Origin of the sequence: Algoriphagus sediminis (assembly GCF_030403435.1) — a bacterium.
Classification (GTDB): domain Bacteria; phylum Bacteroidota; class Bacteroidia; order Cytophagales; family Cyclobacteriaceae; genus Algoriphagus; species Algoriphagus sediminis.
In genome coordinates this window covers 634,386-692,056 of sequence record NZ_JAUEPH010000001.1, presented here as the reverse complement: position 1 = coordinate 692,056, position 57,671 = coordinate 634,386, and the positions used below count along the sequence as shown (strand labels likewise).

Below are 57,671 nucleotides of genomic sequence, written 5' to 3'. Positions count from 1 at the left end.
GAATCTGTTCTGGAGAAGTTTTTCCCGCCATCTCTTGAAACCATCAGTGGTACACCAAGAATAAAAATTTCATTTTCATCCTCCGTACTTGCCCGGATTTCTCCGAAATAATACCCATAAGTGTTGTAAACTCTTCGAATATCAGACTCACTGACTTTTGTCCAACTTTTTCCAGAATCATTTGATCTATAAACCTCCGCACCAATTATAGGTGCACTAAAAAGTGCAGCATTTGCGTCAGTAAGGTCTCCATTATAGTTGGCAATTTGATCTGTTGTGATTTTCCCGGTACGTAATTGTCTTTTTACCTCTGATGCATTGTATTTGCTGGCAAAACGATTTCTTCGAAGAAAACCATTCAGGTCACTGTCTTCCAAAGCTAGAGCTTTGTCCAAACTCATCCCCTTGAAATCCTCAAATTTCAATTCTTTCTTTTCCTCCTTTTCTGACTCATCTTCGCTCTCCTCCTGTTCAGCTTCGCCTTGATTATCCAGTAGAGCATAAACTACGTTTGGATTGCTTCTGGCAAAGTCAAAACCAATTCTGCCTACAAATTCATTTTGAGGAAAACCTCTGACAGACTTTTCCCAGGTTTCTCCTCCGTCTTCTGATCTCCAGATGGCGGAACCTTTACCCTGTCCGATAAAATCATGAGCCTGTCTATATCTTTCCCAGCTCGCTGCCAAAAGAACATCCGGATTTTCGGGATGAATTTTAAGATCGATTATTCCAGTGTTGTCGTCCACATAAAGAACTTTCTTCCAAGTTTCACCTCCATCCGTAGTCTTATAAAGCCCTCTTTCCTCATTTTGGGAGTAAAGTGAACCCATCGAAGCTACCCAAACCACATCAGGATTCGTAGGATGAATTTGAATTTGTCCAATATGCTGGGAGTTCATCAATCCCATCATTTCAAAGGTCTTCCCTCCATCCGTAGACTTGTAAACACCCGATCCAGCATAGGTAGACCTACTTGAATTGTTTTCACCAGTTCCCACCCAAAGGATGTTATCATCGGATGGTGCCAAGGCCATGTCACCAATTCCTAAAGCCGAATGATGATCAAAAATTGGGTCAAATGACTGACCATTATCCTCTGTTTTCCAAACCCCACCGGATGCAGCTGCGATATAGAAAGTATTTCTATCCGAAGAAACCTCGATGTCCACGATTCGGCCGGACATATTTGTAGGCCCTACATTTCTAGCCTCAAAATCCGCTAAGGGCGTCTTTTCAAGAAGCTGCTGATGGGCTTGAATTGAAGAGGCTAAATCAGCTTCACTGGTAGGCTTTATGCTTTGCGCAAAGCTTTCATTAATCCATGTAGTTCCCGCAAAAAGAATGGCGAGCGACAAGATTTTTTTATTCATTTCAATAAGGATTGGTGGCTGTTTAAATTAATTTCCGAGACAGATTATCGTCTTGGGAAGGAATATACGAATAAGATAATTCTAAATGAGAGGAATCAGGATGAAGTGATTTTTGAGCAGTTTAGTGGCCTTATTTAGCGACTAGTCTGGTTTTGTATAAAACAGAATAATCATTTTCTACTTCTTCAAAATTCAGGGCAAACCAGATTTCATCCTTTGAAACAAATTTGTTGAGACTTCCGAGTATTTCTTCTTTTTCAATGAATGGACTTAGGTTTTTACCATCAAAGATGGTGAGTCCACCTTGATTTATTTTTATGGCTTCCTCAAACATTTTCCCGAAATCACTTTCTGAATTGTTGATGATTTCATTGGCCTGATCATCCTCCAAACCTGATAAATATTCAATTAGAAATTTATCATCTCCCATTGGGATGAAAAAGTTAATTGTACCTGTAAATAAATCCCGAATTCTGAATGAACTCCTATCTTCAGGGTCTTCAGTTTCTACCAAAACAAACGGGTCGAAAGGTATATTTCTGACAGAAGAGGGGGAGGTTAAATCTGAAATGGGATAACTGTACAACACAGGTTCATTGCGAAACATGAGATAAAGTGAGTCATCTTTTATCGCAAGGTGTGAATAATGTGCTATGTCAGGAAAAAGCTCTTCCGAACTGGAAAATCTGGATTGGGTAGGTATTGGAACCGAGGGCTGATAAGTGGAATCAGTCAAATTGATCACTTCTACTTTGTTGGTATTTTGCTGTAACTCTAATCCAGAGAGTCCTTCATCTGCAGCTCGGTCTCCAAGATTGCTATAAATTTTACCCTCATGAAAAATATGGTTTCTAGAATTACTGATTAATAAAGTGGCACCGGTTGTGAAATCAGGTTCGTACTTTCTTAATAGTTCACCGGATAAATTGTATTCATAAAATCCCAACATGGTGGGGATGAAATAGCTTTCTTCCGAAATAAACTGACCTAAGCCAATTCTACTTCCGGGGTAGTTTTCAGGGCCATCACCTGTTCTATTGTATTGATGGGAAATTTTCCCGTCTTGGTCGGTGAGGATAATATCTCCGCTGGTTTGCTCCAGAAGCAAATATTTTTCACCACTGGGGCTGATGTCCATCAGAATTAAATTTCCCAATAGGTCAACCAACAAAGAGTCATAAATTTCAAATTTTAACTCCTGACTTGATAATGGTGTGGTGTCCGCTTGCTCCTGATTCTCCGAACAGGAATAAGCAAGGATTGAAGCTATTGGGAGCCAGGCCAGATACTTCTTCATTTCTTTTTGAGTTGTAGTTTATAAAAGGTGATGTAGTCTCGTTCCTCCCCTAGGAATTCGTCATTTCGCAAAGCGAAGAAGGGTTCTGAGATTGATTCTACTTCGAAAACCTGGCCTATTTGGTTTGGTATGTAAATATCATGTGACCAACCTTCTTCCTCAGTATATACCTTGTAATATTTTTTTATGTTGTTTTGGAGCTTGGGGAAGTTTTCCTCATTTAAATAATCCCCAATTGTGAATTGCTCTTCATCCATTCCCTCTCCATATTTTATCAATACTCCATCATCCCGAGCGTAAATTGACCAAATACGACCTTCAACGAGTTCCGAATAATCTGCATAATCAAATTCATCTTTCAATTCTCGACCTAAAATGAATCTTGAAGGCTTGAAGTCAAGGCTCTCGACATACTCTCCATTTCTGTTAAGGTCATAAACATGGACCAGAGGTTCGTTTGAAAAGGTAAGATACACGTGGTCGTCATGTATACTGAAACTTATGGAGGGTCTATCATAAAGCTGATCTGATGCGAATTTTGAAACCGATGGAGTTCTTAGCATGGCTTTGCTTTCACCTTCGGATTCATCAAAAAGCTCCAAAAGAAACTCATCTCGTAAGTAGTGATTTTCGTATGGGCTTTTATCATCACGGCCTGCATACCACATTAAAATTTTCCCTTTCCAAAGCTCAAATGCTTTTGAGTCTGTAGCTCCATCAAATGAAGTAGAGGGAAATGGCATTTCTATTTTTCGTGCCACGGATAAATCAGAATTGAGGTAGTAGAAGGCATTCATAAAGTTCTTGATGTAAACACCTCCTAAAGAGTCTATTTCGACTGTATTCAAAAATTGAAATGAATCAGGACCATCCTGCGGGAAAGTCTTTTTGGTTAGGATTTTTCCTGTTTCATCAATTTTGATTAACGTATTACTGGTGTAATCAAAAAGTACTCCGATGCCATCACGAAAATCTCCTGTGGAAATTTCACCAAGATGATCCACCTGAATGGAGTCTACTATTTCTAGTTCCCAGATACCTTGAGTAGGATTGTTTTCAGAACCGGATTGATTTTCTGAACAGGAAGTAAAGAAAGTACCAACCACCAGGAGCGCCAGAATCAATCTTTTCACTTCCCCACTATTTTTACTTTATAAATTCTTCTGAAATCTTCCTCAACTTCTTCTGAAGCTGCCTTTTGCATCCACAGAAAATCACCATCAGAGGCGAAAGTTACACTAGGGAGCTTGTCATTCATTTTGATCTCTCCAAGATACTCTAGACTATTCTGATCAAAAACCAGTACTCCTCTGGACACCTCTTCTTCATATTGCTCAAAAATCCTTTCTGCCTCCTCCTGATCTCCCGACTCGAAAATCCCCATGACCTCTTCCATTTTGGCGGGATTCATTCCGGCATAATATGGAAGCAAAATTTTCCCATCTACCAAATGAATATCCCTAATGGCCGGTGTACTCCCTGTCACTGTTATCGAACCTTCTGAGAAAGCAGAAAGCTCCTTTCCCTCTATTTCTTCGAAATCGGGGATATTCAGATTTATTAAAGTGTCATAAGTGGCTCCCGATTCACTCAGTGTCAATGCATGAAGGATAGGTTCACCACCTAATACCACGTATAATTTGTTTCCTTTGGCTGTATATGCGGGCTCATAATCACTTAGGAAGTAACCCATTCCATTCAAAAATTGACTCCCTTCAGGAAATGGAACGATCTCGGTACTTTCTCCAGACTCTACATCTATCAGCTCTAAGGCTTTGAAATCTTCATAAAACTTCATCTCCCCAGGATAACTGTCATGACTTCTCATGGATTTAGAAAGGATATAATCCTTGCCACCAAAAGATGTTGTTTTGATGGTTTTGCCCACCTTGGACATAAAGGCTGCGCCACCGATAGACTCTGGATGATCTATTTTAGTAATTAGGTTTCCCTCTAGGTCATAAATGAAAACTCCCGACATACCCAGAACTGTGATGGATTCATTATCAAAAAATCCGGGAAGCTCTAGCATAAAACCATAAGAATCCGGGGTGTCTTCATTTTTCTTGAATTCGGCTATTAAATTCCCTTCAAGGTCTGAGATTAGAATATTAGACTCGGCGTAATTATAAAAAACAGCTCGATTAGCAGATTCGTTGACCGCTCCTAGGATAGGGTCACCTAAATATTCAAAGTCTAGGGAGTCTACGATTTCCCATTCATAACTTATGGCTTCAGAAGGGTCACTTGATGTGTTTTCTGAATCAGTGGAACAGGAGCATATTAAAATGGCAACTATTGGTAGGAGTAATAAATTCTTAAAAGTCATTATTAAAGTGGTTTAGTTGGTTGAAGATAATCGTGGATGGATTATAAAAAAAGCCTCGAATATTTCTTTCGAGGCTTTTTAGAAAAATTATCAAATTAGATTGCCGTCATCGTCCCATTCAGCGACTCGACCCCGGTCTTCTTGTTTTAGATAAATATCAAGGTATTTTTCAGGTAGCTCTACGCCGTGTTTTTGCATGACTTCAGCAGGGACACCATCCCAGGCATTTGGCGTGTTTCCCTTATAACCCATGTATTTCCAACCTGCTTCTGTTGAGAAAAAAGCCGTTGCAGCGAAATTTCTCACCATATTGAACCACTTCACACCACCTTCATATTCCGGTGTGGCGGTATCAGGCCATGCTACCAGGTCAATTATTTCCATGATTTGATCTTGGTTGAGCTCCAGAAATTGCTTTCCGAATAATTCATTTGCTTCAAAATCTAACCACATCATACCTCCCCGCATCCGAGTTTGATTAGATGGCTGGTCTACCATCATAAAATCAATGAAGTCCACAGCTCCTACTTCGGTAGCCGAAGGAGATTCTTCATCTGCTGGCATCACGATATCCACCAAAATGGATAGTTTTTTCTTTTCTTCCTCAGTAAAGAATGTTTCCGCCAAAAGCTTTTGATCTCGAATTTTCTCTTCCTCAGTTCTACCTCCGATAGTTCCTCCAGCAGGTAGTTCGGCTAGCTTTGCCTCCTCTGATTCTGGGGCACAACCAGTCATGAAAAGCCCGGTTCCCAGGGATCCCGCAAATAACAGTTTTAGATTTTCTCTTCTATTCATGGCTTAGAGGTTTTTCTTTTTCATTTCTGACACTATATAATCCGAAGCTCTCCAGCTTAGGGCCAAAATGGTCCAGGTTGGGTTTTTATCTGCCTGAGAAACAAACGTTCCAGCATCCACTACGAAGACATTTTTACAGTCGTGAACCTGTGAATTGGAGTTACAAACTGAGCTCTTTGGATCATTTCCCATTCGAGCCGTTCCTACTTCATGGATGATTCTTCCAGGTGCGGCAAGTCCATATTTGCTTTCTGGTCCAGGCTTTTCGCCCAATAGAATGGCTCCCGCATTGGTGAGTATTTCCTCAAAAGTGTCTTGCATGTGCTTAGCCTGCTTGATCTCCTGATCCGACCAATTATAATTAAATCTCAAAACAGGAATACCATATTTATCGACGGTATCCGGATCGATCTCACAGTAATTGTCATAATTCGGCACACTCTCTCCCCTTCCTGACATTCCAAGCGTGGATCCATACAAAGTACGAATGTCTTTTTTCAGACCTGCTCCATATCCTCCGTTTGGACTAGGCTTACCAAATTCATCAATGACATATTTTCTCATGGAGTCCATTCCCATTCCTGTTCCATAGGATGGTTGCCCCATTCCTCCCCAGTATTCTATGTGGTAGCCACGTGCAAAATCCAAGTTTTTGTTATCCAGCCACCATGGTGTATACATGTGCATACCACCAACTCCATCTTCATTATACCTTTCTCTACCCATTAGGCTAGGAATAATTCCCATTCTATCCGCACCGGTAGAATCATGAAGATATCTTCCCAGAGTTCCTGAGCTTGCTCCGATACCATTTGGGAAAACTTTGGATTTGGAATTCATTAAAATTCTTGATGACTCGCAAGCTGATGCTCCCAGCACCACCACTCTAGAGTTTAATCGGTATTCCTTCATATCCACTTTGGATACAAAAGAAACCCCAGTGGCCTTTCCTGAATCATCAGTAGTCACCTTCCGTACCATGGAGTGGGTGTATAAATCCACTTGCCCCTTTTTCATGGCTGGGTGAACCAAACATGTTCCTGCAGAAAAATCAGCATAAGCCCCGCATGCACGGTTACATTGATTACAGAAAAAGCAAACTCCCCGTTCGTTATTGATAGGCCTTGTTAGCATAGAGAGCCTGGAAGGAATCATAGGAATGGCCGCTTTATCAGCTCCTTTCTTAATGTATAATTCGTGCAGTCTTGGCTTCGGTGGCGGTAAGAAAAATCCATCAGGTTCATTGTAGATACCTTCTTTAGAACCAAAAACGCCGATTAATTTATCAACCCTGTCGTAATAAGGCTTGACATCATCATAACCGATCGGCCAGTCATCACCAAGCCCATCTATACTTGCTCTTTTGAAATCGTTAGGACCAAAGCGAAGAGAAATTCTTCCCCAGTGATTTGTTCTTCCGCCAACCATTCTGGATCTGAACCAATCAAACTGAGTTCCATTCTTACGCGTGTAGGGTTCACCTTCTATATCCCATCCACCGATAGCAGCATCAAAATCTCCAAAAGGTCTGATTCTGGTTCCGGCACCTCTTCTTACCGATTCCCACGGTGGCCTTAATTGTGTTCGGTCATCTTCTTTTGCCGGGTCAAAATCACCTCCAGCTTCCACCACGGCTACTGATAGTCCTGCCTCTGAAAGCACTTTGGAAGCCATTCCACCCCCTGCACCGGAACCTACAATAATCACGTCGTAAGTATCTCCGGATTGTTTAATCTCAAAGCTCATTTTTAAAATTTTTCTTAAAGTCCTTAAGATAAGCTTAAAAAATCATAGAACGAAGAAAGAAAGTGAGGGCAGGTAGTTTTTACTGTATTTTTATACCCTTTCTAAATTAAGCTTCGATTTTATCTTCCAGATACGGCCAAATCGTTTCGAAAACAATCTGATGTCCCTCCTCTGTAGGGTGTATTCCATCCGGTAAGTTTAATTCCGGGATCCCACCCACATTCTCAAGTAAAAAAGGGATTAAGGTTACGTCTTTCTCTGCTGCTACTTCTGGATAAATCTTTGCAAATCTATTCGTGTATTCTTGACCCATGTTTGGTGGAATCTGCATCCCAGCAAGAATAATTTCTGTGTCAGGATACTTTGCTCGAACCTTATCTATAATTCCCAAAAGATTGCTTTTGGTCTCCTCAATTTTTATTCCTCTCAATCCGTCATTACCGCCGAGCTCAAGAATAAAAATGTCTGGCTTATCTTCCAGAAACCAATCCAATCTGCTCAATCCACCGGCAGTGGTTTCTCCCGAAAGGCCTCCATTTATAACTCGATAATTAATCTCAAGAGAGTCCAATCTTTTCTGGGTAAGACCAGCAAAAGAATCATCCTGATCAATTCCATAGCCTGCGGTAAGGCTGTTTCCGAAGAACAGGATTGTTTTTTGAGTGTTGGATTCTGAAACTTCCGCCTCTTCGGTTTGGGTTTCACTTTGAACTTCTTCTTTCGATTCTGGGCTTGCGCAAAAGCTCATCAATGATAGGATTGTCAGTACGACAAAAGCCTTGAAAACTTGTTCTATGGGTCTTGAATTATTTATATATTTCTTTAGCATTTTTTCCGGAGGTATAAAAAGAATTTATAATCTCGTCTCTTTTTTATTAATTCAGTCCTCGTTGCTTTTTCGAGTATCAAGCTCCGAGAATTGAAAATCAAATTAGGTTTAACCTAAAAGAATGAAACTCATATTATCTAACAAAGTTAGAACGAGAGCGTTTCATTTATCATGTTTTTGCAATTAAACACACTTGATGAATATACTTTCTATAAAAAATCTTACCAAAACGTATAAAAGTGGTAACCGCAGCCTAACGGTTCTCGATGATGTAACCTTTGACATTGAAGAAGGAGAAAGCATCTCAATCGTTGGGCCGTCAGGTTCGGGGAAAACCACACTTCTCGGACTTTGTGCGGGGCTGGACTCTGGTACTTCTGGATCAGTTCAGCTCGATGGTAAAGCCATGGAAAACCTTTCAGAAGATGAAAGAGCAGCTATTCGTAACCAGCGTGTTGGTTTTATTTTTCAGAATTTCCAGTTGCTCCCAACACTTACAGCACTGGAAAATGTTATGGTACCCCTTGAATTGAAGAAAAGAAAGGATGCCAGACAAAAAGCTCAGGAATTACTGGCCAAGGTTGGTTTGGGGGACCGTTCAACCCATTATCCCACCCAGCTATCCGGAGGTGAGCAGCAAAGGGTATCCATTGCACGAGCTTTCGCGAATGAACCGAGGATTCTTTTTGCGGACGAACCCACTGGAAATTTGGACACTGAGACTGGTGAGATGATCGAGAAGCTAATTTTTGATTTGAACAAGGAGGAGGGGACTACTCTGGTTTTAGTAACTCATGACCTCGATTTAGCGGCCAAAACCCAACGCATCATCCACATCAAAGGTGGCAAAATACAGGAGGAAGCCCATGCCTGATATTTCATGGATTTTAAAGATGGCTTTTCGGGATTTTCGAAAGAACATCTCCCGTTTACTTCTTTTTGTTTCTTCGATGGTAGTGGGCATTGCCGCCTTGGTGGCGATAAGCAGCTTTGGAGAAAACCTTACAAAGGATATTGATAATCAGGCCAAGGAGCTTCTAGGAGCCGATTTGGTCCTGGAAAACAATAAACCTGTTGGTGATCAGCCCATCGACAGTTTAGCTATTCAAATGGCTGGTGAGGTGAACTTTGCCAGTATGGTGGCATATCCTAAAACAGGGGCAAGTCGTCTTACGCAAGTTAGAGCCTTGGAAGGAGCTTTCCCTTTTTATGGAGCTCTGGAAACTACTCCAGCTGAAGGGGATGCTTCATTTAGAGCAGGAGGAAAAAAAGCCTTGGTGGAGGGTGCACTTTTGGCACAATTTAATGCCAATGTTGGCGATATTATCAAGGTAGGAGAGGTCGAATTTGAAGTAGTGGGAGAGTTGGCTCAGGTTCCTGGTCAAACAGGAATTACAGCTACCGTTGCTCCGACGGTTTATATTCCCATGGAGTACCTGGAAGAAACTGGTCTGGTCCAATATGGTAGCCGTGTCAATTATAATAAGTACTACCAATTTACCGAAGGAACTGATGTAGAGCTTCTAATTGAGCCTTTCGAAGACGCATGGGATCTGGATAGGGTGGACGCCGACACGGTCGATGATAGAAAAAGATCTACTGGTCGAGCTTTTTCCAACCTGTCTAATTTCTTAAGTCTTGTCGCTTTCATTGCATTATTACTGGGATGTGTGGGGGTGGCAAGTGCCGTGAATGTTTTTGTGAAAGAGAAGCTGGCCTCCGTTGCGGTTTTAAGATGTCTCGGTGTTTCCTCAAGGGATGTACTGCTTATTTATCTTGCCGAAATTAAGATTATGGGGCTGGCTGGGGCTATTCTGGGAGCTATTCTTGGCAGCCTTCTTCAATTTATTTTGCCTTCTGTTTTCTCAGAATTTTTACCCGTGGAGGTCGAAGTTGGGATTTCATGGTTATCCATAGGTTTTGGAATCATCACAGGTTTATTCGTATCGATTCTCTTTGCCCTTCTTCCTCTGTTGAAAGTAAGAAATGTGTCTCCGATGGCTACACTGAGGCCTGAATCAGCCGATACGTCTCTGCTGCGGGATCCTCTCAGGTGGGCAGTAATCGCCGGAATACTTTTATTTATTTGGGGCTTTAGCTTCTATCTTTTGGATTCATGGAAGTTGGGCTTAGGTTTTACGGCTTTTGTTGTTTTTGCCTTCGGCGCTTTATGGCTCCTCGGCAAAGCTATTATGTGGTCAGTAAGAAGGTTTCTTCCCATTACACTCAAGTATACCCTGCGGCAATCCTTGGCCAATTTGTACAGACCTAACAACCAAACCATTTCTTTGATCGCTACTATTGGTCTGGGTACGGCCATGGTCAGTACTCTTTTCTTCCTTCAAAACTTACTTCTGGCTGAGGTTAGCTTTGCTGATAAGGATGAACAACCAAACCTTTTGATGTTTGATATCCAAACTCCGCAGTTAGAACCTGTCAAGCAAAAAATCACCGAGAAAGGTCTTCCTATCATCCAGGAAGTACCGATTGTGACCATGCAGATTGAGGAGATAAATGGGGTGGATAAAGTTGAAAACAATGAGCTTTCGGATGAGGAAAGAAATCCCAGGTGGATATACAATCGGGAATTTCGCGTGACCTATAGGGACACCCTAACTTCCACCGAAACAATGGCAGAGGGAGAATTAAAACCTTATACTCCCGGAGATTCTATTTTTGTGAGTTTTTCGAGTAGCTGGGCTGAAGATGAGAGGATAAAGATGGGCGATGAGATTGTATTCAACGTTCAGGGAAGACCATTAAAAACCTATGTAGGTTCATTAAGAAATGTAGACTTCAGTCAGGTGTCGACGAATTTTATTGTCCTTTTCCCTGATGGAGTTCTAGATGCTGCGCCAAAGTTTCACGTCCTGATTACCCGAACAAATAACGATCAGGAGTCTGCTCAGATTCAATCCTCGGTGGTTCGTGAGTTCCCCAATATTTCGGTGATCAATCTAGGGACCATCGTAGAAACGCTGGAAGAGATTTTGGATAAGATCGGTTTTGTGATTCAGTTTATGGCCTTGTTTTCCATTGCCACTGGAATACTGGTTTTAATCAGTTCGCTCATCATAAGTAAGTACCAGAGGATGCGAGAAAGTATTCTTTTGAGGACACTAGGAGCAAGTTCTTCCATTGTTTCCCAGATTAACACCCTTGAATATTTCTTCTTGGGTAGCTTAGCTTCACTTTCAGGGATAATCCTTTCCTTCGTGGCCACCTGGCTGCTATGTCAGTTCGTTTTTGAAATCACCTTTACGGGTGCCTGGTTAGAAGGCCTATTCCTTTATTTAGCCATTACCGGCTTGACCATAGTTCTCGGTTGGCTAAATGGCCGAAAAATCATTAACCAACCACCAATGGGTATTTTGAGAGGGAATACGTGATATTTCTTTAGGCTAAAGCCAAATTGCGAGAATAAAATAAATAGCCCCTAGTTCAAACCAGGGGCTATTTTAGTTGTCAAAACCTAAAATCCTATCGAAGGGACTAAAGCAACTTACGTTATTCGAATCTTCTGGTGATAACTGTAAATTTTACCGGTTCTATTTTGGGTCCCGTTATCAAGCTTTTCCGAATCTGTTCGTCGTAGGATAGTGAGTGGTTAGTCAGTGATACTGATTGGAGAGAAAACTTAGAAAGATCCTGCAACTTTGGTTTATCCTCAGTCAATTCTGAAGGCAAAGTGAGATTGGCCTTGGATTCATTCCCTTTTATAGTCCACTTCAGAGTCATAAATGTATCCCCTGTAAATGGCTCTGACTGATCCCATTTTGCAGTCCAGTTAGTGTCTTCAGAGGAAATTGAAACTTGGAAATCAGAAATCGAAGTACTAGGAACCTGAACTTCTTTCGATTCCGGTAAATCAAGCGATTCGGGTTTGGGACCAATTAAATGGTACGTAAAAGAAGTATTTGGAGAGGAAATTCGAGTTCCATTAATGATCAAATGATAATTTTTTATGTCATCCAAAAAACCAATTTGGTGAGTTAGACTTGGATGAAGGTCATCATTCAATAATCCGAGTTGATTGGTGTTAATAATATGACGGTATTCGAGTGAATTTTCGCTGTCTTTAAAACCTAAGCAAGTAAATTGGAAGTCGGAGAAATTCGAAGCAGGATAACTGAAAACCTGATCAAAAGGCTTTAAGTCAGAAAAAGTTCTGGTGATAGTAACTCCAGGATTGGGTACATTAAGCCTTTCATATCTAATATCCCCCAATCCATCTCTCGCCATAAGGAAATACTCATCTGAGCCCTTTGGACGATAAACTCTTAAATTTATTCTTGGTCCAACTTGCATACCACTAGCCGCATAAGTCCGATTAGAACCAAATACTGAAGCTCCGAAAGGAGTGCTTGTATGCGAAATCTCAACATTAAATTCTCCGTCCTGTTCTGCACCTTGTGTAGCAGGAGCAGCCAATCCTAAACTTAGGTCTTCAATGACTGAAATATGGGTGAATGATTCCAAAAGTTCAACCTTACTTCCGTTAAATTCAGATTTTTTGTAAGTAGTTAAATGGTACCGCTGGGAATTATCCACTTTGAAAAGTAGGCTACTTTCTCCTTCTATCTTCCTGCTGTCGATAGGTTTTCCATCAAGGGTATGAAGAATAACCCATACCTCATTTTGGTTGGATATATAATTTGGTAAAATATTAACCCTGAGTTCATCATCTAGGATGTTTACTGGGTCCGGATCTGTAATGTTTACCGGTTCTGGGTCCTCATTACCTAAACAGGAAAAAAGACAAGTAATAAGCACAATGTAGAAATAAAGAGATTTCTTCATAAGGGGGGTGAGTTAATGTTTAAGGATGATAAGTGCTTAACAAAGGAAAGGAGAATTCTGCTCTTAAAAAATACCCAATAATGGGTATTTTTGGACGTAAAAACATCGATCAACCTCCAATGGATATTTTGAGAGGTAATTAGAAACTCAGAATGCTGAAATCAGAAGTCTAAAAGGCTCGCCTACGGTTGTGGGCTTTTTTTGTTTGCCAAAAAATGCAAAAACCCCTTCAAAATTGCTTCTGAAGGGGTTAATAGTACCCAGGGCCGGAGTCGAACCGGCACGCCCGAAGGCATTGGTGTTTGAGACCAACGCGTCTACCAATTCCGCCACCTGGGCTTGGTGAGATCCTATGTCTCGATCGCTACATCCGTAACGGGTTGCAAATATGGGTAAAGATTTTTTTTCCTACAACATCAAGAATTCACTTCTTGAAGTTTTTTTGAGCTGAATGCAAATGGACGCTCTGAGAAGAGGGTTTTGGTAAAGCTCCATACCCCTTTGAATAGCTCAGAATCGCGGTACCTGTTCAGTGCATCCTCATCTTCCCAATAGCTATAGGTCATGAAAACATTATGCTGATTCTCGTCTCTCCAAAGCTCCAAATGCTGGCATCCCTCAAAAGCACGGATCGCATGTTTATGCTTTTCGAAGTTATCCAGAAAGTCCTGAACACTTGCTTCCTGAAAGGTCATTCTTACTACCCGAATCAACATATTCTAAGCATTCTGATGAAAATTAATGTGAATGGGACTATCGTGCTTTAATCCCAACAAGCCGGCACCATTCCCCTGATTGATTCCAATTTCCAGGAATCCTAGACTATTAAAAATCACAAAACAATCCCCAGGCTCCACATCATGATATGATTGATTTATTTGATGGATGATTTCACGGTTAAATTCAATAGAGTATTTACCGGGATTGAGTTTTTCAAAGTCTACTTTACGAATATTGGTGATTAAATTTCCGTATCCGTCTACATTTGCAACATGCCCCAAAATTTGTTCTCTGGTCACTTTGGGCTGACTGTACAGCAGTTTGTTTAATCGATTTAAGGGCCCTCCGAAATCATGGATGGATGCACCGCTGGCTACTTTTGCAGCGATAGGAGCCAGGATCTCCTTTTCCGGAAAGCTGCTTTGTTTAATAAACTGATCCGAAAAACGCACAATTATTCCCGGATCCTGATCAAATAATAGGCTTAAAACCCCATTATTTGGCCCTATGAAAATATGATCCTCTAATTTCAATCCCACAAACCCATCAGTAAGTCCCATAGTGGTTTGCATGGCCACTAGGTGCACAGTCCCTTTTGGAAACTCGCGAAATACAGATTTTAATAAAAAGGCTGCAGGAGCAAGGTCGAAGGGCTTTGAGTTAGACGATATTTCCACAATATTTAGTTGTGGATTGATCGACAGCATACTGGCTTTGACGGCAGGTAAATAAAAATCATTATCCCCAAAATCAGAGAGGATTGTCACTAATGCCATAGAAATGGGTAAATTTATTGTGTACTTTTGTACAACGAGAAGAACAAAAATAGAAATTTTATTCTTTAGCCTTCAAGGATAATTCAAATCAAAAAAGACGAGTTTGGTCGAAAAAGTAATCACTTTAGAAAACATCCCTTTAGCCGAATTTTTAGGTGCGGCAAACGCGAATATTAAGCAGCTTTCAGCAGCTTTTCCTCAGAGCAAAATCATATCCAGAGGAAATGAAGTTCGGATTCAAGGAGGAGCTCCAGAAATACTTCGGATCAATGAGGTTTTTAATCAGCTCTTAGCTCATTTTGACCAGTATGGTAAGCTTAGCCCAGAGAATGTAAAAGACTACATCGATGCAGACGGAGCAGCCATGGAGGAAGCAAACAAGGATACCGTCATTGTTTTTGGTAACAAGGGATTGGTTATTAAGCCAAAATCTGCCAATCAGCGGAAATTGGTTACTGCCATGGTTAAGAATGACTTGGTTTTCGCCTTAGGGCCGGCTGGAACCGGTAAGACATACATTGCTGTAGCTTTGGCTGTAAGGGCCTTAAAAAACAGGGAGGTAAAAAGAATCATCATCACCAGACCTGCTGTGGAGGCGGGAGAAAACCTAGGTTTTTTACCTGGAGATCTTCAGGAAAAATTAGATCCGTATCTAAGGCCGATTTATGATGCGCTTCAGGATATGGTCCCGCCTGAAAAGCTGAAGTACTATCAGGAGACCCGGGTGATTGAAATCGCTCCTTTAGCTTACATGCGAGGGCGAACCCTGCATGATGCTTTTGTGATTTTGGATGAAGCCCAAAACACCACCAGTGAACAGATCAAAATGTTTTTGACTCGAATGGGTCCAAATGCCAAAGTGATGATTACCGGTGATCAGACCCAGGTGGATTTGCCTGTAAGGCAAAAGTCAGGACTTTCTGAGGCTTTGAGAATCCTCAAAAATGTCAAAGGAATAGGTATGGTCAACCTGAGTGGAAAGGATGTCATCAGGCATAAACTGGTGAAAAGTATCATTGAAGCTTACGAGCGAAATGAAGAGGACAAAAGACCGAAAAATGAGTCTGGAAGTAGAAGTAATTCGTAGTCCGGAAGCATTTAAAGCGGCGATGGCCATAAGAGAGCAGGCATTTGTCATCGAACAGGGAGTGGCCCCTGAGGATGAATGCGATCAATACGAAGAGAGTTCTACGCATTTTTTGGTTCGTGAAAATGGAAACCCCATCGGAACTGCACGATGGAGATTTACCAAAGAGGGAGTGAAAATTGAGAGAGTTGCAGTAAAAAAACAATTACGTGGAAGAGGTATCGGTTCGGTGTTGGTCAAAGCAGTTTTAGACAATATTGAGTCGAATGAGGAGGCAAAAGGCAAAATGAAATACTTAAACTCTCAAATAAATGCGATTACGTTATATGAGCGTTACGGATTTGAAAAAGTTGGTGAGATGTTCGAAGAATGTAATATTTTGCACTATAGAATGGAATTGAAATCTTAAACTGATACAAAATGAAAAAGCTAATTTTTACTATAGCAATGGCTGTGTTAAGCTCTACAGCACTTTTGGCACAGGATTTAATCTCAAGTAGCGGAAGCGGTGGAGGCTTCGGGAGTAAAACCAATGAAGTAAAAGTAAACTTCCTGAATCTTATTCTACTAGGATCCGTCGAGGTGGGGTATGAAAAATTTTTGGGGGATGACCATTCTTTGGATTTACAGGTTCATATAAATGATCGATTTGGGTTTAATTCTCAAAGTGGAGATAAAAACTACAAAACAAACTCTGTTCAGGCATCTATGAATTTTTATTTTGGGGATAATCCTAATGGAAGGTTTTATTTATTTCCTTTAGCCAAAATCCGATTTGGCGAATTTGAAGAAATGGTCGATGGTGATATGGTCACTACCAATATGAATGCCTTTATATTTGGAGCTGGCGGAGGATACAAGTGGGAGTTTTCAGAAAGCTTTGCTTTCGGTCCCTATGCCAGTATTGCCAGAGGATTTAGCGATGAAGTGGCCGAACGATTCACCCGAGTTGAATTTAATGCTGGTTTTAGCCTTGGATATAGATTTTAACATCAGTTAGATTCTGAAAAAATTAGCCCCTTTTAGGGGCTTTTTTTATGCTTCATTTTTCCTAAATTCATAGGAGATATTTTTTGATATGAATTTTACGGAGGTTCCATTTTTACGTTATCTGTTTTTTTTGATCCTGGGAGTTTTGTTTTCGGAAGTTTTCCCAATCCAGAATTATATGATTGTTGGTTGGGGATTAGGTCTGGGCTGGATCACCTATTTTCTAATTTTAATTGTTTCTGGACAAAGGAAATTTAGGTATTCCCCATTTCTTGCTTATTCCTTAATCCTAGCCCTTGGGTTTTTACTAGCTAGTTTGGAGAGAAGAAATTTGTCCAAATTACTGAACTATCCCTTAGAAAAATCTGAAGCCTATGTGGCAGAGGCTTTAGATTATGATATTCAAAAAGCCAATTCAAAGCAGAATACTTTTAAGGTTTCTAAAGTCCTTATCGATGGAACCTGGGATAAGGTAGACGCAAAGGTATTAATCTATCATCAGATGGATATGGAATTTCAGCCCGGTCAGATTTTCCTTATCAAGGGTAGTTCTGAAAAACTTCCTGAAACCACCGGACCCGCACAGTTTGATTACAGGAAATTCTTATTAAGGAAGGAAATAGCTTTCCGGCACTTTGTGGGTAAGGATTTACATGGGATAGGTCAGAATTCTGATTTCAACTTTTTTCGTTGGCTGCAAGGGGTGAGGAATAATCTTACAAACAGAATCGAAAACTCTTTTGAAAATGAGGAAGTGGCCTCCGTAGTGAAGGCACTTTTAATCGGAGAGAAAGAGAGTCTGGGCCCTGAAACTCGAAAGGCTTATGGCAATGCCGGTGTTATGCATATTCTCGCGGTTTCAGGACTTCATGTTGGAATTGTTTATTTGATCTTCCTCTTTTTCGCCAAGGCATTTAAGTTTTCAGGAAAGCTGAAACGTGGATATTTATTTTTTGTGATTCTTTTCCTTTGGTTCTACGCTTGCCTGACTGGATTTTCTCCGTCGGTTGTGAGGGCATCCACTATGTTTTCACTTTTTCTTTTTGGACAAATGCGAAGAAGTGAGCCACCTTTTTTCAATCTGTTAGGCTTTTCTGCCTTGATTATGATCGCCTATTCTCCAAATATGATTTATGATGTTGGCTTCCAACTGTCATATTTAGCAGTGGCTGGAATTGTGCTTCTTCAGCCGTTGATCCTGAATCTTTGGATTCCTCAAAATCGGATTTTGGACTATTTCTGGCAGTTGACCTCTGTGAGTATCGCTGCTCAATTAGCCACATTCCCTCTTTCCATTTTTTATTTTCATTATTTCCCCACGCTTTTCTTGATTGGCAATCTGCTGGTTTTACCCATCTCATTTTTGATTATGCAGATTGGGATCCCCTGGCTGGCTATTGGGTCTTTGCCGATAATAGGAGATGCTTTGGCCTGGGTTTTAAATCTTTTGATTCAAATTCAGAATTTCTTGATTTATGGGATTTCTAACCTTGATTTCTTCAGGCTTGACCGGTTAACTATTTCCATTCCGACCATGATCTTTATTTGGTCTGTCCTCTTGATTATCGCAGGATGGAGAGAGTTCAAAAAGAAAATCGCAGCCCGACTATTACTTTCTGTTTCATTCATTTTTGTCCTTTTTAAATCCATCGAAAACCATCGAGTTTCACAGAATGAAGTCATCCTTTATCCTGCAGAATCAGGTTTTTTGCTGGATGCCTACGGCAAAGACGGGTTGAAATCTTTTTCGAAAGGCTTTGATCCCGAGGATATAAGTTATTCTGTTGATCCCTACCGGGTCTCGAGGAATCAACGCATTATACCGAATGATTTGAGGGCAATCTCCAAGGAATCCGATTATCAATTCCCTGAAATTGGGATTTCTTTGCTTCTGGATTCAAACGTGCTTACGGTTAGTTCAGATCGGGATTTTGACACCCAGCTTTGGAGGAAGGGGGAATGGGAAAATTTACCTCAAAAAGAAACCATTCCTTTAGAAAAAAATGCCATACGGATTATCTATTGACTATTTTGCCAATGCTCAGGCATCCTTTATCTTGAACATGCAAATCATCCAAAATGGTAAAAACCAATAAAGAAAATCGCATAGGCTATATCACGTTAAACAGACCAGAGAAAAGAAACGCGCTTGGTCCCGAAATGGTCCAAGAACTTTCCGAAGCTTTCGAAAAATTTTCTGAAGATGAGGAAGTGAAGGTTATTGTGCTTAAAGCCGAAGGAAAAGCTTTTTGTGCTGGCGCTGACTTAGCTTATCTGCAAGATTTACAGTCTTATACCTTTGAAGAAAACCTGGAGGATAGCCTCAGGTTAAAAGGGCTTTTTGCGAAAATTTATGAGTTCCCAAAGGTGGTGATTGCTCAGGTTCAGGGTCATGCCATTGCTGGAGGTTGTGGGTTAATGACCGTTTGTGATTATGCCTTTACGGTCCCAAAAGCGCTATTTGGCTACACCGAAGTTAGGATTGGATTTATTCCTGCCTTAGTATCCGTCTTTTTGAATGAGCAAATCGGTGGTGCTAAAACTCAGGAACTTCTTTTACATGGAGGACTGATCGATGCAGAAAAGGCGAAGGCTTATGGCTTGGTCAATGATATATTTTCTCCTGATGATTTAGAGAGGCAGGTGAAATCCTTTTCGCAGGAACTGATCGAAGGAAACTCCACACATTCCATGACTGCGACCAAAGCTCTTTTGCGTAAGCTAAACAAAAAACAAAGGGACGAGAACCTCATGATGGCGGCAAAACTTAATGCAGAGGGGCGGGCTCACCCTGATTGTGTGCATGGAATTTCGTCGTTTTTAGAAAAGAAAAAACCTCAGTGGTAAGTGTCAAAGTCTCCGGAAAATATCCTTCAGGAGGTTTTTGGGCATAAGTCTTTTCGTCCTTTACAATCCAAAATTATTCATTCTGTTTTAGAGCAACAGGATGTTCTGGCCTTGTTGCCGACTGGCGGAGGTAAGTCCCTTTGCTATCAAATTCCTGCATTGGTCAAAGAAGGGATTTGTCTGGTGGTAAGCCCTTTGATAGCATTGATGAAGGATCAGGTAGATATTCTACGAGGCTATGGGATTAAAGCTCAGGCTATTTACTCAGGAATGAATAAGAGGGAGCTTGACCGCGTGCTGGATAATTGCATTTACGGGGATTATAAATTCCTTTTTGTATCTCCGGAAAGACTGCAGACCGAGCTTTTCATTGAGAGGTTTAAGCAGATGAATGTGAATCTTATTACTGTGGATGAGGCGCATTGTATTTCTCAATGGGGTTATGACTTCCGACCCCAATACCTGAAAATTGCATCTATTCGGCAATATCATCCTCAAGCACCTATTCTTGCTCTGACTGCTACGGCCACCCCTAAAGTAAGTGAGGACATAAGGGAAAAGTTGGAGATGAAATTTCCTCAATTTTTCCAGGGGAGTTTTGCCAGACCTAATCTTAGCCTCAGCGTAAGGCTGGTTGAAAATAAATTCGAGAAGGGGGTGGAAGTACTGCACAGGCTCCATGGATCAGCGATTTGGTATGTTCGAAGCCGCCAATTGACCCACCAAATTTCTCATGCTCTCAATCAGTTAGGTTTTCGATCTGGAGTTTACCATGCAGGCTTGATCGTAAAGGAGCGGGATGAAATTCAAAAGAAATGGATGGAAGGTTCCATTCGGATTATGGTTTGTACCAATGCTTTTGGAATGGGTATCGACAAAGCTGATGTACGCATAGTGATTCATGGTGATTTACCGGAAAATATAGAAAGCTATTACCAGGAAGTAGGAAGGGCAGGAAGGGATGGAGAAAAGGCCTTTGGAGTTCTTTTGAGCAATCAAGGCGATTTTGAAAAGATGATGGAAAGGGCTGCGTTGGTTTATCCTCCCACTGATTTCATCCGCCGTGTATACCAGTGTTTGGCGAATCATTTTCAATTGGCAGTTGGGAGCAAAGTCGATGAAGGCCTGAATTTCGAGTGGAGTGACTTTGCCAGAAAATATAATCTGGGTGTTTTGGAGGCTTTTTATGGATTGAAGGTGCTGGAAGAAGAAGGACTTATTGCCATGAGTGACAGTTACTATTCTCCATCCAGGGTCCATTTTTTAGTAGACAGTGAAACAGTCTATCGCACTCAAATTGCCTATGCTAATCTGGATCCGGTGATCAAGTTACTTTTGAGGACGCATGGAGGGAATCTCTTTACCGAATACATAAAAATCAATGAAGCCTCGCATGCCAAGGCACTCAACATTTCAATTCAGGAATTCATCAGGCGGCTCAAGCAACTTGAGCAGATGGATATTCTGGATTATGATCATCGGGAAGACCGACCCCGGATTTTTTTCCTGACCTCACGTTATGATGCTAATAATCTCCCTTTGAATGTCAAAAGAATAAATGAGCGAAGAATTCTGACCATTCAAAATGCTGAAAGAATTGTTAGATACGCTCATCAGGAGGAGGCTTGCAGAATGGAGTTAATCCAAAATTACTTTGGGGAGAAAAACGTAAAGCCATGTGGAATCTGTGACGTTTGCCTAAAAAGGAAAAGGGAATCAGATCCAGATAGAAACTTAAATTCCCTAAAGTCGCGGATAATAGAAACCTTAAAGAAGAAAGGAGAGTTATCCCTACGAGAACTGATGAGCGAGGCAGGTACTCCAGATACCAGAGAAAATCTGGATTATATTCGAGGCTGGATAGATTCAGGAGAGCTTATCAAAAATCCAGCTGGAAAAATCACTCTTAATGAATAAATATCTTGATTCCATTTTCGGGAAAGTTTTCGGGACTTCTACTCAAAAAGTAAGTCACAAGGAAAACTATACCCTGACTGAAGAGCAGGTGTTAAGCGCTGAAAGATGGTTTTCAAGTGAGGAAGGTTCTGAATTGTTAAAACGGGTTCTTAAAAACTATCACTTCAAAAAGAGTCAGATAAACGAGCATCCACAGGTACATATTTTTTCCAGTAAGTATGCCAATGGCTTTGCGGTGACGTTTGAAGAACCATTCACTGAGGAATCTTTTGAATTGCTTTTTCACAGCTTTGCAGCTCGCTGCTTGAAAATGGGATACAAAAAAGTAAGCCTGGATAGAAAAATAGAAGAGCGAGGCCAGCAAGTCATAGAAATAGAAAAGTTTTATTTTAAACCACCTCTTCAAATGCTTGAGGAAGGAGAACTCATTTCTCAACTTTATGGGAATGTGAGTGTGGAGAAGTATTCTTCGGATAATCGCCCCAGCTATCTTCGGCTGCTGGTTACGGTTTATTCGGACAGGCTTTATCAGGACGCCCTGCCATTTGATGAATTTATGGATCATTTATTCGACGTAGCCAATGACTGACCGCGAAAAACTACACACCCAACTTTCAAAATACCGAACACCCTATGAGGAGGAATCCAGGTTTATCCCTGATTTTCTTGATCTTCTGAAGGATGATAATGCATTCGTTCGTGAAAGACTCGCAGGTCATTTCACTGCATCCACCTGGATAGTCAATGCAAATAGAACGCACACTCTACTCACTTTGCATCGGAAATTGGGAAGATGGCTTCAGCTCGGTGGACATGCAGATGGAGATGAAAACCTCCCGAGAGTTGCTATGAAGGAGGCCACTGAAGAAAGCGGTTTATTATCCCTTAGACTGGTTGAAGCAGAGATTTTTGATATTGATAAACATATTATTCCTGAGCGAAAAGGTGTGCCACAGCATTATCATTACGATGTGAGATTTTTGATAGAGGCTGATTTGGATGAGCCACTTGTTTTAAGCAACGAAAGCATATCTTTGGCCTGGATCACATTCGATTCCGTTCAGGATTTGATTGGTCATAACCCATCTATCCTTCGAATGCTGGAAAAAACAAGTCGTTCTGAAATCACCATTTGATGAGTACAAATTCTGATCTCAACCTGGATCAATTTTCATTTTCCTGTCCTTTACAAATTCGATTTTCGGATATCGATGGGTATATGCATGTAAACAATGGAGTTTACTTCAGTTACTTCGAGCACGCACGTGGCTTATTTCTTCATGAAATTGCGGGGTGGAATGTGATGGAAGTCGGAACTGTAGTCGGAAAGACCACCATCGAATACTTAAGACCGATTCATCTTGAAGATAAATTCAAGTGCTTGGTACGCTGTAGCAGAATCGGTAATTCTTCATTCGATTTGGAGCAGGTGATCGTGAGCGATGGAGATTCTGAATTTAAGGTATTTTCCAAATGTCATACGGTCATGGTTTCAGTAGATATGAAAACCATGAAGCCAACGCCAGTTCCCGCTGTGTATAGAGAAAAGCTTTTGCCGTCAGGCTAAAAAGATTTCTATCTTTGCGAAAAAATTAAAGGCCTGTGCGAAAACTCTGGATCCTCTTTTTATCAATTATTCTCATCGCTTGTTCCCCAAGTGAAGAAGAACTTGTGAGTGCTGGGATTACCGAAATGGATAATCAAAGCTGGGAGCAGGCCATTGAGTATTTCGATAGAGCCTTGGAGCAAAATTCCTCCAATTCGACAGCTTTAAATGCGAAGGGTGTGGCGATGTTCCAGCTTGGGAAAATTGAAGAGGCTATTCCAGTTTTTACAGCATCGATTCAGGCTGATTCTATTTCCTACAAGCCCTGGTTTAATCGGGGAAATGCTAATCTGGAACTTGGGAATTTCAAGGCAGCCATTTCGGATTTTAACCTTGCAAATGGCCTTGATCCAAGCCAAACCGATATTTACTATAATCGGGGGTTGGCACTCCTAGGACTGGAGGAATACGAAGATGCCCTATTGGATTTTGATGCTGCACTTCAGGTAGATCCAAATCAGGCTCTGGCTCACTTCAATCGGGCAAAAGCCCTTTTGGGGAATAATGATCCAATTTCTGCAATTGAAGCACTCACGGTTTCACTGAATTTGGATCCAGATAATGGTGCGGCCTATTACCTATTAGGCGTGACAAGAATGAGTGCCTTGAACCAAAGGGAGGAAGGATGCGCTGACCTAAAAATGGCTTTGTCCTTGGGGATTTCTGAGGCGCAAAGTTGGCTGGACGATTTTTGTGAATAAATGGCACTTATTTCCAGGGATATTTTTCAGGCTGCCAAAGCTTTAAATGAAGGTGAGGTAATCGGTATACCCACTGAAACTGTGTATGGTCTTGCGGGAAATGCCCTAGATGGAAATGTGGTAGCAAAGATTTTTGAAGTTAAGGAAAGACCAAGCTTTGATCCCTTGATTGTTCATGTATCGGGGGTAGATCAAGTCTCTGAGTACTGTGAAAAAATTCCTGAGCCTTTGGCAAAGCTCGCAGATAATTTCTGGCCAGGTCCATTGACTTTACTTTTGCCTAGGAAAAAAATCATTCCTGACATAGTCACTTCAGGATTGCCCAGAGTTGCAGTTCGGGTACCATCTCATCCACTGACTCTGGAACTTTTGAAAAATTTAGACTTTCCATTGGCTGCACCGAGTGCTAATCCATTTGGATATATCAGCCCAACTACTGCTGCTCATGTGAATGCTCAGCTAGGAGAAAAAATCCCTTTTGTTTTGGACGGAGGAAATAGCCAGATTGGTTTGGAAAGTACCATCGCAGGAATGGAAGGGGATGAGGCTGTGATTTATAGACTTGGAGGGCTTTCGATCGATAGCATTGAAAACCTAATTGGTAAAGTAAAAGTCACCAGTCATAGTTCTTCTAATCCTCAGGCTCCCGGGTTATTGAAAAGTCACTATGCTCCGAAAGTTCCTTTTAGGTTAGGAGATATTGAAGTCCTTCTAAAAGAATCAGAAGTGGAGAACGAGCGAATTGGAATTCTCAGTCTTTCCAAGGAATTTGATCAAATTACCCCTTTAAACCAGGTTCAGCTTAGCCCTTCAGGAAATTTGAATGAGGCTGCGCAAAACCTTTTTGCAGCCATGAGAAAGCTTGATGATTTGGATATTGATTTAATTTTGGCGGAGCCAATGCCAGAAAGTGGCTTAGGCAAAGCTATCAATGACAGACTTAGACGAGCGGCGGTTAAAGACTAACTCCAAGAGTGATTTCTGACTTATTTTTCCGTGTTTTGACATAATCTTTAATAAATTCAACTTTTGAAAGTTGCTTCAACCGTTAATATCTTTTTACCATGAACCGTAGAATTAAAAATGTGGATAACCTCAGCTTTGAGGGCAAGAGAGCCATCATGCGAGTAGATTTCAATGTTCCGCTTGATGAGCATTTATCTGTAACCGATGATACCAGGATCCAGGCAGCCGTACCTACCATCCAAAAAGTTTTGAATGATGGAGGTTCGGTCGTTTTGATGTCTCACTTAGGACGTCCAAAGACAGGTCCGGAAGATAAGTTTTCCTTAAGACATATTGTTTTGGATTTAGAAAAGGCGCTAGGTGTTCCTGTAAAATTTGCTCCTGATTGTATCGGTGAGGAAGCAAGAATGCTTTCCGAGGGATTAAAAGCTGGAGAGGTTCTGCTTCTTGAGAATCTCCGGTTTTATAAAGAAGAGACTGCTGGAGATAAAGATTTTGCTGAGAAGCTAGCTCATCATGGTGAAATCTATGTTAATGATGCCTTTGGAACCGCTCATAGGGCTCATGCTTCCACTGCAGTTATCGCTCAGTTTTTTGATGATAAAGTCTGTGGTTATCTCATGCTTTCTGAATTGAGAAATGCCGATAAGGTTCTAGAGAATCCAAAGCGACCTTTTACAGCCATCATGGGAGGTGCCAAGATCTCTGATAAAATTTTGATTATTGAGCAATTGCTTGATAAGGTAGATAATCTAATCATAGGTGGAGGAATGTCTTATACCTTCGCCAAAGCTCAAGGCGGTACGATAGGCGATTCTTTGCTGGAAGAGGATAAGTTGAACTTCGTACTTGAATTGATGGCTAAGGCCAAAGCGAAAGGGGTAAACCTTGTACTTCCGGTGGATACGATTATTTCCAAGGCTTTTGCAAACGATGCCGAACAGGGAATAGCAAATAAAGGCGAAATCCCCGATGGTTGGATGGGATTGGATATAGGTCCAAAGACCAGAGAACTATTTGCCGAAGTAATTGCTGAATCCAAGACTATCCTATGGAATGGTCCGATGGGTGTCTTTGAAATGTCTTCTTTTGATAAGGGGACTAAAGCGGTAGCTGATGCCGTAGTTGCAGCAACAAAATTAGGGTCCTTTTCCCTTATAGGTGGAGGAGATTCTGCCGCCGCAGTGAATAAATTTGGATTGGGTGATGAGGTCTCCTTTGTATCTACCGGGGGTGGAGCATTGCTGGAATATATGGAAGGAAAAGTGCTTCCGGGTGTGGCTGCTTTGGAGCCCTGATGTAAAAAATATAGAAGAAAAGCTCTCCAGAAATGGAGAGCTTTTTTTATTGTCTAGGTTCGTTATTGCCTGCCTGGATAGTCGGATTGGCGATCCCGAGAATCGGGAGAAGCAATCACCATCCTTGATCCAATTTTCAAAAATCTTTAAAGGACTGCTTCGTCATTCTTCCTCGCTTGACGATTCATTTACTTCTCCTCAAACTCAACTATGGCTAAAACCGGAAAATGATCAGAGGGATATTTTTCCCCGTAGTGGTCATCAATAATTCCATGTTTGGAAACCGAAAATCCAGAATTCACAAAAACATGATCTATAATCCGTTCATTTTGGGGATTCCATTCGAAACCGGTGAAAGTGTTCCGAGGGCCAAATGATTCTGACTTTGAAACCAATCTCGTATCCTTCCAGCCGCTATCTACTATAACTTTATAGGCCTCGTTTTCCGGAGTGACATTAAAGTCGCCAATCCAGACAGCCGGATAATTTTCTGAATTAATTTCTTTGGTTTTTTCAAGCACCAATTTACTGCTTTCTACTCTTGCCCCCTGACCAATGTGGTCGTAGTGGATATTAAATACAAAAAACTCCTTTCCTTTCTGGTCTTTGAATTTACCCCAGGAACAAATTCGATTTAGAGCCGCATCCCAGCCTTTACTGGGTATATCTGGAGTAGGAGAAAGCCAAAAAGTCCCTTCATCCAAAAGATCATATTTTTCAGAATCATATAGTATGGCCGTGAATTCCCCGGCTTTGGCCCCATCATCTCTCCCAACCCCAAGAAAGCTGTAGCCTAGACCTTCTGTTAATTGATCAACCTGATGTTCCAGACCTTCCTGAATCCCCACGATTCCAATGTCATATTTTTCAATGACTTCGATAACATGAGGTAATCTATCCTTCCAAAGATTTCCAACATCGTTCGGATTATCCCAACGGATATTAAAGGTTGCTATGTTATGTTTTTGAGCAATCGAAGGATGACTCAGAAGTCCATTGACGGTGATTGCCTGATTATTGTCAAAAGAAAGTGGCGCATAGGAGAACCTTTTGGCTTAAAAATTATTTTCAAGTAAACTGCATTGATAAACCCAAGATATGAAAACCTTTTATCCCGGAGAGTTAAAAACATCAGAATTTCACGCGTTGCTACAGGGAAGTGTGGCTCCCAGGCCTATTGCTTTTGCCAGTACCATTGATAAAGAGGGGAATGTGAATTTGAGCCCATTTAGCTTTTTTAATCTCTTCAGCACAAATCCGCCCATCGTGATCTTTTCACCTTCAAGGCGTGTGCGAGACAATACCACGAAGCATACGCTGGAGAATGTCCTAGAAGTTCCTGAGACGGTTATCCATGTGGTGAATTTTGATCTGGTAGAGCAAATGTCACTTGCAAGCACAGAATATGAAAAGGGTGTCAATGAATTCGTGAAGGCTGGTTTGACCTCAGTTCCTTCGGAAAAAGTAAAACCGCCCAGGGTCAAAGAAGCGCCCATAGCCATGGAATGTAGAGTGAATGAGGTAAAGGCTCTGGGAGATCAGGGAGGATCAGGAAACTTGGTCATATGCGAAGTGCTGGCGCTTCATGTGAGTGAAGATGTCATGGATAGTGCTGGTGCTATTGATCCTAATAAACTGGATGCAGTGGCTAGACTGGGTGGGGCTTGGTACAGCAGAGCGAGTGGTGATTCGCTTTTCCAGATTCCAAAACCATTACGCACCAAAGGGATAGGAGTGGATCAATTACCGGAATCTGTACGAATCAGTCCGGTTTTAACTGGAAATAATCTTGGTCGTTTGGCTAACGTAGAGGAATTACCCTCAGAAGAAGAAGTAAATGAACTTTCCCATCATCCGGCAATTTTGGATATCAAGAGAAGATTTGTGAATGACCCGGAGTCATTCCAAAATCATCTTCACGAACTGGCTAAAGAATATTTAGAAAAAGGAGATGTGGAAACCGCTTGGAGAGTTTTGATGCAATAGCCAAATTTTTTCAAAACCTAAAAAGTGCCACTTACACACAAGTATTTGCTTTGTGAATTATGAGTTTAAAAAAGAGTTAGATTTAGTTGTATGATTTTGTTTTTAAAACTTAATTGAATAAAGTTTTAGTATTTCAATAGCAATTATGCAACCCAACACACACACACACACACACACATCGCGCCAAACAGTATTATTATTTTGGCCTGCTTCTGGTAGTTAGTTTTTCAACTCTGCTCTTTTCGTGCATTGATGAGCCAGAGAATCCGATACAATCATCAGATAATCCTGAGCTTCTTGCGGCTAAAAACTGGTACGAAGCCAACTTAATCCAGGAATCTGGAATAGAAAATGCAAGGCAATTTGGTGAGCGAAAAGGAAAGCCAAATTGGGACCGTTTCAAAATCTACCATCAAAAGGATGGGAAGAAAGTTATTGAGGTTCAGTTTGACTGGGAAGAGATTCAGATACCTGAGCACCTCAATACGGCAGGATTCAATAAATCATCGGTTCTACAAACTCTGATTTTATTCCCCAAAGAGGAAGGAAAACATGTGCCCTATTTTTTGAGCATTTATCCAGATGATTCAGATAAACAATTCACTTTGGATGACTTTAGTAAAGGCGGATATCAAGAGATTCCAGAGAACTTTTCAGGAGAATATCACTTTTCTAAGCCTAACGGTAAGTTCATAGGAGGTTGGCTGATTAAGGATGGCGTGATAACACACAAGATTAAGCTGTATAAAAAACTAGATGGGAATAAAATAAATACTAAAAATTCAAATTCCAGATTGAGATGTTATCAGAACGTTACCCGGACTTGGACAAAAAGTTGTAGTGCTGATGGTATGTGCTTGACTAGTGGGGTCACGGAAGAATATGGTGGGGTTTACTGCATTAATGAACCTGACCCAGTAATGTTGGCTCCAGAATCACCGGATGGCACTTCAGGTGGAGGAGGAGGTACACCTGACGATTCAAATGAAAACTGCGAAGAAGTAGATTCTAATATTCTAGGAATAACAGTTTATGAGTGCTATGAGGAAGAGGAGGAAGAGGAAGATGATCAAATTGATTTGGCTAGTTTAAGTAATTGTCATATTTTAGTTATCAATCAATTGATAGGTAGCTCTAAAGCTGATTTCAAGATAATTTTTGACAAGTTTTCTGGAGATCTTGCTCCACCTTTTAATTTTGATCTTAAAATTTCATATGGAACAAACTGCGGGGTAGGGGTTCCTGGTTGTACAAATCCATTCATCTCAAACAACCAAGCTAATATAACTTTGAACAGTTCGGTTATTTCTGGTTCTTCGGACCTATTTATAGCAAAAACTGTTTTACATGAAATTTTACATGCCTATTTTCTATTTATTGAACAATACCCGTTGGTAGATCAAGACTTAAATGCACTATTGAATTATTATATAACTAAATATAATGTCCCTGGATCAATAGACTATAATCCGATACATCATAATTTGTTTATAGAGAATAGATTTGTCTCCCATATTGCTACAAGTCTCAAAGACTTTGCGTCGTCATTGGGATATCCATCCTCTCTTTTGAGTAATGATCAGTTTTTCAAAGATTTGGCTTGGTCTGGATTTTCAGGGACCGATGTCTATGAGAAGTTGAGTTTGGAAGATAAAAGAAGGATTAGTGATATTTACTATGCAGAGCTTAATTCAAATTCAAATGCAAAAGGTTCCAAGGCTTGCCCAAATGAATAGTTCTAAATTACTTTTTCAATTAATCGTTTTAACACTGTTTTCTTGTTCAGAAAATGAAGCAGATACGAGTAAAATGGAAACCCACAATTTCCTTAATTGGCTATACTCGACCAATCATCTTGAAAGCTTAGGTGATACAGTGGTTTATTTGAAAATGGAAAGTGATTCGAGCTTGGTAGAGATTTTACTAGACGATTACAGTAGGGTTGATGATTTGGATCAAATTAGGAATTTTGAAAATGGTCAAGTAAGTGATTATATCGCTCAGCGGTCTTGGGAGCAGTTTATCAGCCAAACGAGTGAGCCATACCTTTTCGACAGTTCACTATTGAATAATCACATCCGTGTTTTGTCAAATGAAACTCTAAGCACCTTCAAGGAAGAATCGAAAGAGATAGTTTATAAGGTGCTGTCAAAGCCAGTATTTCTAAACGAGGGGAAGTATTGCGGAGTCATTGTTAGCACCCAATGTTCTCCAATTCCATGCGGGGGAAGTTCATTGTTTTTTTTCGAAAAAACTGGAGATACTTGGCTTTCCAGAGTTTCAATTACTCTGATTATTGTATAAGTTAGTTGGTAGAAAAAGTGACCTTTGATAAACCTTTTCCAATGAAGAATTTAATGCAGGAAGCTTAATGAAAAAAAATCAATCCAGAGGACTAGTTTTAATTCTTCTGTTACTACTTACTTCATTTCCTGTCCTAGCTCAGTCATCTATTGTTGGAGCTTGGGAATTCGAAAAAGATCCGGAAATGGTCTGGGTTTTCACTGAGGATGGTGGGTTTGATGATGATTTTGGAAATAAGGAATCATCTGTGCATTCTTCAGCAAAAAGCTATTCGATTCAGAAAAGTGGCACTGACTGCAATGCTCATTCTACAGACCCTGAGGACATGAAATATTTAAGTATAGATGATGGAAAAGGAGACTCCATGTGCTATTACTTAGAAACGCTTTCGGAGGAATACCTGGTTTTGATGGATACATACACGGGTAAATTATTAATCTTTAAGAGAAAAGAATAGAAAGTGGCTTAGTCCAGTTTTTAATTTACTTGACGATTATTTCGTGAAGAGCATGAATGGATTAATTCAAATAATTGATCCATTAATAAATGGATGTGGAACTAGCTTTGAAGTGAGACTACTAAAGAAAACTTGGCTTGATTTATTTCAATATTTTCATCTAAATATTTAGTGTTTGTTTTTCTTTTTATAATCTTCTAACAAAAATGAAACACTGGCTTAAATGAAGGAGAGAACATTTACATTTAATTCCAACATTCTTAAGGTAATGATGAATCAATTGAGGCTACTTTCGATAATACTAATTCTTATAGGGTCTAGTTGTATCTCAGCGAAGCAAGAAGAACCAAAGGATGAAATAATCATTGAAGATCAAGAACTTCAAGCTGCCAAATCCTGGTATGAATCAAACTTAGTTCTAAACGAAAACCCTGATGAAGTAGGTCAAATGGGTTCTTGGGAGGGAAAACCTATTTGGTCAAATTACAAGATTTATAATCAAAATGATGGGAAAAGAGTGATTGAAGTTCAGTTCGATTGGGAAACTGTTAAAATCCCAGGTCACTTAAATGTTGAGGGCTTTAATAAAAAATATGTTCTTCAGATTTTAATACTTTATCCTCAAAAAGATGGAGATTTTGCCGCCTATTTGCTGAGTATTTATCCCGATGAGCCTAAGGAGTTAAATTATGCTGATTTTAAAGAAGGTGGATATTATAACCACCCTAAAAGCTTTTCAGGAATTTACCATTTTCACAGACCTGATGGCCGATTTAGTGGAGGCTGGGTGATTGAAGATGGAGTTAGAACAAGGCAAATCAAATCTTTAAAATCTACTAAATAAAAAAACCGGCCTAAGCCGGTTTTTTTGATTACTTGATTATGATATCCTGAGGCATTCGAACCTGAATGCCTTGTAGATGCTTGAGCTCCTGAGTTTTCTGGAAATAGGGATACGCATCTCCAAGTTGTGATTGGATGATTCGGGTACTTACATTATTTTCCAAGTCTTTCATCAGTACTTCGAACCAAGGCTTTTGCTCAGGATAGTAAACTACTCGGTAATCATCTCCTGCATCTATTTTGCCAGCGGCAATCTCAATAGCAGTATCTAAACCCCCAAGCACATCCACTAGTCCTCTTTCCTTGGCTTGAGTTCCAGTCCAAACCCGTCCGGATGCCACTTCCTTCACCTGCTCTGCTGTCATACCTCTACCTTCCACTACTTTGGAAATGAAGGTTTCATAGCCATCCTCAATGTTCTTTTGGACTATGTCCATTTCCACCTGAGTCAGCTCCCTACCTGGATTCATAAAATCAGAAAGCTCACCTGTTTCCACCACGTCTGTGGTAATTCCAAGCTTGTCTGTCACCAGCTCTTCTACATTAAAGAATAGACCAAAAATCCCAATGGATCCTGTGATGGTATTCGGCTGAGCCACAATGGTATCTGCCGGAGCAGAAATGTAGTAACCACCTGAAGCGGCTACCTCACCCATTGATACGATAAGAGGCTTTACTTTTTTCGCTTCCACCATTTCCTTCCAAATCACTTCAGAAGCTAGAATTGACCCTCCTGGAGAGTTCACCCTCAAGACGATAGCATCGATGTTATCATTCTTTCGGGCTTTTCTGATCTCTCTTGCAAATTTGTCAGAACTCAACATCCCATCTACATCTCCACTTACTATTTGGCCTTCGGCCAAAATCACAGCGATTCTGTTTTTAGACGTCAGATTTTTACTAGAGACGGTTTTATTAAACTCGGTCACTTTCATAGTAGGGATGTCTGCATCCTCTTCCAGACCTAGTTTCTCTCTGATCTTAGCAAGGACCTCATCTTCATAAAGTTCAGCAGTGGCTAAACCGTACTTCACGGCATCTTCCGGCTCTCTTACCAGCATTTGGTCATTAATGATAGTAAGGCTATCTAAGTTGATATTCCGGCTTTCAGCAATTCCAGCCAAGGCCTGGGAATTAATGTCATTCAGAAAAGATTCCGTCTGAAGCCTGTTTTCAGGACTCATTTCCTTAAGGATAAAGGGCTCTACAGCACTTTTGAAATCACCCACACGGAATACCACAGGCTTGATCCCTACTTTTGCGAAAAACCCTGTCAAAAAGATGGTTTCCGAGGCAAATCCATTGAAGTCGATTCCACCCAGTGGGTTGATGTAAATTTCGTCTGCGACTGAAGCTAAATAATATCCTCCTTCACTGTAGGCTTCATCATAGGCGATGATAAATTTTCCTGATTCCTTAAATTCTTTCAGTGCGTTCCTTAGTTCCAGAAGGTTAGCCTGACCAGTGAATACCAGGCCGGTATTTAAATAAATTCCCTTGATGCTTTCATCCTCTGCAGCTCCTTTTAGCGCCTTTTTAAGATTATACATTCCGGCCGTCATTGGTGAACCAAAGGCTGAAAAACTTCCCAAATTCAGGTCGTCTTCATTGGTTCGCTCTACAATGGTTCTTCCATTGAGATTGATATGCAGCACTGTATTTTCTTTGACAGTAACTTCCTTTTCCCCTGAAGCCACCAGCGCTCCTAGAATTCCGAAAGAAATCAAGATGGACAGTATGGTAAACACAAATAAGCCGACGATTACCGCCAACACATTTCCAAGAAATTTCATAGTCTTTGATTAAATGAATGCCAAATTAACTTAATTTGATTTTGGTTTACAACATCAATCCTTAGCCCAATTGTTTATGAAATCGGTTTTGCTTTTAGGAAGTAATATGGGAGACAGAGAGCAGTTGCTATCTCAGACCAGAGAATTGATTTCTAAACAGATGGATATTATTTCACTTTCAAAGGTTTACGAAACAGAAGCCTGGGGCCCTAGTGCCAAGGAGAAGTTTCTGAATCAGGCTCTCCTGGTGGAAACCAGTTTTTTTCCAGAGGAACTGCTGGGCCGATTAAAAGGGATAGAGAGTGAATTGGGTCGAGTTAGAAAACAGCGCTGGTCGGATCGAAATATTGATATAGATATACTCTATTTCGGTGATCGAATCATAAATCTACCCACGCTTCAAATACCTCATCCTCACATTTCAAATAGAAGGTTTGCATTAGTGCCCTTGGCAGAACTCTTACCTGACTTTGTTAATCCCCTTGAAAGGAAAAACCATCAGCAACTGCTAGAAGAATGCAGTGATGAAAAAAAGGTTTGGGAGTATACCCCCAAACCTTAAATAATTCTACCTTCTAATTTTATTAAATACTCGAAACTTCTGCTTCGCGGTGGTTTTTCTTCACCAGGCCTTGAAGAACTTTTCCAGGACCACATTCCACGAATTCACTGGCTCCATCTGCCACCATATTCTGAACAGATTGAGTCCATTTTACCGGAGCGGTCAGTTGAGCGATAAGATTATTTTTGATCTCCTCGATGTCTTTTACGGCTGTGGTAGAAACGTTTTGATAAACCGGACAGGAAGGGTTAGAAAATTCAGTTGCCAGAATAGCGTCCTGCAGTTTTTGTCTCGCCGGCTCCATGAGAGGTGAATGAAAGGCGCCTCCTACTGGCAGAGGCAACGCTCTTTTTGCGCCAGCTTCCTTCATCTTTTCGCAGGCGATCTCGATTCCTTTGTTACTTCCTGAAATGACTAATTGACCTGGACAGTTGTAGTTTGCTGGAACGACAATTTCATCTGTGATGGTGGCACAAATCTCCTCTACTTTTTCATCTTCAAGGCCCAAAATGGCTGCCATGGTAGACGGGTTGATTTCACAGGCTTCCTGCATGGCTTGAGCTCGCTGAGAAACTAGTTTAAGACCATCTTCGAAGGGAAGTGTGCCATTCGCAACAAGGGCAGAAAACTCACCCAGGGAATGTCCTGCGACCATATCTGGCTTAAATTCATCAGCAGTCAGAGCAAGCACCACAGAATGAAGAAAAATGGCTGGTTGAGTAACCTTGGTTTGCTTTAGCTCCTCCGCTGAGCCTTCAAACATGATATCTGTGATCCTGAACCCCAATACCTCATTTGCCTTCTCGAAAAGTTCTTTAGCTTTTGGGTTATTTTCATAAAGCTCTTTTCCCATTCCTGGGAACTGGGCCCCTTGACCGGGGAAAACAATTGCCTTCATATGATGTAAGTTTTTTGAGAGGGCAAATATAGGCTTTTCCAAAAAGAGGGGAAATTTTAAGCTTCCGGGAAATGCTTCTCAAACAGGCGTTCCTTATTTTCCGAAATCCATCGGATGAAAGCCAGGACAGCAGGAGAATGTTTTTTCTGCTTTAGCCAAACTAAATCCCATGTTCCTACAATAGGTAAACCTGGATAATCCAAAGTTACAATCCGGCCCTCTTCTTTTTCCTGATAGATGGAAAAATTCGAAAGGACTGAGGCTCCTAGTCCTGCCATTAGGGCCTGTTTTACCGCTTCATTGGTGGCAAACTCCATCTTACTTTTTACGGAAATATTTCGGTGATTAAAAAATTTCTCCATCATCACCCTGGTGCCCGATCCGCTTTCTCGTAGAACAAAAGGCACATTTTGCCATTGATTGTTGTCTATTTGCTCTTGATAGAACTCAGCATTTTCAGGTGAGCAGGCCAGTTGCCATCGGTTTTTAGCCAGAGTGACTTTTTCAAAATCGAAATCATCCGGTAGTACGGACACTATTGCGAGGTCAGTACTGTTTTTTTGAAGGTGACTAAAAACGGTTCTACGGTTTGAAACTTCAAGACTTATCTCCACATGAGGATGAAGTTTCATAAAGTCTGAAATAAGATAGGGAATAATATATTTCCCAGTAGAAACTGCGGAAATACTGATTTTACCCGCAAGTAAACCTTTAAGGTCCAGCATTTTCTGCTCCACTTGATTGAGTTCCTTAAAGATCTTGTCAGCAGTCTCGACGAGCTGTTGGCCAAACTCAGTCATAAATATTTTCTTACCTACAACCTCTGTGAGAGGGACTTCAAACTGCTCTTGAAGATTCTTCAGCTGAATCGAAATAGCAGGCTGTGTCATACCGATAGATTTGGCAGCCTTTGTAATGCTGTTGTGCTCGGCCACTAGCTGCAATGCGCGAAGTTGTTGGAATGAAATATTCATAAGTAAAATCTATATAAAAAACCATACGAATAAAAAAATGTTATGTTAAAGCTTTTTTTTAATTGATTTACGGAGAATATTTGTTCTATGGATTTTCAATTGCTTATAAACAACCTGACCAATCCAAGTCTACTTTTCTTCGTGTTGGGAGTTCTTGCTGTGAGATTGAAAAGTGATCTTGAAATTCCGGCCACAAGTTCCAAGTTTATAGCACTTTACTTGATGCTCTCCATCGGGTTCAAAGGAGGTCAGGAGTTATCCCATAGCAGTTTTGATTTGAGTATTTTGTGGGCTTTGCTCTTTGGTGTATTCCTTTCTGCGGCGGTCCCATTCTATACCTTCTTTATTTTAAAAAGGAAATTATCCATTGCCGACTCTGCTGCCATCGCTGCCGCGTATGGTTCCATTTCTGCTGTAACTTTTGTAACAGCTGTCTCCTATTTGGAGCTTCAGGGAGTTACTTTCGGGGGGCATATGGTGGCCGTGATGGCCTTGATGGAAGCACCAGCCATTATTTCAGGAGTAATTCTTTTAGATAAATACAGCTCCCAAGAGGCGAAAGGAGATATAAAAAAGATCGTTATTCATGCCTTCACTAATGGAAGTGTACTTCTAATTCTTGGTGCCCTGCTAATTGGACTGATTGCGGATGAGAAGCAAGCTGAAGGAATTAAGCCATTTGTCACTGATATTTTCAAGGGCTTTTTGGCAGTATTTCTTCTGGATATGGGAATCAGCAGTGGCAGAAAACTCAAAGCATTTTTCAAATATGGCAAGTTCGCATTGCTATTTGCAATCTTGATTCCCTTGATCAATGGATTAATAGTGTCTGTTTTGAGTTCGTGGATATCTCCTGAACCAGGAGATCGATTTATTTTTGCCATTTTGGCCGCAAGTGCCTCATACATTGCTGTGCCTGCGGCGATGCAGCTGGCAAATCCAAAAGCAGATGAAGGTCTCTATATTCCCATGGCTCTGGCCATAACCTTTCCTTTCAACATTACCATAGGTTTCCCAATTTACTGGATGGTGATCCAGAATTTTTAGGCGGGAGTATTTTCTGCTGAAAGGAATTTTGCCGACTCTTCAGGTGTAGGTAGTCTACAGGTGTTTTTCTTTCCGAACCACTTATAACGATTCCTTGCGATCCAATCATAAACAGGATCTCGTAATACCTTGGGTAGGTAAATAAGAGGATAAAAAGCAGGCCATCCACCTGAAAGATTTCTGGCGATTTTTAATGCAGCGGTACTCTTAAAAAAAATCTGATCGTTCTCAATGAGTACAAGTGAGTCTAGATAATCCTCCGGAATATCAAATTTCTTTGTAAGCTCTCCCCCTAACTTTTCCTGAAGAGGGCCCACCAGAAACTTGTCATTTTTATCCCTTTGAATGATAAAATCAATCGAGGAATTGCAAAGGTTGCAAACCCCATCAAATAAAATTATGGACTTTTCGGTCATTTCAGGATTTGAATCGTACCCTTCAGACTTTGCACTTGCTGTGACTCGTCTAGTACATCAAATCTAACAGACCCAGAATAGAAATAAGTTCCGGCAGGTAAGTCATTGCCATTCTTATCTCTTCCATCCCAACGGATGAAAATGTCATTCTCGGCAGATTCCAAACTGTTGTATCTGAAAACCTCGGCTCCCCATCGGTTCACGATGAAAATTTCTACTCCTGTGACAAATCTTGGGCATTCGGAGAATGGATTATCAAAGGCTTGGAATGTATCATTTACACCATCATTATTTGGAGTGAATGCATTCGGCAAGTTGTAACTTGGGCAGTTTTCCACGCATACTACATTGGATGGCTCGCTCTCGTTACCGGATCTGTCTACTGCCGTGATGTAGTAGCAGCCTCGATAGGTCGTGAGGTCTGTGATGGTGGCATCTAGTTCCAGGGAAGTAAATTCTCCTATCAATTCGAACTCGCTGTCTTCGCCTTGATTAGTGTAATATAATCTGTACCCACTAAGCTCATCATCACACTGACCTGAGAAGTCTGGAGTCCAACTGACATCATGTTCATAGGTAGAAATATTACATGGCTGCTCAGCTAAATATTCTTCACAAACTGGGCCTTCGAAGACCAATACTGGAGGACATGGAAGTCTGTCATCATCGGGCTTGGCACAAATAATTTGAGATTTATTCAGTAGTGGATACTCAAGACCCTCAACATTGTAAGCACCTTCAGTTCTTACATAATAGCAATACTCAGTATCTCTATCCAAAGGCACCCCGTTAAAAGTACCATCATCCAGGAAGGTGAAGCCATTTTGTGTAACATCCACTTCCCCGATCAGCTCAAAGGTGTCCTCGTCAGCTGCATCAGGATCGGTTCGGTTTCGGTACACCTCATGCCTGAATTCACTGATGGAATTATTCCATGGAACTTCAAAGGTCCAGTTCAGCTCTATCGCTTCATTAATAATAGAAGGTTCCAACCGAACTGTGGAAGCTGATGAAGAAGTGTCTATTTTGGTGTTACCATCATACAAGACTACCCGATAATTATACACCAGATCCTCAGTATTTAAGCCAGTATCGGTAAATAAAGTATCGGAGGTGACTACTAGCGAAGTTCTTCCTTCTGTTCCAGTAAATCCATCATGCCTCAATAACTCATATTGATAAGGACCAGGAAATTGGGTCTGATCGATGTCATAGGGAGGAGTCCATTTGATGAAAATCTCTCCATCCTCAGTATCTGTTTCTTCTATGCTGACATTAGTGATAATTGGAACATCCACATCAATAGTGATACAGATTTCATCCGAAACCACACTTTCTCCGGCTCTAGGTTCTGGATAAGCTGCCACTAGTCTGTAGCAGTAGGTGTTACCAGGAGCTAACCCTTCACCGCCATTTAAATCTTCAAAACTGAAGGTTTCCATATCAGTGGTTCCTATGAGCTCATATCCTGCCCTGATGCCTGTCTCACAGCTATCTGGTTCATATGGATCGGAATTGATTCGTCTCCAAACCTGCATTTCATTTGCCGAATTGGCACAGACATATGGATCCCAATTAATTTCCACCGTTCGCCCGGGCATTTGCTCGAGCTGGTCCACCACAGGTGGAGGACCGATAACTTTTATTCTCCAGGTTTTGATATCTACCAAAGCTGGACCGGATCTTGGCTGATCTGTAATTCTAACCCGGACGTCATATTCTCTTGCCCTTACGTGATTACAAACTGTTTGCCACTCAAAGTTTACAATTCCAGGCGATGGCTGGAAATCTCCATCATCTGGGGAATAGGTAGCCGGCGAAGTGGTGATTTCAATAGGCTCACCAAAGACCTCTATTTTTATAGGATCTCCATCGGGATCACTTCCTTGGATGATTTCTTCAATTAAAGTTCCGGCTTCGACGCACAGATCAGGCGGCAAAATTAATTCCGGTCTTCGGTTATCAGAGTTTTCGATAATGATCTGCATGTCCCGAACCACATAGCCTATTTGTTCCCAAACTCCATCGAGTTTTCGATATTCTTTAATTCGAAAGGCTACATTGAACTGTCCTACGGTGCCAGGGGCATCCCAGATCAAATCTCCAAAAATGGGGTCGAGGGTTAAAAATGCGGGAACACTACCGTCCTGCTGATTGAAGCTAAATTCGGCAGAAGCGGGGCTTCTGTAATTATTCACTGGACGCTGAAAAGCCTGCTTTGGTACATCTAATTCGTAGGCTAAACTATCACCATCTGGGTCAAATGCTCCTGGATTATGAATATACCTCACGTTTACAGCACCGTTGTCAACTGGCGGGATAGTTAGCACCGGTGAATTATTTACCCCGATGAAAGGATCAATTGTAATCTGTGTTTCCACGTAAAAAGGCGTATCCACAGAATTATCCATATTGAGCGTTAAATCGTTTCGATTGAACTCCTGAAAACGGATGGTGTAGACGCCAGGTCCCTGGAAGGTATGGGTGACAACAAAGGTGTTTTTCTCAATTTGGTTACCTAGGGATTCTACTAAAGAAAAGTCACTTTCAGTGTTAAGCTGTACTTCTCGTCCATCCCCAAAATTTACAGTTCCAGGTCCAAAAACCACACTTGATCTGGTATCCGTGTAGCCCACCACAGTAATTCGGTAGGTAAGCGCTTGTACTGAAATACGCTCGGCGATGATCTCACCTGCCCGAATGTGAGTGGCATATGAATTAGTAATTCCTGCGAAAAAAAAGAGGAGAAAAAGCCCCCAGGAATACTTCAGAATTTTGATCATGTCGAGTGATTGTTTTTAAATAAAACGCAACGCCTTTTAAATGGTTAAGTCTACAGCGGAGCCAATTTGAAATTTCCTCAAATCAGAAAATGAAAGTAACTAGAAAATCATGAGAAATTCAAACAATGAAAATCAACAAAAAGTTAGTGGTGTGTATGAAAGAAGGCGAATTAGTGATTTCTATTTAGAACCTCTCAAAATAAAGATGTCAGCATTGATCAGATTGTTTGGCAAAGATTGCAGATGTAAATTTGATCTTTGATTTTAAGAAATTAACGTTCTCAATTAATAGGAAACATTTATGAGTTGGGTTACCAAAACCTTAAGTAGCACGCTAGGAAGAAAGCTGATTATGGCTCTAACGGGCCTTTTTCTAATCCTGTTTTTAACTGGCCATGTGTCAGGAAACCTTCTCCTCTTTAAAGGAGATGGGGGAGAGGCTTTTAACATCTATGCCAAATTCATGACCACGAATCCGGCTGTGAAAATTTTGTCCTATCTGACTTATATCTCAGTTATAGGGCATGTCATTTATTCTATTTGGCTCACACGCCAAAATAAAAAAGCCAGACCAATTGGTTATGGAATGTCAAAGCAATCAGGGAGCAGCAGCCTTGCTTCTCGAAATATGGGCATCCTTGGAACAATCATTTTGATTTTCTTAGTAGTCCACATGCAAAGCTTTTGGTATCAGATGCACTGGGGAGATATTCCCATGGTTTCTTATGAAGGAGAGCAGTACAAAGATCTCTTTAGTATAGTAAGCTTTGCCTTTCAGAATGAGCTAATGGTCATAGGATATGTGGTAGCCATGGCTTTTTTGGCATTTCACTTATCGCATGGATTTGCCAGCGCCTTCCAAACATTAGGATTAAATCATAAAAAATATTCACCGGCAATAGAGACGTTGGGAAAGTTGTATAGTGTTGTGGTGCCTCTACTGTTCGCCAGCATGCCGATTTATATCTATTTCACACAGAGCTAAATCAATAGTCAAATGATTCTAGATTCCAAAATACCTGCTGGTCCGATCGCCGAGAAATGGACCAATCATAAATTCAGCAGTAAGCTGGTCAACCCAGCGAATAAAAGAAAATACGATGTAATCGTTGTGGGAACCGGACTTGCCGGTGCCTCTGCGGCAGCATCCCTCGCGGAGCTGGGCTACAATGTGAAAGCATTTTGCTTCCAGGATAGTCCAAGACGAGCGCATTCAATTGCAGCTCAGGGAGGAATTAATGCTGCCAAGAACTATCAAAATGATGGGGACTCAGTTTACAGGCTTTTTTACGATACTGTAAAAGGCGGTGATTACAGAGCAAGAGAAGCTAATGTATATCGACTTGCCGAAGTTTCGGTTAATATCATTGATCAATGTGTGGCACAGGGTGTTCCTTTCGCAAGGGAATATGGTGGCTTGCTCGCCAACAGATCCTTTGGTGGGGCTCAGGTGTCCAGGACTTTCTATGCCAGAGGCCAAACGGGGCAGCAGTTACTTTTGGGAGCCTATTCTGCGTTGAGCCGTCAGGTAGCAAACGGAAAGGTGAAGCTTTACCCTAGGACGGAGATGATGGATCTTGTGAAAATCGATGGCGAAGCTAAAGGTATTGTTACCCGGAATTTGATTACTGGTGCTATTGAAACTCACGCCGCACATGCCGTTTTACTCTGCACGGGTGGTTATGGAAATGTATTTTTCCTTTCCACTAATGCTATGGGTTCTAATGTGACTGCGGCCTGGAGAGCGCATAAAAGAGGAGCCTATTTTGCAAATCCTTGCTATACGCAGATCCACCCCACCTGTATTCCGGTATCCGGAGATCACCAGTCTAAGCTGACATTGATGTCTGAGTCACTCCGAAATGATGGTCGAGTATGGGTGCCAAGGACTAAGGAAATGGCTGAGAAACTGAGATCAGGTGGAATTAAAGCAAATGATATCCCGGAAGAGGAGAGAGATTATTATCTGGAAAGAAAGTATCCATCCTTCGGTAACCTGGTTCCTAGGGACGTGGCTTCTAGAAATGCGAAATATGTTTGCGATGAAGGAAGAGGAGTGAATGAAACTGGTGAAGCGGTTTTCCTTGACTTTAGAGATGCTATCAAAAGAGATGGAGAAGATAACATCAGGGCCAGATACGGTAACCTTTTTGATATGTATCAGCAGATCACCGGAGAAAATCCTTATCAGGTTCCAATGATGATTTACCCTGCAGTTCACTACACTATGGGCGGACTTTGGGTTGATTATAATCTGATGACCACTGTGCCAGGGCTTTATGCTTTGGGCGAAGCCAATTTCTCTGATCATGGAGCCAATAGGCTTGGTGCTTCAGCATTGATGCAAGGTCTGGCAGATGGTTATTTTGTTATTCCTTACACTTTGGGAGACTATTTAGCGAAAATTGGTCCAGCACCAGTAGATTCTGATAATCCTGAGTTTGCGAAGGTTGCTGGAGAGGTAAAGGAGAGAATTGAAAAAATTCTAAGCATCAACGGTTCCAAAACGGTAGATTATTTCCACAAGAAATTAGGAAAGATCATGTGGAACGAATGCGGTATGGCCAGGACTGCTGAAGGTTTACAGAAGGCGAAGAAGGAAATCAAAGCCCTTAGAGATGAATTCTGGAAGGATGTAAAGGTGATTGGATCCAATGAGGAACTTAATCAATCTCTTGAAAAAGCCAATCGTGTAGCAGATTTCCTTGAACTAGGTGAGCTTATGATTGATGACGCATATAATAGAAATGAGTCCTGTGGAGGTCACTTCAGAGAAGAATATCAAACTCCTGAGGGCGAAGCTCTTAGAGATGATGAGAACTTTGCCTATGTGGCCGCATGGAAATATATGGGAGATAATGAGGAAGAAGTTTTAGAGAAGGAACCACTAGAGTTCGAAAATGTGAAGTTGACTCAGCGTTCTTATAAATAAAGACAGAAAGAGAGTAAATATGAAACTGACGATAAAAGTTTGGAGACAAAAAAGTGCAACAGATAAGGGAGGTTTTGTGACCTATCCTTTGGATGGAATTTCTAAAGACATGTCCTTTCTGGAAATGATGGATGTGTTAAACGAACAGCTTTCCGAAAAAGGTGAAGATCCTATCCATTTTGATCACGATTGTCGTGAAGGAATCTGTGGTATGTGTTCGTTATATATCAATGGGAAACCTCATGGTCCATTGCAAACTACCACCTGCCAGCTGCACATGAGATCATTTTCTGATGGAGAAACCATAACAATCGAGCCTTGGAGAGCGGCCGCTTTCCCTGTAGTGAAAGACTTGGTTGTAGATCGATCTGCATTTGACCGAATCATTCAGGCAGGGGGATATGTCTCTGTAAATACTGGAGGGGTTCCTGATGCAAATGAGATACCTATTCCGAAGGTGATAGCTGACGAGGCATTTGACGCGGCAACTTGTATAGGCTGCGGTGCCTGTGTAGCTGCTTGTAAAAATGCATCCGCAATGCTATTTACCTCGGCTAAAGTTTCCCAACTGGCCATGCTTCCGCAAGGTCAGGTAGAAAGAAAAACAAGGGCAGAAAAGATGATTGCTCAAATGGATGCAGAAGGCTTTGGAGCTTGCACCAACACAGGAGCATGTTCCGCTGAGTGTCCAAAGGGAATTAGCCTTACGAACATCGCTAGAATGAACCGCGAATATTTCTCTGCAGCGGTAAGTAGCGAAAACGTTTAATTTATATTCATTGAGTAAAAAAAAAGGGTGTCGATTTGTTCGGCACCCTTTTTTGTCTAAAAGACAATTACTCGCTTTCCAGGCTATTGATCCAGTCACGGATTAATTGAACCCCTTCGGTATGGATGGTTGTCCTGCCAATCTCCGGCATGGCTACACCTACCTCGGTACTATTCATTCGGTGAGTCATTATAGACTCATCACCTTTTCCCGGATATATATCAAAAATATAAGAACCCGCACCATTTCCAGCTGCCACAGGGGTCTTATTAATTCCTAATTTCATTGGGTCTTTTTGGTCGTAAGTCAGAAATAACCCAGATGTACTGGCAGGTCCTTCAGCACTATGGCAATGGGAACAATTAATGTCCAGATAAGCCATAGCCCTTTGATCAAGAGGAAGTGATTCCGTTTCATAATTAATCATTGCGGGATGAGCTTCGAGGCCTTTGAAGCCATTCAGATATCCCTGTTCTGACCAGAAAGCCAATTGATTCTTTGTCTCAAAACCATAGTTCAGTTCATTATTCAAGTGCTTAACCTTAACTCCGATTGGTGTCATGACCTCAGACTTATTGTGACAGCTTTTGCATTGATTTTTATTTGGGATGATGTAATCAATTAGCTGCTCTTGGCCGTCAGAATTTGTAAAAGCGACTTGCGTAGAACCTCCCACTACCTTGAGAATGGCATCCGTTTGCTCATCATTCCATATATACGGCCAGGCTTCCCAGCCTTTTGTACCATTAATCATCAATCTGGTTTCAATGATTCTTTTTCCCTTTTTCGGGTTTCTGAAATCTTCGGGATAATAGAAGTTCTTGATAATAATGGTTCCTTCTGGAAAATCAATTTCCTCCTCTTCATTGATTTGTGCTACCTCACCTTCAGGGAAATAAACAAAACGGCTCTTCCAGGCATAATCAGTAAATAAGGAAGATGCAGGTTCATAGAGAACCACGTTTTCGGTGGCATTTAAATCTGTAATTTCCCCTTCAAAAAAACCATATGTAGATAATCTTTTATAGGGATAACTTCCATCAGCCTCTTCCGCTTCCAGAATTACTTGCTTTTTGACTTCCGCTTTCTCCTCTTCAGGGTTGCACCCAAAGCTTATGATTCCAATCCCAAAAAGGGCGATAATCAAGGTTTTTTTTCTCTCCAACTTCTTCATACCTTCTTTTGGATTACAGGTAAGCAAGGCTCTCCACTTTTGTATTGACAGTTACTTGACAGTTCTGGAATGGAGCATAATCTGCTGAAGATTTAATGTCATCCTCACCACCTGAAAGATCAAAAAGGGTAAAGTGCATCTCTTCAATTCCAGTTTCTGCGATACAAACTCTCATGGGATTACTCGAAATATCCTCACCTAAATCAGGATTGAAAATTCCATCGTAAACAATGTCCTGGGTTTTTGCTTTTCCGTGGGCATTATAAACACTAATCAACTGGCCTAACTCTCGGGTTAAATCTGGAAAATCCATAGTCCGCTCATACGTATTGCTATGAACATAAATTCCTGTAGTGTAAGGGGACCAGTTTGGTGCTTCGCTTGGAAATCCAGTGATCTGGTAGCTGGCGATCGCTACTCCTGTGGTTTTATTTCTCAAGATTTTGTTATTGAAAAGCTCCACTTCCTTTGCTGCCAAAAGAACTACTCCTGAACCTGGAGGAATCATGGTTACTGTATTCCCATTTGGCTCGTCACTTAAAGGCGTCGCAAAGTTTTCATGGTTATTTTCAATTATCTCATTGTTGTAAATTTTGGTACCCTTACCATCAGACTTTGGAAGACCGGGTAAGTTAAAAACTAAGATACCAGCAGAATTATTTCTGGCTACGTTGTTAAAAACTTCAGCATTGTCACAGTTTTCGATTTCAATTCCTGCCACATTTCCAAAGGCTAAAGAATTCTTTACCACGATATTTTCTGATTGGCCAACATAAATCCCCGCATCACGAGAGTGTGAGGCGATTACCTCATCCACGAGCACATTTTTGCATTGCACCGGATAGATGGCATAAGTTCCATTTTTGGACTTGTCACCATTTGTCCAAGTCACATTAATCTTTCGGAAGGTAATTCCATCTGTATGTTGAGCTTTGACTCCGTCTCCCGGCGCATCCTCGATGGTTAGATTTTCGATGGTGATATTTTTTCCAACGAGTTTAATCCCCTCACCACCTGCTCTTAGCTCACGAAAAGACAAAACGGTCTCTTCCATTCCCTGTCCAACTATAGTTATGTCAGACTTATTGTCAATAATCAATTGGGTGTTAAAGGAATAAAAGCCACCGGGGATTTCAATGGTGTCACCGTCTTCTGCCATTATAAAAGCTTCCACGACTTTTTCCATTTCCTCGGTGCTTACCCTTGGGAGCTTACTGGAATCAAAAGTTTGTTCGTTTGAACTTGAGCTACAACTGGCAAAAATAAAAACGGACCACAAAAGAGGGATACTCAGGATTTTCTTCATAATAAATGCTTGGGGAAAGTGTTTCAGCAAATTTAGAGAATGACTAAGCCTTAAGCATTGACTAAAATCAAAATAACTAAATTTTAGATCTGACCCTGGAAAGGGTTTCTATACTCATGTCCAGATAGGAGGCTATTTGGCCTACGGAGGCCTTTTGAATTATTTTTGGACGGTTTTCAATTAATTCCAGATATCGATCTTTTGCGGATTTGAACTTGGTGAACATCAGTTGCTCTTCCAGCGCGATATAATATTTCTCCAAAATCAGCCGATAAGTATGTTCGATTTCTGGAAATTCCAGAAATAACCTTTGAAGGTCTTCATGAAGGATTCTGTGGCATTGTGATTTCTCAATGCATTCGATAAATTCATAGGAAGGTTTTCTAGTCACGAATGAATACATGGAAGTCACAAATTCACCTTCCAGACTAAACGAAATCGTTATATCTCGCTTTTCACGGATGTAATAACTTCTCGCTGCACCCTCTTCGATGAAGTACAGGTGGTTTGATACTTGTCCCTCTTTTTCTAATAATTCACCCTTCTGGAAAGTAATCGGCTCAAATTTTGATTCAAATGCGCTGACTGCTTCATTGCTGACGTTCGGGAAGGTCTCTAAAATTCTTTCTAAGCTTGCCATGTTCTTTATAAAAAATTACCCCACAACCGGAATTTTCAAAAATGTAGAGTTAGTTTTACCCTCAATTTAAATAATTGGAATAGATGAAAAAAATATTCTTAGTGTTGCTCGCCTTTGGACTGCTTCAGTCCGCACATGCTCAGTTTGGAGTTCGAGCCGGATACAGCTCCGCAAATTTCGAAGACACCAATTTCAGAAACAAGTCTGGATTCCACGTTGGGGGCTATTACAGGGCCGATGTTGGTTTCTTCTCTATTGAGCCAGGATTGCAATTTGCACAAAAAGGATATGAAACAAATGATGGCCAATCTGGAGCTAAAATTGATGAGAAGCTTAGCTATGTAGACGTTCCTGTTTTGTTTCGCCTGAATTTTCTCCCCTCCCTAAATGTCTTTGCAGGACCACAGGGATCAATTCTAGTCTCCCGAAAATATACCGATGGGACAGACACCAATACAAGTACAGAAATTATACGAGGATATGATATTGCTGGAGTTGTGGGGCTTGGTGTTTCTTTGCCATGGGGGATCAACGCCCAGGCTAGCTATGACTTTGGTCTGACCAGTCTAAATTACTTTGACACCAATGTGAATAATCGGGTCTTCAAGCTTTCGGTGGGCTGGGATTTCTACTAACCCACTGCTATTTCTTCACCCGATCAGGGTTGTCTTCGACAAAAGATTTCCATCCTTTGCTTCGGCCGCGACTCTGCACTCTTCCTTCATGAAAATGATGACAAAGGGCAACCGCCAAGGCATCAGTGGCATCAAGATAAGTCGGTAATTCTTTTAGAGAAAAAAGAGTTTGAAGCATCGCGGCTACTTGCTCTTTCGAGGCATTACCATTTCCGGTCACCGACTGCTTTACTTTTTTCGGAGAATATTCTGTAATCGGGATTTCCCGTGATAAAGCCGCTGCCATTGCCACTCCCTGAGCACGACCCAACTTCAGCATAGACTGAACATTGGCTCCATAAAAAGGAGCCTCCAGAGCGACCGAATCCGGGACAAAATCCTCAATAATGGAAGAAATTCGCTCAAATATTTTTTTGAGCTTTAATTCATGGCTTCCATACTTTTTGAGTTGGATTACACCGTATTGTATGATTTCGTAATTTTTGCCAGTGGTCTTAATCAGCGCATAACCCATGACATTGGTGCCCGGGTCTATTCCCAAGATAATTTTTTCCTTTAAGGCATTTTTCTGAGCTTTACTCACGTGTGCAAGATACTGTAATGATGTTGTTTTTTTATGCCTTTTTATGTTTGGGTTATTTCGGCTTGTTGCTATGGATGGCCTTTAAGTGGCAGGGAAAGCAAGGAGTAAATAGCCTTGAAAAATCACTCTCAGTTTCATTAATTATACCATGCAGAAATGAGGAAAAGAATGTACAAGGGCTTTTGGAACATCTTTTTAGGCTTGATTATGAAGATCTTGAAATCATTTTAGTCGATGACCAAAGTGAGGATAGAACCTATGACTTAATTTCTGCCGCCATAAATGGCAAAGCCGGATTTCAACTGATTTCTAATTCGGGTTTTGGAAAAAAGGAGGCCCTCATGTCTGGGGTCAAAATCGCCAAGGGAGAAATTATTTTGACCTCAGATGCTGACTGTCAAGTGCACCCCGAATGGGTAAAAGAAATGGTTATTGGCTTTTCAGACACTGCTATCCAACTAGTGGCTGGCCCCGTCTTACCAGAATATCAAGGTCATGCTTTTTCTTTTGAGCTTATCGAGTGGGCTAGCATTTTACTGACAACCCAGGTCTCATTTGAACAAGGAAATCCTCTAATGTGCAGCGCGGCAAATCTCGCATATAGAAAATCAGCTTTCCAGAAAGTGGAGGGTTTCAAAGGAAATCTTGAAGAGCCCTCAGGAGACGATGAGTTTCTTTTAAAGAAAGTGGTGGAGCACTTTGGAAATCATTCCGTGAAATATCAAGTCAGTGATTATAATTTGGTTCTAACAAAGCCTTATTCTAGCCTAAAATCGCTGATTTCCCAACGTGTACGCTGGGCAGGAAAGTGGAGCCAAAATAAAGATTTTGTTCACCGTCTTACTGCAATTTCAAGTGCTTTATTGCAGATAATCTGGTTAGCTTCTTTCATTTTTCTATTTTCCGGTGCTTTGACATTTACCCAATTCCTTTTAATCTGGGCGATCAAAATATTGGGTGAATTTTTAGCCTTGAGAAAAGTTCTTCAAACTTTCGATTTGAAGCCAGCTTTTTGGCATTATGTTTTCACAGGGCTTATCCATCCGGTTTTCGTGCTTGGAGTGGTGGGCCGGACTTTCTCAGGAAAAATAGAATGGAAAGGAAGGGAAATAAATAGAAACCCTAATTTTGTCTAGCTGATATGAATGACGATCAATTTGATCTTATCGATGAGCTGTACTTTGTGCAGGATTTTGACTACCTGAGGGAGACCCTGGGGTGGGCGGATGATCATTTGATCGGAGTTTTGCAGAGTCTGGTCGATGAAGGCTGGGTTAAAGTTTTGAAAAGTCCTGATGAAGAGCTTTTTGATAAAATAGATTTAAAAATCAACGGGACAACTTTCATGTATTTAGCCACAAAGGAAGGTCTAATGAAACATAATATGGGATAGTTTGGCAGCAGAAACCTTCAAATATCAACGTAAAGAACTGGAGTTAAAATCTTTATTGGAGATTACTCAGGCGATCAATGAAAATCAACCCGAATCCGTTTTGGCGGAGATATTCAAGTTTACCTGCTTGGTCCACCTGAATATTAAGTCCTTGATTTTATATGTTTTGAATGACGGGCTTTTTGAGCAAAAAATTCAGCATGGGGTGAAAGGAGATCCACCATTTTCTATTGATCCAGATGATATTGAGGTGGATAAAAAGAGTGGAGAGATGAAAATCCACCTGGCTGAAGAATACTCTTTTGGCGATTTGGAAATTAATCTGCCTGTTTATCATAAGGATAAGATTCTGGCTATTTTGCTTTTGACCAGAAAGGATAAGGAAGCGGGGTTCGATCTGGACTTTACGAAGGCTTTGTCCAATATTTTAGTGGTGGCACTTGAAAATAAGCGTTTTGCCCGAAAGCAATTGGAGCAGGAAGTGGTGAACAGGGAAATTTCCATTGCCAGTCGGGTTCAGCAGATGCTTTTTCCAGCTGAGCTCCCATATAATGAAGAGATCAAGGCTCAGGTGACCTATTTTCCCTTTCGGCAGGTAGGTGGGGATTATTACGACTTGGTGATTAAAAATGAGCTGGTTTATTTTTGCGTTGCGGATGTTTCTGGGAAAGGAATTTCAGCAGCGCTCTTGATGTCGAATTTCCAAGCGACTTTACGGACATTACTCAGGAGTAATGCGGATATGAAGACCATTCTTCATCAATTGAATTATACTCTATTTGAGAACACCCAAGGGGAACGCTTTATCACTTTTTTTCTTGGTTGTTTTGACAGAAGAAAGAAAACTTTCACCTACGGGAATGCCGGTCATAATCCCCCTTTGCTTTGTCTTCCAAAAGAAAAAGAATGTAGGGAATTAAATGCAGGGACTACAATTTTGGGTGCATTCGAAGAGTTGCCTTTTTTGGAGATTGATACGATTAAAGATGTGGAACAATTCTACATTCACCTTTATACAGATGGGGTGACCGAAGCGGTGAATAGAAAAGATGAGGAGTTCGGAGAAGAACGGTTAAAGACTCTGGTGAACTATTTTTCAGATGTAGAACCCAAGGAGTTTCATGCTAATTTCATTCAAGAAATCCAGACGTTTACAGGCTTCACCCCGCTGAAAGACGACTTGACACTTCTTAGTATTAAGATTGAATAGATGGCCTGGCATTTTGTACCTAGCTGGACCCAAAGGATTTACCCGAATCGACTTTGGCGAAAAGAGAATAGCCAAGACGAGATCTACCTGACTTTTGACGACGGACCAGTTCCCGGTGTCACCGATTATGTTTTGGATATTTTGGCACAAAGAGGAATGAAAGCCACTTTTTTTATGGTTGGAGACAATGTCAGAAAGTATCCGGATTTAGCTAAGAGAGTGGCAGGAGAGGGGCATACTGTGGCGAACCATACGTTTAACCACTTAAACGGATGGAGAACTTCTAATCGTGACTATTTAGAGAATGTGGAGGAATGCACGAAAATCATTCAAGATACTTTACAGGTTTCTCCTGAGTTTTTCAGGCCTCCTTATGGCCTTATATCGTCCTTTCAAGCCAAGGAAGTTTCTCTTCAGATGAAAGTGACAATGTGGGATGTGCTTTCTGGAGATTATCAGAAAGGAATATCACCCCAACAGGTTCTTGAAAAAACAAAGAAATATTCTCGTCCGGGATCCATCGTTCTTTTTCATGATCAGCAAAAAACCCGCGAAATGCTTCCAAAGGTCCTACTGAACTACCTGGATTACCTTCACGACAATAATTGGAAGACGGCTGCATTATGATTTTTTTGATCGTGGGATTATCAGTTTATGCTTCATTTCAGTTTCTGGTTCTGATCTTTCTACTTCATTTTTTTTGGAAAAACCATCATACAGAGGATAAAAATCCTAAAAGGGTTTCTGTTTTGGTGACTTCAAGGAATGAAGAAGTTCATCTTCCACAACTATTGAAGTCTTTGGAGGAATTAGACTATCCTGCCGAACAGATTGATTTTTGGATGGCTGACGATCAGAGCAAGGACAGCACAGCGACTATTCTCAAGAATTGGTGTGACAAAGTTCAAAATCGGAATTTTGTAGCCATCAGTGAATCAGAGAATGGTATCTATCATGGAAATGGGAAGTCCAACGCGCTGGCCATTCTATCAAAGAAAGCAAAAGGTGAAATTTTTTTCTTTACTGATGCAGATTGTGTTGTACCCAAAACCTGGATTCTGGAGGGCGTTTCAGCTATTGGTGATGAAATGGACATGCTGCTCGGAGTGACACAAGTTAGAAGCAAAACTCTATTTGGTAAACTTCAAGAGGTAGACTGGTGGCACACTTTAGGAATAGTAAAAGTCACGAGTGATATGGGGCTTAGTCTTACGGGACTTGGAAATAATATGCTTGTAAGACGTGAATCAATCAAAGCCTGTGGTGGATTTGAAGGGTTGTCAGATTCTCTCACAGAAGATTTGGCACTAAGCCAAAAAATTCTGAAGAATAGAGGTAAAATAGGTCAGCAGGTTTCAGCTGAAATACTGGCATATACCAAGGCAGAGGAGAATTGGTCAGACTTCCTGAGACAGAGGAAAAGATGGCTATCCGGTGTAGTCACCCTCCCATGGTATATTCAATTTCTGCTAGGTCTGGAGCTACTTTTTTATCCTGCTATCATAGGTCTTGTTCTCATTTCGCCGTTTTATGGAATTTCACTATGGGTTCTAAAAATCTTTCTTCAGAGTATTTATTTGATTTCATTTGCGTCAAAAGCAGGCCGAAAAATTCCTCCAATGTATCTTTTTCTTTTTGACTTTTATCAGCTGTTTACCGGGCTCATAAGTATCATTTATTATTTTTGGCCAAGTAAAATAGTCTGGAAATCCAGAAAATATTAATGACTTATATCGACACACACGCCCATATTTATTCGAAGAAATTCCAACATGATCTACATGAAACCATGGAGGAGATCAAGGACGCTGGGGTGGAGCGAATTTATATGCCTAATATTGATTTGGAGTCTATTCCTCAAATGCTTCAAATAGAAAAAGACTACCCTGGACTCTGTATACCTATGATGGGCTTACATCCCTGTGATGTGAAAGAAGGTTGGGAGTCTGTTTTGGAGGAGATGGAGCCTTGGTTCGAAAAAAGAAAGTTTGCGGCGGTAGGTGAAATAGGAACAGATTTGTACTGGGACAAAACTCTTTTCGAAGCGCAAAAGCAAGCCCTTCGGGTTCAAATCCGATGGGCAAAGAAATTTAATTTGCCCATTGTCCTACATTGTAGAGACTCAATTGATGAAACCATAGTACTTGTATCCCAAGAGTTTGAAGCGGGATTAACGGGTGTTTTTCATTGCTTCACCGGTGATTTAGCTCAAGCCGAGAAGATTATAGAAATGGGTTTTTATCTAGGAATTGGAGGGGTAGCAACTTTTAAAAATGGAGGTCTGGACAAAGTAATTCCCCATTTGAGTTTGGATAATCTGGTTTTGGAAACTGATGCACCTTATTTAGCGCCGGTGCCCTATCGGGGAAAACGAAATACTCCGGCGTATCTTCCAGAGATCGCGCAAAAAGTCGCTGATTTCTTGGAAATTCCATTGAAGGAGGTGGCTGAATCAACAAGGCTAAATGCATTGAAATTATTTCAGGAGTATGAACCGGAATTATCAAAATACGGTTAAGCTGATTTCCTTATGAATTACAAGATCGTTCGCTTGAAGACGGGCGCAAATGCCTCAACTGATTCTTCTGTGCTCATAATTTACACAGGAGGTACTCTGGGTATGGCCTATGATGACTCTGGGGCTTTGGTTCCATTCAACTTTGGGAAGATTTTGGAGAAGATTCCGATCATTTCCTCCATGAATATCGCTATTACGGTGATTTCATTTCCAGAACCCATTGATTCCTCAAATGTAACTACGGTACAGTGGTCAGACATGGCTTATATCATTCAGGAAAACTACGATAGCTACGATGGGTTTGTAGTTTTGCACGGTACGGATACCATGGCTTATTCAGCATCTATGCTCAGTTTTATGCTTGAAGGCCTGAATAAACCGGTCATTTTTACCGGTGCTCAGTTGCCTATTTCCGCCATGAGGTCTGATGCCCGAGAAAATTTGGTGACTTCCCTGGAAATTGCCGCTTCAAAAATTGATGACCGTCCGATAGTTCCTGAGGTATGTGTGTTTTTCAATCATATGCTCCTGAGGGGTAATAGATCTAAAAAGGTTCAAAGTCTTCATTTTGATGCATTTGAATCTGAAAATTACCCTCCACTGGCGGAGGCAGGTATCGTTATCGACTACAATACGGCTTATATTCGGCCTTACGAAGAAGGGAAAAAACTCCAAACAAAAAATGTGTTGGATAATCATGTTATGATTTTGAAGCTTTTTCCCGGGATCACAGAGGATATTATAGACGCAAGTTTTGCCATTAAAGGGCTTCGAGGAGTGGTTTTGGAAACCTATGGTTCAGGAAATAGCCCCAGTGACGATTGGTTTATGAATTCACTGAAGAGGGGTATAAAAAGAGGATTGATCATTCTAAATGTATCCCAGTGTAATGGTGGTCGAGTCATTCAAGGTAGGTATGAAACAAGTAAGGAACTTCTAAACCTTGGAGTAATTAGTGGCTCAGATATGACCACGGAAGCTGCTGTAACCAAGCTTATGTTTTTATTGGGGCAGGAAAAAGATCCTGAAAAAGTGAAAGTAAAATTAGACATTCCATTGGCGGGTGAGATGACCGCTTAGTTTTCTGTCTTATTTCTTGGTAATTCTTGGAAAGCGGGTTAGAAATAATTTTCTTTGCATCCGATTTGGGGTGAAACCCCAAAAATCAAATACAGAGAGGTGGCCGAGTGGTTTAAGGCGCACGCCTGGAAAGCGTGTTGGCGGCAACGCCTCGAGGGTTCGAATCCCTTCCTCTCTGCAAGGTAAACCCCGACAAACGTCGGGGTTTGTTGTTTTATGCCGAACCAAACGAAGTTTGGGTGAGGAGATAAGACATTAAACCGTCGAACGAAGTGAGGTGGGTTTACCTTGTACAGGATAACCATCCTGGATCGGTGAAGCCAATCCCTACCTCTCTGCACTTTAAAGACCTAACTTACTTATTTTAAGTAAATTAGGTTTTTATTTTATTATGGAGTGTTGATTAGGGGGCGATTTTTGGCGGGAAAATACAATTACCCCATTCCTAATTAGGGTATCTCTAATGTAATTTCGGTACCAAAATCCTACGAGTGGTAAACTGTGTTTTGGGTATGAAGTCACTTTTTGGCCATTCTACAGGGTCAGTTGAAATTTCAGTAAGCCAATCCTCAAGCTTCTCAGGTTTGATTAAGTCTCAGTTCAAAGTGAGATACTTTTCTTGATAAAACTTGCAATAATTAATGTAGGATCCAATTTCTCGATATTCAGATGGATAGTTGCCTGTGGAAATTGGAGTAAACACTATTCTTGACTAAAAATACTTCCAATCCACCCTAAAGGAGTATTTTGAGTATATTATACTGAGAGATGAAAATGAAATAAAACTCAACCTTCTTTAACTATTTAGGCAAAATGAGGAAAAGAACCACCTACATTATTGATTTTATTGGATCTCTTAGAACCTCAGATTTGAAGTTTCTTCTATTGAAAAATATATTTTTTTGTTGAGGTCTAATGGAACTCAAAAAAACAACTATCCTATTATTTAACTTTGCAGGTGATGATAATTTTTTGTGAATTGAAACTAAACGTCCCTTCGGATTGGCTATGTCGATCAGATGAAAAATAGGAGTAGATCATCTGATTAGGTATGGAAATAAAAAAGCGAAACAGGATAAATCTTGATAAAGTCTTATCTTCATTTCAATTACCAGGTTTCAATGAATTTCCCTTCTCTTTTTATTCAAGCTCAATTCATTAGCTATTCCTTTATTCTTGGAATTGGGCTTTTAGCTTCAGAAAGTGGATTTTGGCTGAGTCAATTTTTTGGAAGGCTTCACCCGATGCTTGTTCATTTTCCTATAGCCTTGATCCTGGTAGCTGTGATTATGGAGTTTTTTACGATTGGGAATTATCGTCATTCGCTTCGCTCTGGAATCCGGTTTTTGATTATTATTGGTTCGATTTCAGCAGTGATCTCGGCGGTGATGGGCTTGTTTTTGGCGGAGAATGAAGGGGTGAGTGGAAATAACTTGGATTTACATCGAATCATTGGTCTGATCAGCGCTGGGTTAGGACTTTTGCTTTTGGTTTTACTCAGATGGAAAGAAATACGCCCTTCAGCCTCTTCAATCAAGGCGTATCGATTTTTTCTTTTTCTGACAGGAATAGGTATAGCTTTAGCTGGGCACTTCGGTGCTTCACTAACCCATGGAGAGTATTATTTGACAGAGATTTTACCTCAAAATTCAGACGTTGGAATTCGGCCTTCATTGACAGTAGATTTGGTTTCATTCGCTGACGAGTTGTCTCCAGAAAAAGAAATTCAGCTAGTAACGAATGTTCGATCAGTCCTTGCTCATAATTGCTACAAGTGTCATTCTGGAGCGAAAATCGAAGGAGAGCTTCGGTTGGATGAAAAGGAATTTGTTTTCGCGGGAGGAAAAAATGGGCCGATTCTCGTTCCGGGAAATTCTGAAGAAAGTGAATTGATCCGAAGAATTTCTCTTCCCAAGGATCATAAAGATGTAATGCCTGAAAAGGGTAAGTTGCTCGGTCAAGAGGAAATAAAGTTACTGACACTTTGGGTAGAAAAGGGTGCTCCATGGCCTCAAAGTATTGGCCAGGAATCGGTCTATAGAGTAGCTGATTTGGCGCCTAGAAATCCCACTCTACCACCGCCAAAAGCTGGTTTGGATAACCCAATAGACTTATGGGTGGATCAGTACTTTGAAGAGAATCAGTTGTCTTGGAGGCAGTCTGTAGATGACCGAATTTTTCTCCGAAGAGCCTATCTGGATATTATTGGCCTTTTGCCCACTCCTGATGAGCTAGATGCTTTCAGGACAGATACAGATCCCAATAAGAGAGAAATTTGGATTCAAAATCTGCTTGATCGAGAAGATGATTACGCGCAGCATTGGCTAACTTTTTGGAACGATGCCCTGAGAAATGACTATACCGGAACTGGCTATATCACCGGTGGGCGGTTTGCCATTACGGATTGGCTTTACACATCGATCCGGGACAATAAGCCCTATGATCAGTTTGTGAAAGAGTTACTCAACCCTTCTGAACAATCAAAAGGGTTTATCGAGGGAATCCGGTGGCGGGGAACGGTGAACGCTTCTCAGAGAACTGAGATGCAGGCTGCTCAGAATGTGGGGCAGGTACTGCTGGGTTTGAATCTAAAATGTGCTTCTTGTCATGATAGCTTTATTAGCGATTGGAAACTTGAGGAGGCCTACGCATTTGCGAATATTTTTGCTGATTCGACTCTTGAGGTAAGTCGTTGCGAGCAGCCAACCGGAAAAATGGCCCAAACCAAAATCCTTTGGGAGGAATTAGGGGAAATTGATTCTTTGGCCACGAGGACTGAAAAGCTCCGCCAGCTTGCCGATCAACTCGTGCAACCTGCTAATGGCCGTATGTATCGAACAGTGGTAAACCGAATCTGGAAGCAACTCATGGGTAGGGGGATGGTAGAGCCTGTTGATGAAATGGATAATGCCCCTTGGAGCAGCAATTTACTGGATTGGCTATCAGTGGATTTTGTAGAAAATGGATATGATCTGAAGCGATTGATTTATCAAATCACTACTTCTAAGATCTATCAGAGCCCTTCCGTAACTGTAACGTCTGCTGAAAAACTTCTTGCCGAAGATTTCAAATTTGAAGGAGTCATCCGTCGTAGAATTACTGCGGAGCAGTTTTCAGATGCCGTTGCCAAGATTTCCGCTCCGCTATTTGATTCCGAAGAAGTTAAATTCCGGCCTTATGAATTAATTCCAGAGGCAAATACCAATGTGACATTTGTGCGGGCTTCATTGGTCGCTAATAACCAGTTCCTCAAAGCTTTGGGACGCCCAAACCGGGAGATTGTTTCCACAAGTA

General features: G+C 41.0%; 53 protein-coding genes and 2 tRNA genes (2 of these 55 cut by a window edge). 34 read left to right on the top strand and 21 right to left on the bottom strand.

What is annotated here, in order from left to right; all coding sequences use genetic code 11:
- From QVH07_RS02950 to QVH07_RS02920, 7 genes are all read right to left on the bottom strand, one after another.
- Nucleotides 1-1,370: the 5' portion of a VPS10 domain-containing protein gene (locus QVH07_RS02950; protein WP_289998636.1), read on the bottom strand. Its footprint begins 1,132 nt before the window's first position; the window shows 1,370 of its 2,502 coding nt (coding positions 1-1,370); the start codon lies at nt 1,368-1,370; its stop codon lies off the left edge, out of view.
- Between the two features lie 130 nt (nt 1,371-1,500).
- Nucleotides 1,501-2,667: a hypothetical protein gene (locus QVH07_RS02945; protein ID WP_289998635.1), complete on the bottom strand. Its 1,167-nt coding sequence runs from the start codon at nt 2,665-2,667 to the stop codon at nt 1,501-1,503.
- A complete protein-coding gene (locus QVH07_RS02940; protein WP_289998634.1) occupies nt 2,664-3,800 on the bottom strand; it encodes a hypothetical protein in 1,137 nt (378 codons plus the stop codon). Before QVH07_RS02940 ends, QVH07_RS02945 begins: the two co-directional genes overlap by 4 nt.
- Nucleotides 3,797-4,996 carry a hypothetical protein gene (locus QVH07_RS02935; RefSeq protein WP_289998633.1) on the bottom strand — a complete coding sequence of 400 codons (1,200 nt, stop codon included), beginning with the start codon at nt 4,994-4,996 and terminating at the stop codon, nt 3,797-3,799. The genes QVH07_RS02940 and QVH07_RS02935 overlap by 4 nt, the downstream gene beginning before the upstream one ends.
- Before the next feature lie 90 nt (nt 4,997-5,086).
- On the bottom strand, nt 5,087-5,791 hold the full coding sequence (locus QVH07_RS02930; protein ID WP_289998632.1) for a gluconate 2-dehydrogenase subunit 3 family protein: 705 nt from the start codon (nt 5,789-5,791) through the stop codon (nt 5,087-5,089).
- Nucleotides 5,792-5,794: 3 nt separating this feature from the next.
- On the bottom strand, nt 5,795-7,537 hold the full coding sequence (locus QVH07_RS02925) for a GMC family oxidoreductase (RefSeq protein WP_289998631.1): 1,743 nt from the start codon (nt 7,535-7,537) through the stop codon (nt 5,795-5,797).
- Nucleotides 7,538-7,643: 106 nt separating this feature from the next.
- Entirely contained in the window at nt 7,644-8,285 is a 642-nt protein-coding gene (locus QVH07_RS02920) for an arylesterase (protein ID WP_289998630.1), read from the bottom strand.
- A 277-nt stretch (nt 8,286-8,562) separates the two neighbouring features.
- Here QVH07_RS02920 and QVH07_RS02915 point away from each other — a divergent pair, with 277 nt between their 5' ends.
- Both QVH07_RS02915 and QVH07_RS02910 read left to right on the top strand, forming a co-directional pair.
- A complete protein-coding gene (locus tag QVH07_RS02915; protein WP_289998629.1) occupies nt 8,563-9,240 on the top strand; it encodes an ABC transporter ATP-binding protein in 678 nt (225 codons plus the stop codon).
- Entirely contained in the window at nt 9,233-11,755 is a 2,523-nt protein-coding gene (locus QVH07_RS02910) for an ABC transporter permease (protein WP_289998628.1), read from the top strand. Before QVH07_RS02915 ends, QVH07_RS02910 begins: the two co-directional genes overlap by 8 nt.
- 118 nt (nt 11,756-11,873) lie before the next feature.
- On the opposite strand, the gene QVH07_RS02905 is transcribed toward QVH07_RS02910, so the two are convergent.
- The 4 genes from QVH07_RS02905 to QVH07_RS02890 form a co-directional block, all read right to left on the bottom strand.
- On the bottom strand, nt 11,874-13,166 hold the full coding sequence (locus QVH07_RS02905) for a hypothetical protein (RefSeq protein WP_289998627.1): 1,293 nt from the start codon (nt 13,164-13,166) through the stop codon (nt 11,874-11,876).
- Nucleotides 13,167-13,423: 257 nt separating this feature from the next.
- Nucleotides 13,424-13,505: transfer RNA gene (locus QVH07_RS02900), tRNA-Leu, on the bottom strand.
- Between the two features lie 77 nt (nt 13,506-13,582).
- Nucleotides 13,583-13,882, bottom strand: a complete 300-nt coding sequence (locus tag QVH07_RS02895) for a putative quinol monooxygenase (protein ID WP_289998626.1) — start codon at nt 13,880-13,882, stop codon at nt 13,583-13,585.
- A 3-nt stretch (nt 13,883-13,885) separates the two neighbouring features.
- Nucleotides 13,886-14,662 carry an SAM hydrolase/SAM-dependent halogenase family protein gene (locus QVH07_RS02890; protein ID WP_289998625.1) on the bottom strand — a complete coding sequence of 259 codons (777 nt, stop codon included), beginning with the start codon at nt 14,660-14,662 and terminating at the stop codon, nt 13,886-13,888.
- A gap of 103 nt (nt 14,663-14,765) precedes the next feature.
- Between QVH07_RS02890 and QVH07_RS02885 the strand changes: the two genes are divergently transcribed.
- From QVH07_RS02885 to QVH07_RS02830, 12 genes are all read left to right on the top strand, one after another.
- On the top strand, nt 14,766-15,749 hold the full coding sequence (locus QVH07_RS02885) for a PhoH family protein (RefSeq protein ID WP_289998624.1): 984 nt from the start codon (nt 14,766-14,768) through the stop codon (nt 15,747-15,749).
- Nucleotides 15,721-16,158 carry a GNAT family N-acetyltransferase gene (locus QVH07_RS02880; protein ID WP_289998623.1) on the top strand — a complete coding sequence of 146 codons (438 nt, stop codon included), beginning with the start codon at nt 15,721-15,723 and terminating at the stop codon, nt 16,156-16,158. Before QVH07_RS02885 ends, QVH07_RS02880 begins: the two co-directional genes overlap by 29 nt.
- 11 nt (nt 16,159-16,169) lie before the next feature.
- On the top strand, nt 16,170-16,739 hold the full coding sequence (locus QVH07_RS02875; RefSeq protein WP_289998622.1) for a DUF3575 domain-containing protein: 570 nt from the start codon (nt 16,170-16,172) through the stop codon (nt 16,737-16,739).
- A gap of 88 nt (nt 16,740-16,827) precedes the next feature.
- On the top strand, nt 16,828-18,765 hold the full coding sequence (locus QVH07_RS02870; RefSeq protein ID WP_289998621.1) for a ComEC/Rec2 family competence protein: 1,938 nt from the start codon (nt 16,828-16,830) through the stop codon (nt 18,763-18,765).
- Between the two features lie 53 nt (nt 18,766-18,818).
- On the top strand, nt 18,819-19,586 hold the full coding sequence (locus tag QVH07_RS02865) for an enoyl-CoA hydratase/isomerase family protein (RefSeq protein WP_289998620.1): 768 nt from the start codon (nt 18,819-18,821) through the stop codon (nt 19,584-19,586).
- Nucleotides 19,587-21,503, top strand: a complete 1,917-nt coding sequence (locus tag QVH07_RS02860; RefSeq protein ID WP_289998619.1) for a RecQ family ATP-dependent DNA helicase — start codon at nt 19,587-19,589, stop codon at nt 21,501-21,503.
- Nucleotides 21,496-22,092 carry a hypothetical protein gene (locus QVH07_RS02855; protein WP_289998618.1) on the top strand — a complete coding sequence of 199 codons (597 nt, stop codon included), beginning with the start codon at nt 21,496-21,498 and terminating at the stop codon, nt 22,090-22,092. The genes QVH07_RS02860 and QVH07_RS02855 overlap by 8 nt, the downstream gene beginning before the upstream one ends.
- Nucleotides 22,085-22,639 carry an NUDIX hydrolase gene (locus QVH07_RS02850; protein ID WP_289998617.1) on the top strand — a complete coding sequence of 185 codons (555 nt, stop codon included), beginning with the start codon at nt 22,085-22,087 and terminating at the stop codon, nt 22,637-22,639. The genes QVH07_RS02855 and QVH07_RS02850 overlap by 8 nt, the downstream gene beginning before the upstream one ends.
- Complete coding sequence (locus QVH07_RS02845; RefSeq protein ID WP_289998616.1) at nt 22,639-23,070, top strand: acyl-CoA thioesterase; 432 nt, start codon at nt 22,639-22,641, stop codon at nt 23,068-23,070. Before QVH07_RS02850 ends, QVH07_RS02845 begins: the two co-directional genes overlap by 1 nt.
- Before the next feature lie 35 nt (nt 23,071-23,105).
- Nucleotides 23,106-23,810, top strand: a complete 705-nt coding sequence (locus QVH07_RS02840) for a tetratricopeptide repeat protein (protein ID WP_289998615.1) — start codon at nt 23,106-23,108, stop codon at nt 23,808-23,810.
- Complete coding sequence (locus QVH07_RS02835; protein ID WP_289998614.1) at nt 23,811-24,776, top strand: L-threonylcarbamoyladenylate synthase; 966 nt, start codon at nt 23,811-23,813, stop codon at nt 24,774-24,776.
- Nucleotides 24,777-24,874: 98 nt separating this feature from the next.
- Nucleotides 24,875-26,074 carry a phosphoglycerate kinase gene (locus QVH07_RS02830; protein ID WP_289998613.1) on the top strand — a complete coding sequence of 400 codons (1,200 nt, stop codon included), beginning with the start codon at nt 24,875-24,877 and terminating at the stop codon, nt 26,072-26,074.
- A 188-nt stretch (nt 26,075-26,262) separates the two neighbouring features.
- On the opposite strand, the gene QVH07_RS02825 is transcribed toward QVH07_RS02830, so the two are convergent.
- Entirely contained in the window at nt 26,263-27,015 is a 753-nt protein-coding gene (locus QVH07_RS02825; protein WP_289998708.1) for an endonuclease/exonuclease/phosphatase family protein, read from the bottom strand.
- Nucleotides 27,016-27,172: 157 nt separating this feature from the next.
- Here QVH07_RS02825 and QVH07_RS02820 point away from each other — a divergent pair, with 157 nt between their 5' ends.
- From QVH07_RS02820 to QVH07_RS02800, 5 genes are all read left to right on the top strand, one after another.
- Nucleotides 27,173-28,060 carry a flavin reductase family protein gene (locus QVH07_RS02820; RefSeq protein WP_289998612.1) on the top strand — a complete coding sequence of 296 codons (888 nt, stop codon included), beginning with the start codon at nt 27,173-27,175 and terminating at the stop codon, nt 28,058-28,060.
- A gap of 566 nt (nt 28,061-28,626) precedes the next feature.
- A complete protein-coding gene (locus QVH07_RS02815) occupies nt 28,627-29,796 on the top strand; it encodes a hypothetical protein (protein WP_289998611.1) in 1,170 nt (389 codons plus the stop codon).
- A gap of 73 nt (nt 29,797-29,869) precedes the next feature.
- On the top strand, nt 29,870-30,364 hold the full coding sequence (locus QVH07_RS02810; RefSeq protein ID WP_289998610.1) for a hypothetical protein: 495 nt from the start codon (nt 29,870-29,872) through the stop codon (nt 30,362-30,364).
- 67 nt (nt 30,365-30,431) lie between these two features.
- The gene (locus QVH07_RS02805) at nt 30,432-30,821 is read left to right on the top strand and encodes a hypothetical protein (RefSeq protein WP_289998609.1); all 390 of its coding nucleotides are present in this window, start codon (nt 30,432-30,434) and stop codon (nt 30,819-30,821) included.
- Nucleotides 30,822-31,044: 223 nt separating this feature from the next.
- Nucleotides 31,045-31,665 (top strand): hypothetical protein, encoded by a 621-nt coding sequence (locus QVH07_RS02800; RefSeq protein ID WP_289998608.1) that lies wholly within the window; start codon nt 31,045-31,047, stop codon nt 31,663-31,665.
- 28 nt (nt 31,666-31,693) lie between these two features.
- On the opposite strand, the gene sppA is transcribed toward QVH07_RS02800, so the two are convergent.
- Nucleotides 31,694-33,457 (bottom strand): signal peptide peptidase SppA, encoded by a 1,764-nt coding sequence (gene sppA / locus QVH07_RS02795; protein ID WP_289998607.1) that lies wholly within the window; start codon nt 33,455-33,457, stop codon nt 31,694-31,696.
- A gap of 76 nt (nt 33,458-33,533) precedes the next feature.
- Between sppA and folK the strand changes: the two genes are divergently transcribed.
- Entirely contained in the window at nt 33,534-34,019 is a 486-nt protein-coding gene (gene folK / locus QVH07_RS02790) for a 2-amino-4-hydroxy-6-hydroxymethyldihydropteridine diphosphokinase (RefSeq protein WP_289998606.1), read from the top strand.
- A 22-nt stretch (nt 34,020-34,041) separates the two neighbouring features.
- Here the strand turns inward: folK and fabD are convergent, their stop codons facing one another.
- Nucleotides 34,042-34,917: an ACP S-malonyltransferase gene (fabD, locus tag QVH07_RS02785; protein ID WP_289998605.1), complete on the bottom strand. Its 876-nt coding sequence runs from the start codon at nt 34,915-34,917 to the stop codon at nt 34,042-34,044.
- A 56-nt stretch (nt 34,918-34,973) separates the two neighbouring features.
- Nucleotides 34,974-35,891: a LysR substrate-binding domain-containing protein gene (locus QVH07_RS02780; protein WP_289998604.1), complete on the bottom strand. Its 918-nt coding sequence runs from the start codon at nt 35,889-35,891 to the stop codon at nt 34,974-34,976.
- An 87-nt stretch (nt 35,892-35,978) separates the two neighbouring features.
- On the opposite strand from QVH07_RS02780, the gene QVH07_RS02775 reads away from it, so the two are divergent.
- Nucleotides 35,979-36,938 (top strand): sodium-dependent bicarbonate transport family permease, encoded by a 960-nt coding sequence (locus QVH07_RS02775; protein WP_289998603.1) that lies wholly within the window; start codon nt 35,979-35,981, stop codon nt 36,936-36,938.
- On the opposite strand, the gene QVH07_RS02770 is transcribed toward QVH07_RS02775, so the two are convergent.
- Both QVH07_RS02770 and QVH07_RS02765 read right to left on the bottom strand, forming a co-directional pair.
- Entirely contained in the window at nt 36,935-37,354 is a 420-nt protein-coding gene (locus QVH07_RS02770) for a thiol-disulfide oxidoreductase DCC family protein (RefSeq protein ID WP_289998602.1), read from the bottom strand. The two genes, QVH07_RS02775 and QVH07_RS02770, sit on opposite strands and share 4 nt — an antisense overlap.
- The gene (locus tag QVH07_RS02765) at nt 37,351-40,137 is read right to left on the bottom strand and encodes a T9SS type B sorting domain-containing protein (protein ID WP_289998601.1); all 2,787 of its coding nucleotides are present in this window, start codon (nt 40,135-40,137) and stop codon (nt 37,351-37,353) included. The genes QVH07_RS02770 and QVH07_RS02765 overlap by 4 nt, the downstream gene beginning before the upstream one ends.
- A 301-nt stretch (nt 40,138-40,438) precedes the next feature.
- Between QVH07_RS02765 and QVH07_RS02760 the strand changes: the two genes are divergently transcribed.
- Genes QVH07_RS02760 through QVH07_RS02750 form a run of 3 tightly spaced genes read left to right on the top strand, consistent with a single transcriptional unit; the run spans nt 40,439 to nt 43,838 of the window.
- Nucleotides 40,439-41,122 carry a succinate dehydrogenase cytochrome b subunit gene (locus QVH07_RS02760; RefSeq protein ID WP_289998600.1) on the top strand — a complete coding sequence of 228 codons (684 nt, stop codon included), beginning with the start codon at nt 40,439-40,441 and terminating at the stop codon, nt 41,120-41,122.
- Between the two features lie 12 nt (nt 41,123-41,134).
- Nucleotides 41,135-43,069, top strand: a complete 1,935-nt coding sequence (locus QVH07_RS02755; protein ID WP_289998599.1) for a fumarate reductase/succinate dehydrogenase flavoprotein subunit — start codon at nt 41,135-41,137, stop codon at nt 43,067-43,069.
- A gap of 19 nt (nt 43,070-43,088) precedes the next feature.
- Entirely contained in the window at nt 43,089-43,838 is a 750-nt protein-coding gene (locus QVH07_RS02750) for a succinate dehydrogenase/fumarate reductase iron-sulfur subunit (protein WP_289998598.1), read from the top strand.
- 67 nt (nt 43,839-43,905) lie between these two features.
- Here QVH07_RS02750 and QVH07_RS02745 read toward each other — a convergent pair whose 3' ends face one another.
- The 3 genes from QVH07_RS02745 to QVH07_RS02735 form a co-directional block, all read right to left on the bottom strand.
- On the bottom strand, nt 43,906-45,012 hold the full coding sequence (locus QVH07_RS02745; protein WP_289998597.1) for an SO2930 family diheme c-type cytochrome: 1,107 nt from the start codon (nt 45,010-45,012) through the stop codon (nt 43,906-43,908).
- A gap of 13 nt (nt 45,013-45,025) precedes the next feature.
- The gene (locus QVH07_RS02740; protein WP_289998596.1) at nt 45,026-46,318 is read right to left on the bottom strand and encodes a parallel beta-helix domain-containing protein; all 1,293 of its coding nucleotides are present in this window, start codon (nt 46,316-46,318) and stop codon (nt 45,026-45,028) included.
- Between the two features lie 76 nt (nt 46,319-46,394).
- Nucleotides 46,395-46,958: a Crp/Fnr family transcriptional regulator gene (locus QVH07_RS02735; protein ID WP_289998595.1), complete on the bottom strand. Its 564-nt coding sequence runs from the start codon at nt 46,956-46,958 to the stop codon at nt 46,395-46,397.
- 83 nt (nt 46,959-47,041) lie between these two features.
- Between QVH07_RS02735 and QVH07_RS02730 the strand changes: the two genes are divergently transcribed.
- A complete protein-coding gene (locus QVH07_RS02730) occupies nt 47,042-47,593 on the top strand; it encodes a porin family protein (protein WP_289998594.1) in 552 nt (183 codons plus the stop codon).
- 7 nt (nt 47,594-47,600) lie between these two features.
- On the opposite strand, the gene ruvC is transcribed toward QVH07_RS02730, so the two are convergent.
- On the bottom strand, nt 47,601-48,176 hold the full coding sequence (ruvC, locus tag QVH07_RS02725; protein WP_289998593.1) for a crossover junction endodeoxyribonuclease RuvC: 576 nt from the start codon (nt 48,174-48,176) through the stop codon (nt 47,601-47,603).
- 17 nt (nt 48,177-48,193) lie between these two features.
- Here ruvC and QVH07_RS02720 point away from each other — a divergent pair, with 17 nt between their 5' ends.
- The 9 genes from QVH07_RS02720 to QVH07_RS02680 all read left to right on the top strand — a co-directional run.
- A complete protein-coding gene (locus QVH07_RS02720; protein ID WP_289998592.1) occupies nt 48,194-49,312 on the top strand; it encodes a glycosyltransferase in 1,119 nt (372 codons plus the stop codon).
- 5 nt (nt 49,313-49,317) lie between these two features.
- Nucleotides 49,318-49,569: a hypothetical protein gene (locus tag QVH07_RS02715; RefSeq protein ID WP_289998591.1), complete on the top strand. Its 252-nt coding sequence runs from the start codon at nt 49,318-49,320 to the stop codon at nt 49,567-49,569.
- A 1-nt stretch (nt 49,570) separates the two neighbouring features.
- Nucleotides 49,571-50,779 carry a PP2C family protein-serine/threonine phosphatase gene (locus QVH07_RS02710; protein ID WP_289998590.1) on the top strand — a complete coding sequence of 403 codons (1,209 nt, stop codon included), beginning with the start codon at nt 49,571-49,573 and terminating at the stop codon, nt 50,777-50,779.
- Nucleotides 50,780-51,406 carry a polysaccharide deacetylase family protein gene (locus QVH07_RS02705; protein WP_289998589.1) on the top strand — a complete coding sequence of 209 codons (627 nt, stop codon included), beginning with the start codon at nt 50,780-50,782 and terminating at the stop codon, nt 51,404-51,406.
- Nucleotides 51,403-52,503: a glycosyltransferase gene (locus QVH07_RS02700; protein WP_289998588.1), complete on the top strand. Its 1,101-nt coding sequence runs from the start codon at nt 51,403-51,405 to the stop codon at nt 52,501-52,503. Before QVH07_RS02705 ends, QVH07_RS02700 begins: the two co-directional genes overlap by 4 nt.
- Nucleotides 52,503-53,297, top strand: coding sequence for a TatD family hydrolase (locus tag QVH07_RS02695; RefSeq protein WP_289998587.1), 795 nt, complete (start codon nt 52,503-52,505; stop codon nt 53,295-53,297). The genes QVH07_RS02700 and QVH07_RS02695 overlap by 1 nt, the downstream gene beginning before the upstream one ends.
- 12 nt (nt 53,298-53,309) lie before the next feature.
- Nucleotides 53,310-54,377 carry an asparaginase gene (locus QVH07_RS02690; RefSeq protein ID WP_289998586.1) on the top strand — a complete coding sequence of 356 codons (1,068 nt, stop codon included), beginning with the start codon at nt 53,310-53,312 and terminating at the stop codon, nt 54,375-54,377.
- Nucleotides 54,378-54,470: 93 nt separating this feature from the next.
- A tRNA-Ser gene (locus tag QVH07_RS02685) sits at nt 54,471-54,555 on the top strand.
- A gap of 943 nt (nt 54,556-55,498) precedes the next feature.
- On the top strand, nt 55,499-57,671 hold the 5' portion of the coding sequence (locus tag QVH07_RS02680) for a DUF1549 domain-containing protein (RefSeq protein ID WP_435367052.1). Its footprint extends 275 nt past the window's final position; 2,173 of the gene's 2,448 nt are visible here — the first part of the coding sequence; its start codon is at nt 55,499-55,501; the stop codon falls past the right edge of the window.

What these genes read in the sequence shown, in the direction of transcription:
- QVH07_RS02945 (WP_289998635.1), bottom strand. Translation starts at nt 2,667, where the DNA reads ATGAAGAAGTATCTGGCCTGGCTCCCAATAGCTTCAATCCTTGCTTAT.
- fabD (WP_289998605.1), bottom strand. Translation starts at nt 34,917, where the DNA reads ATGAAGGCAATTGTTTTCCCCGGTCAAGGGGCCCAGTTCCCAGGAATG.
- QVH07_RS02895 (WP_289998626.1), bottom strand. Translation starts at nt 13,882, where the DNA reads ATGTTGATTCGGGTAGTAAGAATGACCTTTCAGGAAGCAAGTGTTCAG.
- QVH07_RS02910 (WP_289998628.1), top strand. Translation starts at nt 9,233, where the DNA reads ATGCCTGATATTTCATGGATTTTAAAGATGGCTTTTCGGGATTTTCGA.
- QVH07_RS02845 (WP_289998616.1), top strand. Translation starts at nt 22,639, where the DNA reads ATGAGTACAAATTCTGATCTCAACCTGGATCAATTTTCATTTTCCTGT.
- QVH07_RS02855 (WP_289998618.1), top strand. Translation starts at nt 21,496, where the DNA reads ATGAATAAATATCTTGATTCCATTTTCGGGAAAGTTTTCGGGACTTCT.
- QVH07_RS02760 (WP_289998600.1), top strand. Translation starts at nt 40,439, where the DNA reads ATGAGTTGGGTTACCAAAACCTTAAGTAGCACGCTAGGAAGAAAGCTG.
- QVH07_RS02745 (WP_289998597.1), bottom strand. Translation starts at nt 45,012, where the DNA reads ATGAAGAAGTTGGAGAGAAAAAAAACCTTGATTATCGCCCTTTTTGGG.
- QVH07_RS02730 (WP_289998594.1), top strand. Translation starts at nt 47,042, where the DNA reads ATGAAAAAAATATTCTTAGTGTTGCTCGCCTTTGGACTGCTTCAGTCC.
- QVH07_RS02890 (WP_289998625.1), bottom strand. Translation starts at nt 14,662, where the DNA reads ATGGCATTAGTGACAATCCTCTCTGATTTTGGGGATAATGATTTTTAT.
- QVH07_RS02720 (WP_289998592.1), top strand. Translation starts at nt 48,194, where the DNA reads ATGATGTTGTTTTTTTATGCCTTTTTATGTTTGGGTTATTTCGGCTTG.
- QVH07_RS02925 (WP_289998631.1), bottom strand. Translation starts at nt 7,537, where the DNA reads ATGAGCTTTGAGATTAAACAATCCGGAGATACTTACGACGTGATTATT.
- sppA (WP_289998607.1), bottom strand. Translation starts at nt 33,457, where the DNA reads ATGAAATTTCTTGGAAATGTGTTGGCGGTAATCGTCGGCTTATTTGTG.
- QVH07_RS02780 (WP_289998604.1), bottom strand. Translation starts at nt 35,891, where the DNA reads ATGAATATTTCATTCCAACAACTTCGCGCATTGCAGCTAGTGGCCGAG.
- QVH07_RS02935 (WP_289998633.1), bottom strand. Translation starts at nt 4,996, where the DNA reads ATGACTTTTAAGAATTTATTACTCCTACCAATAGTTGCCATTTTAATA.
- QVH07_RS02865 (WP_289998620.1), top strand. Translation starts at nt 18,819, where the DNA reads ATGGTAAAAACCAATAAAGAAAATCGCATAGGCTATATCACGTTAAAC.
- QVH07_RS02690 (WP_289998586.1), top strand. Translation starts at nt 53,310, where the DNA reads ATGAATTACAAGATCGTTCGCTTGAAGACGGGCGCAAATGCCTCAACT.
- QVH07_RS02830 (WP_289998613.1), top strand. Translation starts at nt 24,875, where the DNA reads ATGAACCGTAGAATTAAAAATGTGGATAACCTCAGCTTTGAGGGCAAG.
- QVH07_RS02880 (WP_289998623.1), top strand. Translation starts at nt 15,721, where the DNA reads ATGAGTCTGGAAGTAGAAGTAATTCGTAGTCCGGAAGCATTTAAAGCG.
- QVH07_RS02870 (WP_289998621.1), top strand. Translation starts at nt 16,828, where the DNA reads ATGAATTTTACGGAGGTTCCATTTTTACGTTATCTGTTTTTTTTGATC.
- QVH07_RS02820 (WP_289998612.1), top strand. Translation starts at nt 27,173, where the DNA reads ATGAAAACCTTTTATCCCGGAGAGTTAAAAACATCAGAATTTCACGCG.
- QVH07_RS02740 (WP_289998596.1), bottom strand. Translation starts at nt 46,318, where the DNA reads ATGAAGAAAATCCTGAGTATCCCTCTTTTGTGGTCCGTTTTTATTTTT.
- QVH07_RS02735 (WP_289998595.1), bottom strand. Translation starts at nt 46,958, where the DNA reads ATGGCAAGCTTAGAAAGAATTTTAGAGACCTTCCCGAACGTCAGCAAT.
- QVH07_RS02875 (WP_289998622.1), top strand. Translation starts at nt 16,170, where the DNA reads ATGAAAAAGCTAATTTTTACTATAGCAATGGCTGTGTTAAGCTCTACA.
- QVH07_RS02755 (WP_289998599.1), top strand. Translation starts at nt 41,135, where the DNA reads ATGATTCTAGATTCCAAAATACCTGCTGGTCCGATCGCCGAGAAATGG.
- QVH07_RS02750 (WP_289998598.1), top strand. Translation starts at nt 43,089, where the DNA reads ATGAAACTGACGATAAAAGTTTGGAGACAAAAAAGTGCAACAGATAAG.
- QVH07_RS02805 (WP_289998609.1), top strand. Translation starts at nt 30,432, where the DNA reads ATGAAAAAAAATCAATCCAGAGGACTAGTTTTAATTCTTCTGTTACTA.
- QVH07_RS02695 (WP_289998587.1), top strand. Translation starts at nt 52,503, where the DNA reads ATGACTTATATCGACACACACGCCCATATTTATTCGAAGAAATTCCAA.
- QVH07_RS02775 (WP_289998603.1), top strand. Translation starts at nt 35,979, where the DNA reads ATGGATTTTCAATTGCTTATAAACAACCTGACCAATCCAAGTCTACTT.
- QVH07_RS02905 (WP_289998627.1), bottom strand. Translation starts at nt 13,166, where the DNA reads ATGAAGAAATCTCTTTATTTCTACATTGTGCTTATTACTTGTCTTTTT.
- QVH07_RS02930 (WP_289998632.1), bottom strand. Translation starts at nt 5,791, where the DNA reads ATGAATAGAAGAGAAAATCTAAAACTGTTATTTGCGGGATCCCTGGGA.
- QVH07_RS02835 (WP_289998614.1), top strand. Translation starts at nt 23,811, where the DNA reads ATGGCACTTATTTCCAGGGATATTTTTCAGGCTGCCAAAGCTTTAAAT.
- QVH07_RS02765 (WP_289998601.1), bottom strand. Translation starts at nt 40,137, where the DNA reads ATGATCAAAATTCTGAAGTATTCCTGGGGGCTTTTTCTCCTCTTTTTT.
- folK (WP_289998606.1), top strand. Translation starts at nt 33,534, where the DNA reads ATGAAATCGGTTTTGCTTTTAGGAAGTAATATGGGAGACAGAGAGCAG.
- QVH07_RS02800 (WP_289998608.1), top strand. Translation starts at nt 31,045, where the DNA reads ATGAAGGAGAGAACATTTACATTTAATTCCAACATTCTTAAGGTAATG.
- QVH07_RS02920 (WP_289998630.1), bottom strand. Translation starts at nt 8,285, where the DNA reads ATGAGCTTTTGCGCAAGCCCAGAATCGAAAGAAGAAGTTCAAAGTGAA.
- QVH07_RS02770 (WP_289998602.1), bottom strand. Translation starts at nt 37,354, where the DNA reads ATGACCGAAAAGTCCATAATTTTATTTGATGGGGTTTGCAACCTTTGC.
- QVH07_RS02715 (WP_289998591.1), top strand. Translation starts at nt 49,318, where the DNA reads ATGAATGACGATCAATTTGATCTTATCGATGAGCTGTACTTTGTGCAG.
- QVH07_RS02700 (WP_289998588.1), top strand. Translation starts at nt 51,403, where the DNA reads ATGATTTTTTTGATCGTGGGATTATCAGTTTATGCTTCATTTCAGTTT.
- QVH07_RS02850 (WP_289998617.1), top strand. Translation starts at nt 22,085, where the DNA reads ATGACTGACCGCGAAAAACTACACACCCAACTTTCAAAATACCGAACA.
- QVH07_RS02915 (WP_289998629.1), top strand. Translation starts at nt 8,563, where the DNA reads ATGAATATACTTTCTATAAAAAATCTTACCAAAACGTATAAAAGTGGT.
- QVH07_RS02810 (WP_289998610.1), top strand. Translation starts at nt 29,870, where the DNA reads ATGGAAACCCACAATTTCCTTAATTGGCTATACTCGACCAATCATCTT.
- QVH07_RS02705 (WP_289998589.1), top strand. Translation starts at nt 50,780, where the DNA reads ATGGCCTGGCATTTTGTACCTAGCTGGACCCAAAGGATTTACCCGAAT.